A 41,896-nucleotide genomic window follows, 5' to 3' on the forward strand; every position below is an offset into this window, starting at 1 on the left:
GACTCTCCTTGTTGAGGCCGGTCGTTACCGGATGTGCCCAGTCTAGGGAGATCAAGGTCAGCGGCGGTCAGGCAAGGGTAAAGCTTGGGTAAAGACGGTGGGCGAGGGTGTTTACACGGTGGGGCGTTGGCGTGCGCCCCTTCGCCAGCAAGGCTGGCGCCTACAGGCTGTAGTAATAGCCGCGGCTGCGCAGGGCGACGATGCGCGGCCTGCCATCGGGATGCGGGCCGATCTTCTTGCGCAGGTTGCTGACGTGCATGTCCAGGCTACGGTCGTACAGGGTCAGCTTGCGGCCCAGGGCGAGCTGCGCCAGTTCCTGTTTGTCCAGCGGCTCACCCGGCTGGCCCAGCAGGGCTTCGAGAATGCGGCTTTCGGAAAGGGTCAGGGTCAGCTCGCGTTCGTCGATGTCGACCACGCCACGGGCGGGGCTGAAGCGCAGGTCGCCCACTTCCATCTGGGTGGGTGTGGCGGCCGGGTGGCTGCGGCGCAGCACGGCGCGCAGCCGCGCGGTGAGCTCGCGGGGGTCGCAGGGCTTGGCCAGGTAGTCGTCGGCGCCCAGTTCCAGGCCCAGGATACGGTCCAGCGGCTCGCCGCGAGCAGACAGCATCAGCACTGGCAGTTCGGCGTGGTCGCTGCGCAATTGCTTGAGCAGTTCCAGGCCGCTGCCGTCGGGCAGCATCACATCCAGCACCACCGCTGCCGGGGCGTGCTCGGCCAGGGCCTTGCGGGCGCTCTGGCCATCATGGCAGGCACGCACCTGAAAGCCTTCCTGGGTCAGCCAGCTGCTCAGCAGCTCGCACAGTTCCTGGTCATCATCAATCAGTAGCAGCTCGCTCATGTCTCACTCAATTCAACCATTGCCGGCGCCGTCTGTGGCTGCCACTGGCAAAGATACCGCAGAGCACGGCCAACAGGGCAACTCCGGCACCAATCACGAACCATTGCTGCTGATCGGTGAGCAGCTTGGGCAGCGGGTTGGCCTGGTGTTGCTCGAGCTGCTGCTTCAGGCGCTGGTTCTCCTGGCGCAGGCGGGTCAGCTGGGCGCTTTCGCGTTCGTTCTCGACATTTTTCAGCTGCTGCTTGAGCGCTTCGTGCTGGCGCTCACTTTCCTTGAGGCGTTGCTGCAGCTCGGAGATCTGGCTACCCGCACTCAACGACAAAGGGGTGCTGGCGGAGGCTTCGGCGGCCTTGGCGAGCGGGGTCAGCAGCAACAGGCACAGCAGCATGGACAACGGACCTTGACGCATCGGAACTCCTTGATTCCAATCGGGTGTTGCGTAGGTTGTCGGCAGGTGGACGAGAATGATGAACATTCGAGTGGATTTTAAGGCGTAGCACTACAGGCCCGCTGTAGTGGGCAAAGCCAGGAAGGGGAGCAGGGAGTGTGTGCGAGGGTGCGCAGAAGGTGAGGCGAATCGGCGCGACGACGGGCTCGTCGCGCCGATCAGGTTACGGCAGGACCTGCTTGAACGGCTTCACCAGCACTTCGGCATATACACCCGCCGCAATGTAAGGATCCGCATCTGCCCAGACCTTGGCAGCCTCGAGCGAGTCGAACTCGGCGACGATCAGGCTGCCACTGAACCCGGCCGCGCCAGGGTCGTTGCTGTCGATCGCCGGGTGCGGGCCGGCCAGTACGATGCGGCCTTCGGCCTTGAGCTGCTGCAGGCGCTCAAGGTGCGCCGGGCGTGCAGCCAGGCGGGCTTGCAGCGAATCGGCAACGTCTGTGGCGATGATGGCGTAGAGCATGTCAGTCCTCGGTCTTGGGGGTAGTAGGGTCGCTGTCGTGCAGGTGGCGGGACAGGTAGACACCCTGGCCCACCAGGAACAGTACGGTCATGCCCAGGCTGCCGAATACCTTGAAGTCCACCCAGATGTCCTGGAAGGTGAAGGCAACGAACAGGTTGGCCGCGCCGCAGAACAGGAAGAACGCGATCCACGCCAGGTTCAGGCGCGTCCACACCGGCTCGGGCAAGGTCAGCGCATGGCCCATGATGCGCTTGATCAATACACGGTCACCAATGAAGTGACTGCCCGCAAAAGCGGTGGCGAACAGCCAGTTCACCGCCGGGGCCTTCCACTTGAGGAAGGTCTCGCTGTGGAAGGCCAGGGTCAGGCCGCCAAATACCAGGCACGCCACCAGGGTCAGCCACTGGCCCTTCTCCAGCCTGCGCTGGCGGATCAGCAATGCGCCATACACCACCAGCGAACTGATGATCAGCACCGCCGTGGCGCTGTAGATGCCGCCCAGCTCGAACGACTGGCCGGCAACGTCGACCGTGCGCGGGTCGAGCTTGTAGACGATGAAAAACAGGAACAACGGGATGAAATCGATGAATTGTTTCACAGTGGCAGCCAGAAGCAGGATGTGACGGCATAATAACAAACATCAATGAGAGCGTATGCGCCACCTATGAATGTTGATCTGCACTGCCACAGCACCGCTTCCGATGGCGCCCTGTCGCCCACGGCGCTGGTCGCTCGCGCCCACGAACACGGCGTGCGGATGCTTTCGCTGACCGACCACGACACCCTCGAAGGCCAGCTCGAAGCCCAGGCTGCCACCCAGGCGCTGGACATGCAGTGGGTCAGCGGGGTCGAGCTGTCCTGCACCTGGGGCGGGGCGACGATTCACATCCTGGGCTACAACTTCCCGCTCGATGCCGAACCGCTGCAGCGCGCCGTCGAGTCGCTGCACCGTGGACGCTGGCTGCGCTCAGAGGAAATCGACCGGCGGCTGGCGCTCAAGGGCATGCCCGGCGCGCTGGACGGCGCCCGTGCCATCCAGCAGGAGCTGGGTGACAGCGGCAATGCGCCGGCCCGTCCGCACTTTGCCGAGTACCTGGTGCGTGCCGGCCACGTCAAGGACCGCGGCGAAGCCTTTCGCAAGTGGCTGGGCGCCGGCAAGCTGGGGGATGTGAAGCTGCACTGGCCAAGCCTGGAAGACACCGTGCAGACCCTGCGCCAGTCCCACGCATGGGTCAGCCTTGCCCACCCGATGCACTACGAATTAACCCGCAGCAAGCGTCGACGCCTGATTGCCGACTATATTCAAGCAGGTGGCCAGGCGCTGGAAGTGGTGAACGGGATGATGCCCGCCGAACAGGTGGGCACGATGTCGATCCTGGCCCGTGAGTTCGGTCTGCTGGCCAGCGCCGGCAGCGATTTCCATGGCCCGGGCGCCTGGTCTGAGATCGGTGTCTACCGGCCGTTGCCGGAGGACCTGCCACCCCTGTGGCGTCGATTCAAACATGAGCAGCCCACTGCACCCGTCTGAACAGGTAGAAAACGTGAGTCAATTTTTCCAGATTCATGCGGAAAACCCGCAACCGCGCCTGATCAAGCAGGCCGTCGAGATCATCCGCAAGGGTGGGGTGGTGGTCTACCCTACCGATTCGTCCTACGCCATGGGTTGCCAGATCGGCGACAAGTCTGCCGTGGAGCGCGTGCGCCGCTTGCGCGGGCTGGACAAGAGCCACAACTTCACGCTGATCTGCTGCGACCTGTCGCAGATGGGCCTGTTCGCCAAGATCGACACCGCCACGTTCCGCCTGCTCAAGGCGCATGTGCCGGGGCCCTATACCTTCATCCTCAATGGCACCCGCGAAGTACCGCGCCTGCTGTTGCACGAGAAGCGCCGCACCATCGGCCTGCGCGTGCCGCAAAACCCCATTCTGCTGGCCTTGCTCGAAGAGCTGGGCGAGCCGTTGATGAGCGTCAGCCTGATCCTGCCAGGCGACGACGAACCCATGACCGACCCGTACGAGATCCGCCAGCGCCTGGAAAAACAGGTCGACCTGATCATCGACGGCGGTTACGGCGACCTCAAGGCCTCCACCATCATCGACCTGACCGGGGAGGAGGCGGTGCTGGTGCGTGAAGGCTGCGGCGACCCTGCGCCCTTCATGGCCGAAGCGTGAACCAGGTCGCTGCGGTCGAGCCGGCCCTGGACCCACAGGCCGGCGCCCAGCAGGAGCTGCCACTGGTGATGGTGTATGGCGAAGCCATGACCGAGATGCCAGTGGACCTGTACATCCCGCCCGATGCGCTGGAAGTGTTCCTCGAAGCCTTCGAGGGCCCGCTCGACCTGCTGCTGTACCTGATTCGCAAGCAGAACGTGGATATTCTCGACATCCCGGTGGCGGAGATCACGCGCCAGTACATGGGCTATGTCGAGCTGATGAAGACCGTACGCCTGGAACTGGCCGCCGAGTACCTGGTGATGGCCGCGATGCTGGCCGAGATCAAGTCGCGCATGCTGCTGCCGCGCTCTGCCGAAGTGGAGCAGGAAGAGGACGATCCGCGTGCCGAACTGATTCGCCGGCTGCAGGAGTACGAACGTTTCAAGGCCGCCGCCGAAGGCATCGACGGCCTGAGCCGGGTTGGCCGCGAGGTGATCGTACCGCGCCTGGAGGCACCCCAGGCCAAGGCGCGCAAGCTGTTGCCCGACGTTGCGCTGGAAGAGGTGCTGATGTCGATGGCCGAGGTGCTGCGCCGCGGCGACATGTTCGAGAGCCACCAGGTCAGCCGCGAGGCGCTGTCGACCCGCGAGCGCATGAGCGATGTGCTCGAGCGCCTCAAGGGCGGCGGCTTCGTGCCCTTCGTCGAGCTGTTCACGGCCGAGGAGGGCAAGCTGGGGGTGGTGGTGACCTTCATGGCCATCCTCGAACTGGTCAAGGAATCTCTCGTCGAACTGGTGCAGAATGAGCCCTTCGCTCCCATCCATGTCCGCGCCCGGGCCGAATAACCGTACACGAGCACCCCAATGAACCTGACCGACCCCCGTGACCTGGCGCCGCTGCTGGAAGCCTTCCTGCTCGCCTCTGGCAAGGCGCAATCGCTGGAGCGCCTGTACGAGCTGTTCGAAGAGGCCGAGCGCCCTGAGCCCGGCGTGTTCAAGAAGGCCCTCGAGGTGCTGCGCAAGTCCTGTGCCGGGCGCGCGTTCGAGCTCAAGGAGGTGGCCTCGGGCTACCGCCTGCAGATCCGCGAGGACTACGCGCCCTGGGTCGGGCGGCTGTGGGAAGAACGGCCGCAGCGCTATTCGCGTGCGTTGCTCGAAACCATTGCGCTGATCGCCTATCGCCAGCCGATCACCCGTGGCGAGATCGAGGATGTGCGGGGCGTGGCGGTGAACACCAATATCATCAAGACCCTGCTCGAGCGCGAGTGGGTGCGCATCGTGGGCTACCGCGAAGTGCCCGGTAAACCGGCGATGTTCGCCACCACCAAGGCCTTTCTCGACCACTTCAACCTGAAGAACCTCGACGAGCTGCCCTCGCTGGCCGAGTTGCGCGAGATGGAGCCCGAGCCATTGCTGGAAGTGGATGATGCACCGGTGCCGGCCCACCTGCAGGCCCTGGCCGACGAGAGCGCCGAGCCCGAAGCCCCGGTCGAGGAGACCAGCTTTCACAGCCTGTTGCTGGAGCTGGACTCGATGGAGCAGGGGCTCAAGACCGACTTCGACGACCTGCTCGAGCAAGCCGATGAACCCGATGAGGGCCAGGCAGCGCCCGGTTCGCCGCAGGGCTGAGCGGCCTTCGAGCGGAAAACAGCGTCCTGGGGTGCAATATCGGCTAGTCTGTGGTGCGTTTGTCGTCGGTTCGGCGTATGATTCGCGACCTTTTTTGGCGCTTGTTTGGCCAATTCAATGATTTTCAGCAGCACTACACCGGGAGGTGCCCAGATGAGTGAACAGGATCTGCACGATAGCCCGCCGCGTCCAGCCGGCGAAAAACTGCAAAAGGTACTCGCGCGCATTGGCGTGGGTTCGCGCCGCGACGTCGAGGCCTGGATCAGCCAGGGTCGCATCAAGGTCAATGGCGTGGACGCCACCCTTGGCCAGCGCGTCGACATGCACGACGCGATTTCGGTCGACGGCCGCCTGATCAAGCGTGAAGAAGCCGCCGAGACCGTGCGCCGCGTCATCATGTACAACAAGCCCGACGGCGAGATCTGCACCCGTGACGACCCGGAAGGTCGTCCGACCGTGTTCGATCGCCTGCCGCGCCCGAAAGAGGGCCGCTGGATCAACGTCGGTCGCCTGGACATCAACACCACCGGCCTGCTGATGTTCACCACCGATGGTGAGCTGGCCAACCGCCTGATGCACCCGTCGTCCGAAATGGACCGTGAATACGCAGTGCGTGTACGCGGCGAAGTGGACGAAGACATGATCGCGCGCCTGAAGGCGGGCGTGGTGCTCGAAGACGGTCCGGCGCGTTTCACCGACATTCAGGAAGCCCCGGGCGGTGAAGGTTTCAACCACTGGTACCACTGCGTGGTGATGGAAGGCCGCAACCGTGAGGTGCGTCGCCTGTGGGAATCCCAGGGCCTGGTGGTCAGCCGCCTGAAGCGTGTGCGCTTTGGCCCGGTGTTCCTCAACAGCGACCTGCCGATGGGCCGCTGGCGCGAAATGAGCCAGGGCGAAGTGGACATCCTGGCTGCCGAAGTGGGGCTCAAGCCGGTGGCGATGCCAGCGATGAAGGCCAAGGTCAAGGACAAGCTCGAGCGCATGCAGCGCAAGTCGTCCAAGCCGGTGGGCCGTGGCGAGCGCGTGCGCACCCTGCGCCCGGCCAAGGAAGGTGGCGCGACCACCGAGCGCGCAGCGCGCCAGCCGCGTGACGACTCGCCACGCAAGGGCCGCAGCACCGTGGCCGAGCGTCCGAGCGACATGAACAAGCGCAAGCCGGCCGGCTCCGCACCCAAGCGGCCGGGCAGCAGCCGTGGCAAGCCGCCGCGGGCTGAGTAAGCGCTCACACAAGCCAACCTTCGGGTTGGCTTTTTTGTGCCTGTGGTGTTTTCACGTGCCTTTCGCCGGCAAGGCCGGCTCCTACAGGCATTGCACTCGCAGTGTAGGAGTCGCGTTGCCGGCGGAGGGCCGGCGCAGACACTCCAAGGCAACCAGTGGAAACTTTTTGAACCACGTCGTAAATAATTCGTTACGACTTGTGGCGTACTGATTGGGCAAGCCAGCCCATCCTTCAGGCTGTAAACAAACCTTGCCGAAAACGTCGGCGACGGCCACCTTCCGTCCACGTCAACCTCTTGCCCAACCCCCGCAACCACGGTGTGATAGCCGCCATTGCCAAGTGCAAAAGCCCCGCCGCAGAGCTGGGCAAGCCATAACAAGAAATGGAGGCGCCATGCACGCCGTACACTCCCCCAGGCTCCAGAACCCCCGCCGGACCGCTGCGTCTTGTCATCCGACAGTCACGCAACGTGTTGACCCCTGCGCCAAAGCAAGGGTATACAATGCGCCGCGTTTTAACTGTGACCCAACTGCGTACCGCGCAACCTTGCTGACTCCGGGCTGATTCGCCTCGGGCTGACGCCCGTACCGAAGGCTCTGGTCCAAGACTCCTCAAGGTATACCACCTTGTTAATTCCGCTGCGCCACGAGCGCGGTGGGTCCGATTCCGTCACAGATAAAAACAAACAGGTGACTCCGTTCATGAGTGGACAAAACTCGCATTCAGGTGAGCTCAAGCGTGGCCTGAAAAACCGCCACATCCAGCTGATCGCCCTCGGTGGCGCCATCGGCACCGGCCTGTTCCTGGGTTCGGCCGGGGTGATGCAATCGGCCGGCCCGTCGATGATCCTGGGCTATGCGATCTGCGGCTTCATTGCCTTCCTGATCATGCGCCAGCTGGGCGAGATGATCGTCGAAGAGCCGGTGGCCGGCTCCTTCGCCCACTTCGCCCACAAGTACTGGGGCGGTTTCGCCGGCTTCCTGTCGGGCTGGAACTGCTGGGTGCTGTACATCCTGGTGGGGATGTCGGAGCTGACCGCGGTCGGCAAGTACGTCCACTACTGGTGGCCGGAGATCCCCACCTGGGCCTCGGCAGCCGCATTCTTCATCCTCATCAACGCGATCAACCTGGCCAACGTGAAGGTGTTCGGCGAGGCGGAGTTCTGGTTCGCGATCATCAAGGTGCTGGCCATCGTCGGCATGATCGGCCTGGGCAGCTACCTGCTGGTCAGCGGCAGCGGCGGCCCTGAAGCCTCGGTCACCAACCTGTGGGCCCACGGCGGTTTCTTCCCGCACGGCGTCGGCGGCCTGGTGATGGCCATGGCGATCATCATGTTCTCCTTCGGCGGCCTGGAAATGCTCGGTTTCACCGCAGCCGAGGCCGACAAGCCGAAGACCGTGATCCCCAAGGCGATCAACCAGGTCATCTACCGCATCCTGATCTTCTACATCGGTGCCCTGGTGGTGCTGCTGTCGCTGACCCCGTGGGACAGCCTGGTCAGCAGCCTGACCAGCTCGGGCGATGCCTACAGCGCCAGCCCGTTCGTGCAGGTGTTCTCGCTGCTGGGCAGCAACACCGCAGCGCATATCCTCAACTTCGTGGTGCTGACCGCGGCGCTGTCGGTGTACAACAGCGGCACCTACTGCAACGCGCGCATGCTCTACGGCATGGCCGAGCAGGGTGATGCGCCGGCCAGCCTGGCCAAGATCGACAAGCGTGGCGTGCCGGTACGCTCGATTCTGGCGTCGGCAGCCGTTACCGTGGTGGCGGTGCTGCTCAACTACCTGATGCCGCACAGCGCCCTGGAGCTGCTGATGTCGCTGGTGGTGGCGACCCTGGTGATCAACTGGGCGATGATCAGCTACTCGCACCTCAAGTTCCGCCAGCACATGGACCGTACCGGTCAGAAGTCGCTGTTCCGCGCGCTGATCTACCCCTACGGCAACTACCTCTGCCTGGCGTTCGTGGTGTTCATCCTGGGCATCATGCTGCTGATGCCGGGCATCCGTGTATCGGTGTACGCGATTCCGGTATGGCTGGTGGTGATGTGGGGCTTCTACTGGCTCAAGAGCAAGCGCAGCGCCAACGGCGCCCCTGCAGTGCCGAGCGCCGCCCTCAAGTAAGCGCAGGATGCTGCAATGAAAGCCCGGCCTTGTGCCGGGCTTTTTGGTTTTGTGCACCAGGGCGGGTATCCTGAAGGCCAATTCGCGCAAAGCCAGGCCCATGCTGATCATTTCCAACGCCGTGCACATTCCCGATGACGAGATCGAATTGAACGCCATTCGCGCCCAGGGCGCCGGTGGGCAGAACGTCAACAAGGTCTCCAGCGCCGTGCACCTGCGCTTTGACATCAATGCCTCCTCACTGCCGCCGTTTCACAAGGAGCGGTTGCTGGGCCTGCGTGACAGCCGGATCACCAGCGACGGGGTGATCGTGCTCAAGGCCCAGCAATACCGTACCCAGGAGCAGAACCGGGCCGACGCCCTGGAGCGCTTGCGCGAACTGATTCTGGCGGCGGTGAAGGTCGAGAAGGCGCGGCGGCCTACGCGCCCGACCCTGGGCTCCAAGACCCGTCGCCTGGAGTCAAAGAGCAAGCGCGGGGCGATCAAGGCCGGGCGCGGCAAGATCGACTACTGAAGCGTGTGGCGTACCGGGTTCAGTCGTGCCTGGCGGTACAGGTAAAGGCTGAGCAGCAGGCCGCACAAGGCGGCGATTGCCGCAAACAGAAAGATCGAGGCAAAGCCGAAACCTGCCGCCACGGCCCCCGCCAGTGGTCCAGTGATACCCAGCGACAGGTCGATGAACAGTGAGTAGGCCCCCACCGCGGCACCGCGGTTGGCCGCCGGCACCAGATTGACCGCCTCTACCCCCAGCGCCGGGAATACCAGCGAAAAGCCGAAGCCGCTCAGTGCCGCACCGGCCAGTGCCAGTTCGGCGCTGGGGGCCAGCCACAGCAGCAACAGGCCGATCGTCTCCACGCTCAGGCAGGCAATGGCGACACGGTAGCCGCCCAGACGGTTGATCAGGTTGCCGAACAGCAGGCGTGCGCTGATGAAGCTGGCGCCGAACAGGCTCAGGCACAGCGCGGCGTTGTGCCAGGACTGGCTGGCGTAGTACAGGGTAATGAAGGTGGCGATGGTGCCAAAGCCGATCGAGCCCAGCGCCAGCCCCGAGCCATGCCCGAACACCCGCCCCAGCACGTGCAGAAACGGCATGCGCACGCCACTGACGATCGGCGCCGCCTGCTTGGGCCAGGCCAGCGCCAGGCCTGCCGCGCACAGCAGCAGGATGCTCACGCCCATGCTCCACAGCCCCAGCTGCTGTACCAGCACCACCCCCAGCGGTGCGCCGATGGCCAGCGCGCCGTAGCTGGCGATGCCGTTCCAGGAGATCACCTTGGCGGTGTGCTGCGCGCCCACCCGGCCGATGCCCCAGCCGATGGCGCCCGAACCCACCAGGCTTTCGGCGCTGCCCAGCACCAGGCGCCCCACCAGCAGGCTGGTCAGGCTCATCCAGGGCGTGGCCTGCAGCCAGGCGGCCAGCAACATGAACACGCCGCTCAGGCCGCAGCCGGCCAGGCCGTACATCACCGCACGCTTGCAGCCCTGATTGTCGATGAGGCGGCTGGCATAGGGGCGGCTGAGCAGGGTGGCGAGGTATTGCACGCTGATCACCAGGCCGGCGACCACGGCGCCGAACCCCAGGGTGTCGTGCACGAAGCCGGGCAGCACGGCCAGGGGAATGCCGATGTTGAGGTAGCCGATGAAGGTGAACAGCACGATGGAGACGACTTGCAGGGTGACCGCCAGGGGGCGCGGTGTGACAGGCATGGAAGGTCCGGGAGGTGACGGGCTGGAGTGCCTATCATAGACCTGTGGAGCGCGGGGAGGGTTCTTGGCGGTGTGAAAACCCGTTGCCGGGGTCGTCCCCTGTCGTAGTGGTTTTCACACGCCGGGTAGTGCGCGGTTTATTCCTGTTCGGCGCTCGGGGTTTCGTCGCCATCGGAATCTGCCACGTGGGCAGGTTCGGCGCTGAGAGGAGCAGCAGGCTGCTCGGCTTGGTTCAGGCTTGGGAAGGGAAGATTCGGGATTTCATGCATCTCGTCGTTCCTCGCAAGTTTATAAGGTGGAAAGGCTGCGCAAGGCGCGCTTGGCTTCGATAAAGCCTGGGCAGGATACAGGAGTCTGGATGACAGTATGAATTTTCCTGCTGATTGGTGGCCTTCAGCGGCTTCGCCGGCACGGCCAGCGCCTACACGGATCGACGTCGTCCCTGTAGGAGCCGGCCTTGCCGACGAAGGCTTCAGCGACAGACGTCCGCGATGGCCGCCGCCAGCACCTGCAGCCTGGCCGCATCCGCCCCGGCGATGTTCGCCCGCCCGGTACCGACCATGTACACACTGTGCTTCTCGCGCAGTTGCGTCACTTGCTGCGGTGAGAGGCCGGTGTAGGAGAACATTCCGCGTTGCGCGGCGATATGCGCGAACCGCTCGCTCAGCCCATGGGGCTGCAGCGCCTCGACCAGGCCGACCCGCAGCATGGCGATGCGCTGGCGCATGGCGTCGACTTCGTCGGCCCACAGGCGCTTGAGCGCCGGATCGCCAAGAATCGTCGCCACCACCGCCGCGCCATGGTCTGGCGGCGTCGACCACAGGTTGCGTGCAATCGATGCCAGCTGACTGCGCACATCCTGCAGCTTTTCGGCGCTGTCGGCGCATACCAGCAGCGCACCGGTGCGCTCGCGGTACAGGCCGAAGTTCTTCGAGCACGAACTGGTCACCAGCAGCTCCGGCAGGGCCTGGGCAAACAGCCTCACGGCCCAGGCATCCTGCTCCAGCCCGTCACCGAAGCCCTGGTAGGCGAAGTCGATCAGCGGCAGCAGTTCGCGGCGCTTGACCACTTCCAGCACCGCCTGCCAGTCCTGCTTCGACAGGTCGAAGCCGGTGGGGTTGTGGCAGCAGGCGTGCAGCAGCACCACGTCGCCCGTGGGCACCGATTCCAGTGCCGCGAGCATGCCGGTCACGTTCAGGCGGTTGTCTGCGCCCACATAGGGGTAGTGGCTGACCTTCAGGCCGGCACTGGCGAACAGCGTTTCGTGGATCGGCCAGGTCGGGTCGCTCAGCCAGATGCCACGCCCTGGCAGGCACTGGCGGATGAACTCCGCCGCCAGTCGCAGTGCGCCGGTGCCGCCCGGGGTTTGCGTGGCGCCTGCGCGCCGGGCTGCGAGCAGTGGCGCGTCGTCACCGAGTACCAGTTGCGCGATCAGTTGTCCGAAGGCTGCATCCCCGTGACCGCCTACGTAGCTCTTGCTGGTCTGGCCGTCGAGCAGGCGCTGTTCGGCCAGCTTGACCGCCCTGGGCACCGGGGTAAGGCCGTGGGCGTCCTTGAACACGCCAACCCCCAGGTCGAACCTGTCGGGGTTGGTGTCCCTGGCGTACGCCTCCATCAGCCCCAGAATCGGGTCGCCCGGCACGCGCGCGATGGCGCCGAAGTGCATTACTTGCGACCTTCTGCGGTGCTGGCGACCTCATCGGTGCGCGCGGCCATGATGAAGTCGTTGCGGTGCAGGCCCTTGATCGAGTGGCTCCACCAGGTCACGGTGACCTTGCCCCACTCGGTCAGCAGGCCAGGGTGATGGCCTTCGGCTTCGGAGATCTCGCCCACTGCGTTGGTGAACGCCAGGGCATGTTTGAAATTCTTGAACAGGAACACTTTTTCCAGCTGCATGATGCCGTCGCGCACTTCGATGTTCCAATCCGGGATCTGCTTGATCAGTACCGGCAGTTCTTCGTCGCTGACCTGTGGGGCGTCGGCACGGCAGGCTTCGCAATGGGCTTGGTTCAAGGCGTTCATAGGTGATTCTTCCGCAAGTGGTTGTTATAGGTGTACAGGGTGGCTCAAGCGGCCACCTTGGGGGGGAATTTGGGGGCGTACAGGCCCAGCTGCATGGCGCGTTGAACCATGCCCATGATGTCTTCGTGGGCCAGGTCGAACAAGCGCTTGAGCTGCGGCAGGGCGAAGTACACCGGCTGCAGGATATCGATGCGATACGGCGTGCGCATGGCCTCGAGCGGATCGAAGGCCTGGTGTTCCGGTTCGTCGGACAGGCTGTAGACGGTTTCCTTGGGCGAGGAGAGGATGCCGCCGCCGTAGATCCTGCGGCCCTGCGGGGTGTCCACCAGACCGAACTCGATGGTCATCCAGTACAGGCGGGCCAGGTAGACGCGCTGTTCCTTGGTCGCGGCCAGGCCGAGTTTGCCGTAGGTGTGGGTGAATTCGGCAAACCAGGGGTTGGTCAGCAGCGGGCAGTGGCCGAAGATCTCGTGAAAGATGTCGGGCTCTTGCAGATAGTCGAGTTCTTCTTCGGTGCGAATGAAGGTGGCCACCGGAAAGCGCTTGCTGGCCAGCAGTTCGAAGAAGGTCTGGAAGGGGATCAGGGCCGGCACGCGGGCAACTTGCCAGCCGGTGGTGGCGCCCAGTACCTGGTTGATCTCGCTCAGTTGCGGAATGCGGTCATGAGGCAGGTTCAGTTGTTCAATGCCGTCCAGGTACTCCTGGCACGCGCGCCCCTCGATCACCTTCAGCTGGCGGGTGATCAGGGTATTCCACACCGCATGTTCCTGCGGCGGGTAATCGATAAAACCCTGCGCATCGGGCTCGCGGGCCACGTAGTGCGTCTGTTTCATGCTGCTCTCCTGATGAGGGCCTTTATTGTTATAGGGTGGCTTTCGCCATGCCCTAGGAATACCCCCTCACCCTGGTGTTTGCATCCCGTTGCCTCGTGCCCGGCGGGCGGTTCAACCGTATTTTTGTAACGCAGATTTTACGGTGGTGCCGAAGTGCCGAGAAAACGCAGGTGCTGGTAGCTGTGAATCCGCCTTTTTGTAACGTATTCTTTACGAGAATTCATGCCGTTGTGCAGATAGTTGGCCTCGTCTTCTTGTTTGTAGGACCTTTCATGCGTATCAAAGTGCACTGCCAGAACCGCATCGGTATCTTGCGCGACATGCTCAACCTGCTGGTCGAGTACGGGATCAACGTGGCCCGCGGCGAGGTGGGGGGCGAGCATGGCAATGCCATCTACCTGCACTGCCCGAACCTGATCAACCTGCAGTTCCAGGCGCTGCGCCCCAAGTTCGAAGCCATTACCGGTGTGTTCGGGGTCAAGCGGGTGGGCCTGATGCCCAGCGAGCGCCGGCACATGGAGCTCAATGCCTTGCTGGGTGCGCTGGATTTTCCGGTGCTGTCGATCGACATGGGGGGCTCGATCGTCGCGGCCAACCGTTCGGCGGCGCAGTTGCTCGGGGTACGGGTGGACGAAGTGCCGGGCATTGCATTGTCGCGGTATGCCGAGGATTTCGACCTGCCGGAGTTGGTGCGGGCCAACAAGTCACGCATCAACGGCTTGCGGGTGAAGATCAAAGGCGATGTGTTCCTGGCCGATATCGCACCGCTGCAGTCCGAGCACGATGACAGCGAGGCGCTGGCAGGGGCCGTGCTGACCCTGCACCGGGCTGACCGCATCGGCGAACGCATCTACAACGTGCGCAAGCAGGAGCTGCGTGGGTTCGACAGCATTTTCCAGAGCTCCAGGGTGATGGCGGCGGTGGTGCGCGAGGCACGTCGCATGGCGCCGCTGGATGCGCCACTGCTGATCGAGGGCGAAACCGGTACCGGCAAGGAGCTGCTGGCCCGTGCCTGCCACCTGGCCAGTCCGCGTGGGCAGGCGCCGCTGATGGCGCTCAACTGTGCCGGGCTGCCCGAGTCGATGGCCGAGACCGAGCTGTTCGGCTACGGGCCGGGGGCGTTCGAAGGCGCCCGCGCCGAGGGCAAGCTTGGCCTGCTGGAACTGACCGCGGGCGGCACGCTGTTTCTCGACGGCGTGGGTGAGATGAGCCCGCGCCTGCAGGTGAAGCTGTTGCGCTTTCTGCAGGACGGTTGCTTTCGCCGGGTGGGCAGTGACGAGGAGGTGTACCTGGATGTGCGGGTGATCTGCGCGACCCAGGTGGACTTGTCGGAGTTGTGCGCCCGCGGCGAGTTTCGCCAGGACCTGTATCACCGCCTCAACGTGCTGTCGCTGCACATTCCACCGCTGCGCGAATGCCTGGACGGCCTGGCGCCGCTGGTGGAGCATTTTCTCGACCAGGCCAGCCGCCAGATCGGCTGCCCGTTGCCGAGCCTGGCACCGGCGGCGATGGAGCGCCTGAGCCAATACCATTGGCCGGGCAACGTGCGGCAACTGGAGAACGTACTGTTCCAGGCGGTTTCATTGTGCGACGGCGGGGTGGTCAAGGCCGAGCATATTCGCCTGCCCGATTATGGCGCGCGCCAACCTTTGGGCGAGTTTTCCCTGGAAGGTGACTTGTCGCAAATAGTCGGTCGTTTCGAAAAAGCCGTACTTGAAAGTTTGCAGGGTGAATTCCCCAGTAGCAGAGCACTGGGTAAACGCCTGGGCGTTTCGCATACCACCATTGCCAACAAGTTGCGTGATTACGCAATCGGCAAAGTTGTGGAGTGACTTGAAAGGCGGGGAAGTTACTGTTTGCAGCGAGGGTGCGCCTCGTCGACACAAGGCCCGAGGCGCAACTACCGTCAGTGTGCTCTATCAGCCGTTGGAGCACCCGTTACCCATGACGCGGTATTCGAGAATGTGCTTCTGGCCTTGGGAGTCCTCGTAGGTCATGCGGGCCGGAACCACTTCGCAGACGTTCGGGACTTCGGTCATGGAAATGACTTTGGCGATGTCCAGATGTTGCGAGTAACTGTATTGTTCAACCGGAATCTGCTCGGCGGAAACATCTGCAACTTCAGCCGCCATGGCCGATGCGCAAAAACTACCGAGTGCCAATACCAGTAAAGCTTTCATCTTCAAGTTACCTGTCTAAGGTCGTAAGGGGTCACGCTGCGCTTGTGGCGCGGCGTGTGCAGCAAGTTGAAACTTTCAGGGTTATCGCGGGATTAACATGCCTTCGTGGGGGCTGTTACCAGTTAATTCGCGTTGCCGTTGCTGGCGAGGTGAATTCTAGGAGTGTGGCGGGCCCCGAAACAGAGCCCGTTTTGATAAACACTGTTGGCGGAAACTGTAACAATCAGTTGAAATTTCACCTCGGGATTTATTTTTCTATCTGTTGCCGCGCTGGAACGCCCGTGCCAGAGCGGTCGGCGCGCAGTGTTGGACCAAATGAAGGTCCCGTTACTACCAACGTCGAATGGCCCTTGGCGCTCTGGTACAGTTAAAACGAGGTCATACAAAAACAACTATTACACCGAGGTAACAAAGATGAGTGCGGCTCCCCTGTATCCCGTGCGTCCCGAGGTTGCGGCCAACACGCTGACCGACGAGGCGACCTACAAGGCCATGTACCAGCAGTCGGTGATCAACCCTGACGGCTTCTGGCGCGAGCAAGCTCAGCGCCTCGAGTGGATCAAGCCCTTCACCAAGGTCAAGCAGACCTCGTTCGACGACCACCATGTCGACATCAAGTGGTTTGCCGACGGCACTCTGAACGTTTCCTACAACTGCCTGGACCGTCACCTGGCCGAGCGTGGCGATCAGCTGGCGATCATCTGGGAAGGCGACGACCCTTCCGAGCACCGCAACATCACCTATCGCGAACTGCACGAGCAGGTCTGCAAGTTCGCCAACGCCCTGCGTGGCCAGGACGTGCACCGCGGCGACGTGGTGACCATCTACATGCCGATGATTCCCGAAGCCGTGGTCGCCATGCTGGCGTGCGCGCGTATCGGCGCGATCCACTCGGTGGTGTTCGGCGGCTTCTCGCCCGAGGCGCTGGCCGGGCGCATCATCGACTGCAAGTCCAAGGTCGTGATCACCGCCGACGAAGGGCTGCGTGGCGGGCGTCGTACCGCACTCAAGGCCAACGTCGACCTGGCGCTGACCAACCCGGAAACCGCCAGCGTGCAGAAGATCATCGTGTGCAAGCGCACTGGTGGCGACATTGCCTGGCACCAGCACCGCGACATCTGGTACGAAGACCTGATGAAAGTGGCTTCTGCCCACTGCGCGCCGAAAGAGATGGGCGCCGAAGAAGCGCTGTTCATCCTCTATACCTCCGGCTCCACCGGCAAGCCCAAGGGCGTGCTGCACACCACTGGCGGCTACCTGGTGTACGCCTCGCTGACCCATGAGCGCGTGTTCGACTATCGCCCTGGTGACGTGTACTGGTGCACCGCCGACGTGGGCTGGGTAACCGGTCACAGCTACATCGTCTATGGCCCGCTGGCCAACGGCGCCACCACCCTGCTGTTCGAAGGCGTGCCGAACTACCCGGACATCACCCGTGTGGCGAAGATCGTCGACAAGCACAAGGTCAACATCCTCTACACCGCGCCCACCGCCATTCGCGCGATGATGGCCGAAGGTCAGGCGGCCATGAAGGATGCCGACGGTTCGAGCCTGCGCCTGCTGGGCTCGGTAGGCGAGCCGATCAACCCTGAAGCCTGGAACTGGTACCACACCACCGTGGGCAAGGAGCGTTGCCCGATCGTCGACACCTGGTGGCAGACCGAGACCGGCGGCATCCTGATCAGCCCGCTGCCGGGCGCCACTGCGCTCAAGCCGGGCTCGGCCACCCGTCCGTTCTTCGGCGTGGTGCCGGCGCTGGTGGACAACCTGGGCAACCTGATCGACGGCGCCGCCGAGGGCAACCTGGTGATCCTCGATTCGTGGCCGGGCCAGTCGCGTTCGCTGTACGGCGATCACGACCGTTTCGTCGACACCTACTTCAAGACCTTCCGCGGCATGTACTTCACCGGTGACGGCGCGCGCCGCGACGAAGACGGCTACTACTGGATCACCGGCCGGGTCGACGACGTACTCAACGTCTCGGGCCACCGCATGGGGACCGCCGAGATCGAGAGCGCCATGGTTGCGCATCCGAAGGTCGCCGAGGCGGCGGTCGTCGGTGTGCCGCATGATCTGAAGGGGCAGGGCATCTATGTCTACGTCACGCTCAACGGTGGCGAGGAGCCGAGCGAAGCATTGCGTCTGGAGCTGAAGAACTGGGTGCGCAAGGAGATCGGGCCGATCGCCTCGCCAGACGTGATCCAGTGGGCACCAGGGCTGCCTAAAACCCGCTCGGGCAAGATCATGCGCCGTATCCTGCGCAAGATCGCCACGGCCGAGTACGACGGCCTGGGCGACATCTCGACGCTGGCCGACCCGGGTGTGGTGCAGCACCTGATCGACACGCACAAGTCGATGAACCTGGCGTCGGCCTGAGTCATCGCCGGCAGGCCGGCCCTTGTAGGGGTCGGCCTGCCGGCGATAGGGCCGGTTGGCTGTCAGCACAAAGCCCCGCACTGCGGGGCTTTTTCATGCCTGTTACGCCGACTTTCATCGGTAACCTTTTCTGTCACCGGTTTCGCACACAAACGGGGCATTGGGAAACGCCGCCGCCCGATCCGGGCGCATCCACCACGCCAATTTTGCATGGCTGCCACGCTGCACTTGCCGGATTACAAGGCTTTGCCAATAATGGGCGCGGTTATTGCTTGATTGATAGGTTATTTGTCTCTCGCTTTTGCATATTCCGCGAAAGCTGTCAATATCTCCGACCCTGACTTCCGGCGCTTCTGTAACTAGTTGTCGCATTGAAGAAATATCGGGTTCGGAGCTGTCGCTAAAATGCCAATCACTCGCTCGTGATGCCTCGACCCTGTTTCGTCGAGCCCTGCGCAGCTCGCGTTGTACCCATTCGCAACGTCGACGGCCAATCGGCCTGTCACGTATTGCCCTTTACCGATGGAGTTCCCAGATGAAGAAACTCGCACTGCTTGGCGCCCTGGCGCTGTCCGTGTTTTCCCTGGCATCGCTGGCTGATGAAAAACCACTGAAGATCGGCATCGAGGCCGCCTACCCACCGTTCGCTTCCAAGGCGCCGGACGGCGGCATCGTGGGCTTCGACTACGACATCGGCAACGCGCTGTGTGCAGAGATGAAGGTCAAGTGCGTTTGGGTCGAGCAGGAATTCGACGGCCTGATCCCGGCGCTCAAGGTGCGCAAGATCGACGCCATCCTGTCGTCCATGTCGATCACCGATGATCGCAAGAAGTCCGTGGACTTCACCAAGCGCTACTACCTCACGCCGGCCCGCCTGGTGATGAAGGACGGTACCACCGTCAGCGACAGCCTGGACGAACTCAAGGGCAAGAAGATCGGCGTTCAGCGTGGCTCGATCCACGACCGTTTCGCCAAGGAAGTGCTGGCCCCCAAAGGCGCCACCATCGTTCCCTACGGCACCCAGAACGAAATCTACCTGGACGTTGCCGCCGGTCGTCTGGATGGCACCGTGGCCGATGCGACCCTGCTCGAAGACGGCTTCCTCAAGACCGACGCCGGCAAGGGCTATGCATTCGTAGGCCCGTCCTTCACCGACGCCAAGTACTTCGGTGACGGTATCGGTATCGCCGTGCGCAAGGGCGACGCCCTGAAGGACAAGATCAACACCGCCATCGACGGCATCCGTGCCAATGGCGAGTACAAGAAGATCCAGGACAAGTACTTCAACTTCGACATCTACGGCCCTGACGCGCAGTAATCCGTCGACGTTTCACCTGTTCAATGGTGCAAGCAGCAGAAGCGCTGAGGTTTGCACCATTTTTTCATCCCTAAGGTCGAGGACCTCAACATGTTGAAAGGCTACGGGGCAGTCATCCTCGATGGAGCATGGCTGACGCTACAGCTCGCCTTGTCGTCCATGGCCCTGGCCATCGTACTGGGCCTGATCGGCGTGGCGCTGCGGCTGTCGCCGGTGCGCTGGCTGGCCTGGCTGGGCGACCTGTACGCCACGGTGATCCGCGGGATCCCCGACCTGGTGCTGATCCTGCTGATCTTCTACGGCGGTCAGGACCTGCTCAACCGCGTCGCACCCTTGCTCGGTTTCGACGATTACATCGACCTCAATCCGCTGATGGCGGGTATCGGTACCCTGGGCTTCATCTTTGGTGCATACCTGTCCGAAACCTTCCGCGGCGCTTTCATGGCCATCCCCAAGGGGCAGGCCGAAGCCGGCATGGCCTATGGCATGAGCGGCCTGCAGATCTTCTTCCGGGTGCTGGTGCCGCAGATGATTCGCCTGGCGATCCCTGGCTTCACCAACAACTGGCTGGTACTGACCAAGGCCACCGCACTGATTTCGGTGGTGGGCCTGCAAGACATGATGTTCAAGGCCAAGCAGGCGGCGGACGCGACCCGCGAGCCGTTCACGTTCTTCCTGGCGGTCGCGGCGTTGTACCTGGTGATCACCAGCGTCTCGTTGCTGGCCCTGCGTTACCTCGAGAAACGCTACTCGGTTGGCGTAAAGGCGGCTGATCTATGATTTTCGATTACAACGTCATCTGGGAAGCCATGCCGCTGTACCTGAGCGGCATGCTGACCACGCTCAAGCTGCTGGCGCTGTCGTTGCTGTTCGGCCTGCTGGTGGCAGTGCCGCTGGGCCTGATGCGGGTGTCCAAGCAGCCGCTGGTGAACATGAGCGCCTGGCTCTACACCTACGTGATTCGTGGCACGCCGATGCTGGTGCAGCTGTTTCTGATCTATTACGGGCTGGCCCAGTTCGAGGCGGTGCGCGAGAGCTTCCTGTGGCCGTGGCTGTCCAGTGCGACCTTCTGTGCGTGCCTGGCCTTTGCCATCAATACCAGTGCCTACACCGCCGAGATCATCGCCGGCAGCCTCAAGGCCACGCCCCACGGCGAGATCGAAGCGGCCAAGGCGATGGGCATGTCGCGGGTCAAGATGTACCGCCGCATCCTGCTGCCCTCGGCCCTGCGCCGGGCGCTGCCGCAGTACAGCAATGAAGTGATCATGATGCTGCAGACCACCAGCCTGGCGTCGATCGTGACCCTGATCGACATCACCGGTGCGGCGCGCACGGTCAATGCCCAGTACTACCTGCCGTTCGAGGCGTACATCACCGCCGGTGTGTTCTACCTGTGCCTGACCTTCATTCTGGTGCGCCTGTTCAAGCTGGCTGAACGCCGCTGGCTCGGCTACCTGGCGCCGCGCAAGGGCTGAGCCCGGCGGCAACTTTTTCGCCCCGGGCGCAGGCCCGGGACTGACGCTTTGTGAGAACCGACAGCATGTACAAACTCGAAGTCCAAGACCTGCACAAACGCTATGGCAGTCACGAAGTGCTCAAGGGTGTGTCCCTGGCGGCCAAGGCGGGCGATGTGATCAGCATCATCGGCTCCAGCGGCTCGGGCAAGAGCACCTTCCTGCGCTGCATCAACCTGCTCGAGCAGCCGCATGCCGGCAAGATCCTGCTCAACAACGAAGAGTTGAAGCTGGTGGCGAACAAGGACGGCGCGCTGAAGGCGGCCGACCCCAAGCAGTTGCAGCGCATGCGCTCGCGCCTGTCGATGGTGTTCCAGCACTTCAACCTGTGGTCGCACATGACTGCGCTGGAGAACATCATCGAGGCACCGGTGCACGTGCTGGGCATGAGCCGCAAGGACGCGCTGGAAAAGGCCGAGCACTACCTGGCCAAGGTCGGTGTGTCCCATCGCAAGGATGCCTACCCGGGCCATATGTCCGGTGGTGAGCAGCAGCGTGTGGCGATTGCCCGTGCACTGGCGATGGAGCCTGAAGTGATGCTGTTCGACGAGCCGACCTCGGCGCTGGACCCGGAGCTGGTGGGCGATGTGCTCAAGGTGATGCAGGCGCTGGCCCAGGAAGGCCGCACCATGGTTGTGGTGACCCACGAGATGGGCTTCGCCCGCGAGGTGTCCAACCAGCTGGTGTTCCTGCACAAGGGTGTGGTCGAAGAGAGCGGCAACCCGCGTGAAGTGCTGGTCAATCCGCAGTCCGAGCGGTTGCAGCAGTTCCTGTCCGGCAGCCTGAAATAATCGACCGTGCTACAGTTCGAGGCTGCCGCTTTGCACCAGAATAGGGCATGCTGCGCCTCGATCGAGGCTTTTCTCCCAGACTCCTCTCAGGTTTCGGACCTTACCCAATGACCACCCAGCGAATCGGTTTTCTCCTCTGGCCCAGCACCAAGGCCTTGACCCTGGCGCTGGCCGAAGAGGTCTTGCGGGTGGCCCAGAAGGTGCACCCCGAAGTGGTCTACGAGCTGCTGTTCCTGCAGGCCGAACCTGCGCCGGAGGGCGCCTGGCGCTTGCCTGGCGAAGCCTGGGTGGGGCGGCTGGAAGGTTGCCAGAAGCTGTTTCTGCTGGCCGATGAGCCGCCGCAGGCGGTAGGTGCGGCGCTGGGCAGCGCGCTCAAGCAACTGGTGCGCTCGGGGTGCGTGGTGGGCGGTCTTTCGGCAGGTGTATATCCGCTGGCCCAGCTGGGCCTGCTGGATGGTTATCGCGCCGCGGTGCACTGGCGCTGGCAGGATGACTTCGCCGAGCGCTTCCCCAAGGTCATCGCCACCAGCCACCTGTTCGACTGGGATCGCGATCGGCTGACCGCCTGTGGTGGCATGTCGGTACTGGACCTGCTGCTGGCCGTGCTGGCCCGTGACCATGGCGCCGAGCTTGCCGGTGCGGTGTCCGAAGAGCTGGTGGTCGAGCGCATTCGCGAGGGGGGCGAGCGTCAGCGCATCCCGCTGCAGAATCGCCTGGGCTCCAGCCATCCGAAGCTGACCCAGGCGGTGCTGCTGATGGAGGCCAATATCGAAGAGCCGTTGACCACCGACGAGATTGCCCAGCATGTGTGCGTATCGCGCCGGCAGCTGGAGCGGATCTTCAAGCAGTACCTCAATCGGGTACCCAGCCAGTATTACCTGGAGCTGCGCTTGAACAAGGCGCGCCAGATGCTGATGCAGACCAGCAAGTCGATCATCCAGATCGGCCTGTCGTGCGGGTTCTCGTCGGGGCCGCATTTTTCCAGCGCGTACCGCAACTTCTTTGGCGCAACGCCACGCGAAGACCGCAACCAGCGCCGCAGCAACAGCCCGTTCGAGTTGTCGTCGGCGCCTGCCGAGCGCGGCTGATTCGGTAGCGCAGCGCGACCTTCGGCGGCAAACCAGCGCCCGCAGCGTCGAAGGGGGCTGCACCGGCCCGAGGGCGCTGGCTTGCCAGCGAAGAAGCCCCCGCAAATCCGTGCGTGACACAATCTCCCCGCCAGCACCGCGCACCGTTTAAACTGCGCCTTTGCGACCCTATTTGTCGCATTGCCGAAAGCCTTGGCAAAACAGGGTTTGGCGCTATAAGAAGTTGTCGCTTGGCGGCAAGGCCGGGCGTTCATCAGTCCTTACAATCCCCCCATCGCTCGCCAGTTCCAGGCAGGCGTTCCTCTTCAGGAGACTCCGATGTCCGTTGAGCAAGCTCCGGTGCAACGCGCCGATTTCGACCAGGTAATGGTCCCCAACTATGCGCCGGCCGCTTTCATCCCCGTGCGTGGCCAGGGCTCCCGTGTATGGGACCAGGCGGGGCGCGAGCTGATCGATTTCGCTGGCGGCATCGCCGTAAACGTCCTGGGGCACGCCCACCCGGCGCTGGTCGGTGCGCTGACCGAGCAGGCCAACAAGCTGTGGCACGTGTCCAACGTGTTCACCAACGAGCCAGCCCTGCGTCTGGCCCACAAGCTGGTCGACGCCACCTTTGCCGAGCGTGCGTTCTTCTGCAACTCCGGCGCCGAGGCCAACGAGGCCGCCTTCAAGCTGGCCCGTCGTGTCGCCCACGACCGCTTCGGCCCTGAAAAGCACGAGATAATCGCTACCGTGAACAGCTTCCACGGTCGCACCCTGTTCACCGTGAGCGTCGGTGGCCAGCCCAAGTACTCCGACGGCTTCGGCCCTAAGATCACCGGCATCAGCCATGTGCCGTACAACGACCTCGAAGCGCTCAAGGCGCAGATCAGCGACAAGACCTGCGCGGTGGTGATCGAGCCGATCCAGGGCGAGAGCGGCGTGGTGCCGGCCGACAAGGCCTATCTGCAAGGCGCGCGCGAGCTGTGCGACAAGCACAACGCACTGCTGATCTTCGACGAAGTGCAGACCGGCGTCGGCCGTACCGGCGAGCTGTTCGCCTACATGCACTACGGTGTGACCCCCGACATCCTGACCAGCGCCAAGAGCCTGGGCGGCGGTTTCCCGATTGCCGCGATGCTGACCACCGAAGCGCTGGCCAAGCACCTGGCCGTGGGCACCCACGGCACCACCTATGGCGGCAACCCGTTGGGCTGCGCCGTGGCCTCTGCGGTGCTGGATGTGGTCAATACCCCTGAAGTGCTGGCGGGCGTCAAGGCCAAGCACGAGCGCTTCAAGGCGCGCCTGGAGAAGATCGGCCAGCAGTACGGCCTGTTCACCCAGGTCCGCGGCCTGGGCCTGCTGATCGGTTGCGTGTTGTCCGATGCCTGGAAGGGCAAGGCCAAGGACGTGTTCAACGCTGCCGAGAAAGAAGGCCTGATGGTTTTGCAGGCCGGCCCGGACGTGGTGCGTTTCGCCCCCAGCCTGGTGGTGGAAGATGCCGACATCGATGAAGGCCTGGACCGCTTCGAACGCGCTGCCGCTGCACTGACCAAGGCCTGATACCGGCCTGCGGTCCTTCGCTGGCCCCGGTGGCCAGCGAACCGATTCTGGTGGCCCGTGCCCGTGGCACGTGCCGCTTCTTCTGCGCCGGCAGCTGTCGGCCCGATTTTCCCTAAAGGAGTGACACCATGCTGGTGATGCGCCCCGCGCAAATGGCTGACCTGGGTGAAGTGCAGCGTCTGGCCGCGGACAGTCCCATCGGTGTCACGTCCCTGCCGGATGATGCCGGTCGCCTGGGCGACAAGATCGCCGCGTCCGAAACCTCCTTTGCCGCCGAAGTGAGCTTCAATGGCGAGGAGAGCTACTTCTTCGTGCTCGAAGACAGCGAGACCGGCAAGCTGGTCGGCTGTTCGGCCATCGTGGCCTCGGCCGGCTATTCCGAGCCGTTCTACAGTTTTCGCAACGAGACCTTCGTGCACGCCTCGCGCGAGCTGAAGATCCACAACAAGATCCATGTGCTGTCGCAGTGTCACGACCTGACCGGCAACAGCCTGCTGACCAGCTTCTACGTGCTGCCCGAACTGGTGGGCACCGGCTGGGCCGAGCTCAATTCCCGCGGCCGGCTGCTGTTCATGGCAGCGCACCCGGAGCGGTTTGCCGATTCGGTGGTGACCGAGATCGTCGGCTACAGCGACGAGCATGGCGACTCGCCGTTCTGGGATGCCATCGGGCGCAACTTCTTCGACCTCAACTACGCTGCCGCCGAGCGCCTGTGCGGGCTCAAGAGCCGTACCTTCCTTGCCGAGCTGATGCCGCATTACCCCATCTATGTGCCCCTGCTGCCGGATGCCGCGCAGGAGGCCATGGGCCAGGTGCACCCGCGCGCGCAGATCACCTTCGACATCCTGATGCGCGAAGGCTTCGAGACCGATCACTACATCGACATCTTCGACGGTGGGCCGACCCTGCATGCGCGAGTGTCCGGCATCCGCTCCATCGCCCAGAGCCGGCTGGTGCCGGTCAAGCTGCAGGAGCAGGCCGTCAAGGGTGGGCGCCCGTACCTGGTATCCAACGGCCAGTTGCAGGATTACCGCGCCGTGATGCTGGAGCTGGACTGGGCCCCTGGCAAGCCAGTGCAGCTGGACCTGGCCGCCGCCGAGGCGCTGGGAGTGGGTGAGGGCGCCAGCGTGCGCCTGGTCGCGGTCTGATTGCCTGGCTACCCCAGGTCGAGTTTCGCAGGGGCCAGCAGGCACCTGCCCGAGGAGATAGCATGATTGTTCGTCCCGTACGCAGCAGCGACCTACCGGCGCTGATCGAGCTGGCGCGCAGCACCGGCACCACCGGCCTGACCACTCTGCCGGCCAACGAAGAGCGCCTGGCCCACCGGGTGGGCTGGGCCGAGAAGACCTTCCGCGGCGAAGCCGAGCGTGGCGATGCCGACTACCTGTTCGTGCTCGAGAACGACGAAGGCGAAGTGGTGGGCATTTCGGCCATCGCCGGTGCCGTTGGGCTGCGTGAACCCTGGTACAACTACCGGGTGGGCCTGACCGTCAGCGCGTCCCAGGAACTGGACATCTACCGCGAGATCCCCACGCTGTTTCTGGCCAACGACCTGACCGGCAACTCCGAGTTGTGCTCCCTGTTTCTGCGCAGCGACTACCGCAGTGGCCTCAATGGTCGTCTGCTGGCCAAGGCTCGCCTGCTGTTCATTGCCGAATTCAGCGAACTGTTCGGCAACAAGATCATTGCCGAAATGCGCGGCATGTCCGACGAGCAGGGCCGTTCGCCCTTCTGGGAGAGCCTGGGCCGACACTTCTTCAAGATGGAGTTCAGCCAGGCCGACTACCTGACCGGGGTCGGCAACAAGGCGTTCATCGCCGAGCTGATGCCCAAGTTCCCGCTGTACACCTGCTTTCTGTCCGAGGCGGCGCGCAATGTGATCGGGCGCGTGCACACCGATACCGAACCGGCGCTGGCCATGCTGCAGAGCGAAGGCTTCAGCTATCAGGGCTACGTCGACATCTTCGACGCGGGCCCGGCGGTCGAGTGCCAGACCAGCAAGATTCGCGCGGTTCACGACAGCCAGGCCCTGGTGCTGGCGATCGGCACGCCGGGCGACGATGCCACCCCTTTCATCATCCACAACCGCAAGCGCGAGGACTGCCGTATCACCGCAGCGCCCGCGCGCTTGGCTGCGGGCACCCTGGTGGTCGACCCGCTGACGGCCAAGCGCCTGCGCCTGAGCGCCGGTGACCAGGTACGTGCGGTGCCACTGTCCGCAGCACGGGAGGCCAAATAATGACCACGCACTACATTGCCGGTACATGGCAGGCCGGCCAGGGCGAGGCCCTGCAGTCGCTGAACCCGGTCAGCCAGCAGGTGATCTGGCAGGGCCAGGGCGCCGACGCGGGGCAGGTCGAGGCCGCGGTACAGGCTGCGCGTCAAGCCTTTGCTGGCTGGGCTCGCCAACCGCTGGAGGCGCGTATCAGCGTGCTCGAAGCCTTTGCCGCGAGCCTCAAGGCCCACGCCGATGAACTGGCCCGCTGCATCGGCGAAGAAACCGGCAAGCCGCTGTGGGAGGCCACCACCGAAGTAACCAGCATGGTCAACAAGGTGGGCATTTCGGTGCAGAGCTACCGCGAACGTACCGGCGAGAAGAGCGGCCCGCTGGCTGACGCCACGGCGGTACTGCGGCACAAGCCCCACGGTGTGGTGGCGGTGTTCGGCCCGTACAACTTCCCGGGCCACCTGCCCAACGGGCATATCGTGCCGGCGCTACTGGCCGGTAACAGCGTGGTGTTCAAGCCCAGCGAGCTCACGCCGAAAGTGGCCGAGCTGACGCTCAGGTGCTGGATCGAGGCCGGGCTGCCGGCTGGCGTGCTCAACCTGGTGCAGGGGGCGCGGGAAACCGGCGTGGCCCTGGCGGCCAACCCCGGCATCGACGGCCTGTTCTTCACCGGCTCCAGCCGCACCGGCAACCTGCTGCACCAGCAGTTCTCGGGGCGCCCGGACAAGATCCTGGCCCTGGAGATGGGGGGCAACAACCCCCTGGTGGTCGATCAGGTGCAGGACCTGGACGCTGCGGTATACACCATCATCCAGTCTGCCTTCATTTCCGCCGGCCAGCGCTGCACCTGTGCACGCCGCCTGCTGGTACCCCAAGGCGAATGGGGCGACACCCTGCTGGCGCGGCTGGTGGCCGTCAGCCGGAACATTTCGGTGGGCGCGTTCGATCAGCAGCCGGCGCCGTTCATGGGCTCGGTGATCTCCCTGGGGGCAGCCCGCGCGCTGCTCGATGCCCAGGCCCAGTTGCTGGCCAGCGGCGCACAGTCGCTGCTGCCGATGACCCAGCCACAGGCCGATGCGGCGTTGCTGACCCCGGGAATCATCGACGTGACCTCGGTGGCCGAGCGCCCGGATGAGGAGTTCTTCGGGCCGCTGCTGCAGGTTATCCGCTACAGCGATTTCGATGCCGCGATCCGCGAAGCCAACAACACCCAGTACGGCCTGGCCGCAGGGCTATTGTCCGATTCCGAGGCGCGCTACCAGCAGTTCTGGCTGGAAAGCCGCGCCGGTATCGTCAACTGGAACAAGCAACTGACCGGTGCCGCCAGCAGCGCACCGTTCGGTGGTGTCGGGGCCAGTGGCAACCATCGGGCGAGCGCCTATTACGCGGCCGACTACTGCGCCTACCCGGTGGCGTCGCTGGAGGCATCCAGCCTTGTGCTGCCCGCCACGCTGACGCCCGGCGTCACCCTATAACAACAGCTTCACGGAGCCTTAGCCGATGAAATCATTTGAAGTGAATTTTGATGGCCTGGTGGGGCCGACGCACAACTACGGCGGGCTGTCCTACGGCAACGTTGCTTCGCAGAGCAACAGCCAGCAGGCATCCAACCCGCGTGAAGCGGCGCGCCAGGGCCTGGCGAAGATGAAGGCGCTGATGGAGATGGGCTTTGTGCAGGGTGTACTGGCCCCGCAGGAGCGCCCGGATGTGGCTGCGCTGCGTCGCCTGGGCTTTGGCGGCAGCGATGCGCAGGTCATCGAGCGGGCGGCCAGGGAGGCGATGCCGTTGCTGGTCGCCAGTTGCTCGGCGTCCAGCATGTGGGTGGCCAACGCCGCCACGGTCAGTCCGAGCGCCGATACGGCCGATGGACGCGTGCACTTCACGGCGGCCAACCTGAACTGCAAGTATCACCGCAGTATCGAGCACCCGACCACCAGTCGTGTGCTGGGCGCGATGTTCGCCAATGCGCAGCACTTTGCCCACCATGCCGCGTTGCCGGCGGTGGCGCAGTTCGGTGACGAAGGTGCTGCCAACCACACGCGCTTCTGCCGTGCCTATGGCGAACCGGGCGTGGAGTTCTTCGTGTTCGGGCGCAGTGCGTTCGATGCGCGCTACCCGGCGCCGCACAAATACCCGGCCCGCCAGACCCTGGAGGCTTCCCAGGCGGTTGCCCGGCTGCATGGCCTGAGTGCCGACGGCGTGGTCTATGCTCAGCAGAACCCTGCCGTGATCGACCAGGGCGTGTTTCACAACGATGTGATCGCGGTGGGCAACGGCGAGGTGCTGTTCTATCACGAGGACGCCTTCCTCGACACCGAAGCGGTGCTGGCCGAGCTGCAGGCTAAACTGGCCGGATGTGGCGGCAAGTTCAAGGCCATCTGCGTGCCGCGGGCCCAGGTGACGGTCGAGGACGCCGTGCGTTCGTATCTGTTCAACAGTCAGTTGCTGTCCCGTGAAGACGGTTCGATGCTGCTGATCGTGCCGGAGGAATGCCGCAACAACGAGCGGGTCTGGGCCTATCTGTCGGCCTTGACCGGCCAGGGCGGGCCGGTGACCGAGGTCAAGGTCTTCGACCTCAAGCAGAGCATGCAGAATGGCGGCGGCCCCGCGTGCCTGCGTTTGCGCGTGGCGCTCAACGAAACGGAACTGGCGGCCGTCAACCCAGGGGTTATCATGACCGCGCCGCTGTACGACACCCTGACCCAATGGGTCGACAGGCACTACCGCGACAGCCTGAGCGAACGCGACCTGGCTGACCCGCAGCTGTTGCTGGAATGTCGTACGGCACTGGATGAGCTGACCCAGATCCTCAAGCTGGGTTCGGTGTATCCGTTCCAACTCCAACCTTGAAAGAGAACTCGATTATGTCCGACGCCCTGCAGCTGATCCTCGAAGATGAAGATGGCACCCAGCTGGAAACTTCCTGCACCCGTTTTGCCGTGCTGTGGCAAGGCAAGGAAGTGTGGATTCAGCAGGATGGCCGCGGCCAGCTGCTGATCGGTGTCGATGTTGAAGAAGGCGACGCCGAGTATGCCAACCTGCTGCTGCGCCCGCTGGCCACCAACCTGGTGAGCCTGCAGCTGGAAATGGAGCCGGCCGATGCTGGCGAAGATGACGACCACGTCCATGGCCCCGATTGCGGGCATCACCACTAAGGAACACCGCCCATGCTCGCCCTCGGCAAACTGCTTGAACTGACCCTTGCCGGTCGTGAACCGGCAGAGAAGACCCAGCTGACTGTCGAAGGCGTGCGCATGCGCTGGCTCGACGAGGGGGCGCTTGAAGTGACCCCGCCCGAGGGGCGTGACGATGGCATGGACCTGCTGCTGTCTGCGGGCATTCATGGCAACGAGACTGCACCGATCGAGTTGCTCGACGAACTCCTGCATGGCATTGCCAGGGGGGAGATCAAGCCGCGGGCGCGTGTGCTGTTCCTGTTCGGCAACCCCGAGGCGATGCGCACGGGCGCGCGGTATATCGAGCACGACGTCAACCGTCTGTTCAACCGGCGTCATGAGCAGTCCAGTGGTGTCGAGGCATTGCGTGCCTGTGCGCTGGAGCGTCTGGCAACGGCCTTTTTTTTCTATAAAGAGGGCCGTACCCGCCTGCACTATGACCTGCACACCGCCATTCGCGGCTCCAAGATCGAGCAGTTTGCGCTGTATCCCTACAAGGAAGGCCGTCAGCACTCGCGTCGGGAACTGGCTCGCTTGCGCGCCGCCGGCATGCAGGCTGTGCTGCTGCAGAGCAAGCCTTCGATCACCTTTACCGCATTCACCTACGAAACCCTGGGGGCCGAAGCGTTCACCCTCGAGCTGGGCAAGGCGCGGCCGTTCGGCCAGAACGGCGAGATCAAACTCGGCAAGCTCGAAGCGCGGCTCAGGGCGATCATCGAGGGTAACGAGCCGGCTGAAGATGAAGGGATCGGCGGGCTACAACTGTTCAGCGTCGCGCGCGAGATCATCAAGCACAGCGACAGCTTCCACCTGCACCTGCCGGCGGATATCGAGAACTTTTCCGAGCTTTCCAGAGGGTATCTGCTGGCCGAGGACCTGGCCGAGACGCGCTGGGTTGTCGAGGAGGAGGGCGCGCGGATCATTTTCCCGAACCCCAAGGTGAAGAACGGGCTGCGTGCGGGGATGCTGATCGTGCCTGCGTCGGATGAGCAGTTGGGCTGAAGATGAAACACCTTCGCCGGCAAGGCCGGCTGCTACAGGTGTCGCGCATCCCGTAGCAGCCGGCCCTGCCGGCGAAAGGGGCAGTGCAATCAGCCCGCCATCTTCTGCGGTACTTCATTGCGGCGCAGCGAGCGCAGCTTGAGCAGGGTGTCGGCGCACGTCACTGCCGCTTCGGCGCCCTTGTGCACGAAGTGATCGAAGAAGAACTTCTGGTGCTCGTCGCCGGCATGGAAGTGATGCGGGGTCAGTACCACCGAGAACACCGGCACTTCGGTTTCCAGCTGCACCTGCATCAGGCCGCTGATCACCGACTGGGCGACGAACTCATGGCGGTACAGGCCGCCGTCGACCACCAGGCCTGCAGCCACGATGCCGGCGTAACGGCCGCTGCGGGCCAGCAGCTTGGCGTGCAGCGGGATTTCGAAGGCACCGCCGACTTCATAGAAGTCGATATCGCTCAGCTGATAGCCTTGCTTGGCCATCTCTTCGACGAAACCCTTGCGGCTCTGGTCAACAATATCCTTGTGCCAGCAGGCCTGGACGAAGGCGATGCGATCGTTGTGATGGCCTTTGCTGTCGATTGGGGTAGCTTGCATTGAAACGAACTCCTGTTTGTATGAGAAACAGGGCAGTGGATCGAAGGGGATTGTCGTTGCGCAGATGTGCAGACGCAGGCACTCGCGTGCCTATCCCGCTCTCTCTTTATCCGGACTATGACCGTCGGCCCCGGAATCACACCGGGTCTGCTGACCTTGCAGGGTTGCCTGCAAGCGCTCGCGGGCTATGCGCAATGGGCGCAATTACCGCCGGTGGGGAATTGCACCCCGCCCTGAGAACGTGCCGCCAGTGGCTGGCGACGCACACGTTGTAGCATAGATGTCGGCAGAACGTATAGCCTGCTAAGCAAACCGCGCCGGATGAAGGTCATTTCATCCTCAAATGGCGGTTGGCGATGTATAAACTCACTGCACCTCGTGTTAAGGCTCGATATAATGCGGCCCTTTGCCGTCGTTTCGTCAATTTGACGCAGGCCGCCGTTTCCGTGGAAGAACCTATGAAAAGCGCAGAAATCCGTGAAGCCTTCCTTCGCTTCTTCGAAGAGCAGGGCCATACCCGAGTTGCCTCCAGCTCCTTGATCCCGGGCAACGACCCGACCCTGCTGTTCACCAACGCGGGGATGAACCAGTTCAAGGACTGCTTCCTTGGCCAGGAAAAGCGCGCGTACACCCGCGCCACCAGCAGCCAGAAGTGCGTGCGCGCCGGCGGCAAGAACAGCGACCTGGAAAACGTCGGGTATACCGCGCGTCACCATACGTTCTTCGAAATGCTGGGCAACTTCAGTTTCGGCGACTATTTCAAGCGTGATGCCATCACCTACGCCTGGACCTTCCTCACCGGCGTGCTGCAACTGCCCAAGGAAAAGCTCTGGGTCACCGTGTATGCCACCGATGACGAGGCCTACGACATCTGGACCCAGCACATCGGTGTGCCGGCCGAGCGCATGGTGCGCATTGGCGACAACAAGGGCGCGCCCTACGCCTCGGACAACTTCTGGACCATGGGTGATACCGGCCCGTGCGGCCCCTGCACCGAGATCTTCTATGACCACGGCGCCGACATCTGGGGTGGCCCGCCAGGCTCGCCGGAAGAAGACGGTGACCGTTACATCGAGATCTGGAACAACGTCTTCATGCAGTTCAATCGCACTGCCGACGGCGTGCTGCACCCGCTGCCTGCACCGTCGGTGGACACCGGCATGGGCCTGGAGCGCATTAGTGCGGTGATGCAGCATGTGCATTCGAACTATGAAATCGACCTGTTCAAGAACCTGCTGAGCGCTTCGGCTGCCGCCATCGGCTGCAGCAACGAAGACCAGTCGTCGCTCAAGGTAGTGTCGGACCACATTCGTTCGTGCAGCTTCCTGATTGCTGATGGCGTGCTGCCTTCCAACGAAGGCCGTGGCTACGTGCTGCGTCGCATCATTCGTCGCGCCTGCCGTCACGGCAACAAGCTCGGTGCCACCGGCAGCTTCTTCTACAAGATCGTTGCGGCGCTGGTTGCCGAGATGGGCGAGGCGTTCCCGGAACTCAAGCAGCAGCAGGCCAACATCGAGCGCGTGCTCAAGGCCGAGGAAGAGCAGTTTGCCAAGACCCTGGAGCAGGGCCTGAAGATCCTCGAGCAGGACCTGGCCGAACTCAAGGGCAGCGTGGTGCCCGGTGACGTGGTGTTCAAACTGTATGACACCTACGGTTTCCCGATGGACCTGACGGCCGACATCGCCCGTGAGCGCAGCCTGACCATCGACGAAGTCGGTTTCGAGCGCGAGATGGAGGCGCAGCGTGAGCGCGCGCGTTCGGCCAGCGCCTTCGGCCTGGACTACAACACCCTGGTCAAGGTCGATGTGGCCACCGAATTCACCGGTTATGCCACCACCGAAGGCGCTGCCAGCGTCGTTGCACTGTACAAGGACGGCAAGGCCGTCGAGCAGCTGGGTGAAGGCGAGGAGGGTGTGGTGATCCTCGATCGCACGCCGTTCTACGCCGAGTCCGGCGGCCAGGTGGGTGACTGCGGGTACCTGCAGGCCGGTGCCGTCCGCTTCGATGTCCGTGACACCACCAAGACCGGCGGTGCCTTCCTGCACCACGGTGTGGTTGCCAGCGGCAAGCTGAGCGTCGGTGCCCAGGTTGAAACCCGGGTCGATGCGCAGGTTCGTCATGCCACCTCGCTCAATCACTCGGCCACCCACCTGCTGCACGCGGCATTGCGTCAGGTGCTGGGCGAGCACGTACAACAGAAAGGCTCGCTGGTCGACAGCCAGCGCCTGCGTTTTGACTTCAGCCATTTCGAGGCGGTCAAGCCAGAGCAGCTCAAGGCGCTGGAAGACATCGTCAACCGCGAAGTGCGCAACAACACCGAGGTCATGACCGAAGAGACCGACATCGAGACTGCCAAGCAGAAGGGCGCCATGGCGCTGTTCGGCGAGAAGTATGGCGACAGCGTGCGCGTGCTGAGCATGGGCGGTGATTTCTCCGTCGAGCTGTGCGGCGGCATCCATGCCAAGCGCACCGGCGATATCGGTCTGCTCAAGATCATCAGCGAAGGCGGTGTGGCCTCCGGGGTGCGTCGTATCGAAGCGGTCACTGGCGCCGCCGCACTGGCCTACCTGAACGCTGCCGAAGAGCAGCTCAAGGAAGCTGCCCAGCTGGTCAAGGGCAGCCGCGAGAACCTGGTCGACAAGCTGTCGGCGGTGCTCGAGCGCAACCGTCAGCTGGAAAAGCAATTGGAGCAACTGCAGGCCAAAGCTGCCAGTGCTGCCGGCGATGACCTGTCTGCCAGCGCAGTCGACGTCAAGGGCGTCAAAGTGCTGGCCGCACGTCTGGACGGGCAGGACGGCAAAGCCTTGCTGGCCCTGGTCGACCAGTTGAAGAACAAACTCGGCCGCGCAGTGATCCTGCTCGGCAGTGTCCACGAAGAAAAGGTCGTACTGGTCGCAGGCGTGACCAAGGACCTGACCGGCCAACTCAAAGCCGGTGATCTGATGAAGCAAGCCGCTGCAGCGGTGGGCGGCAAAGGCGGTGGTCGTCCGGACATGGCGCAAGGCGGTGGCGTGGATGCCGCAGCGCTGGACGGTGCACTGGCTCTGACCGTGCCATTCGTAGAACAGGGTGTCTGAAGCGCCCGGTGGCCCGCCATCCGATGGCGGGCCCTGGCGTTGGGTAATTGTGTTTATTGGGTGCCCTTCACGGGCTGAGGCGGCTTTGAAATGGCGTTGATCGTACAGAAATTTGGCGGCACCTCGGTGGGCACGGTCGAGCGCATCGAACAGGTTGCCGACAAGGTGAAGAAGTTCCGCGAGGCTGGCGACGACCTGGTAGTCGTGCTGTCGGCAATGAGCGGGGAAACCAATCGTCTGATCGAGCTGGCGAGGCAAATCAGCGATCAGCCGGTTCCGCGCGAGCTGGACGTGATCGTGTCCACCGGCGAGCAGGTGACCATCGCGTTGCTGGCCATGGCGCTGATCAAGCGGGGCGTGCCTGCGGTGTCCTACACCGGCAACCAGGTGCGTATTCTCACCGACAGTGCGCACAACAAGGCGCGCATCCTGCAGATCGATGATCAGAAGATTCGTGCCGACCTCAAGGCAGGTCGCGTGGTCGTGGTAGCCGGTTTCCAGGGCGTTGACGAGCACGGCAGCATCACCACGCTGGGGCGTGGCGGTTCCGATACCACCGGCGTGGCCCTGGCGGCTGCATTGAAGGCTGACGAGTGCCAGATCTACACCGACGTCGATGGTGTCTATACCACCGACCCGCGCGTGGTGTCCCAGGCGCAGCGGCTGGACAAGATCACTTTCGAAGAGATGCTGGAAATGGCCAGCCTCGGGTCCAAGGTGCTGCAGATTCGGGCCGTGGAGTTTGCCGGAAAGTACAACGTACCGCTGCGTGTACTGCACAGTTTTCAGGAGGGTCCGGGTACCCTCATTACTATTGATGAAGAGGAATCCATGGAACAGCCGATCATTTCCGGCATCGCCTTCAATCGCGATGAAGCCAAGCTGACCATTCGCGGTGTGCCGGATACCCCGGGCGTGGCATTCGGGATTCTGGGCCCCATCAGTGCAGCCAATATCGAAGTCGACATGATCGTGCAGAACGTTTCGCACGATAACACCACCGACTTCACCTTCACCGTACACCGCAACGATTACGAAAAGGCGCAGAAGGTACTGGGTGAAACCGCCCTGAAGCTCAATGCCCGCGAAGTGGTGGGTGATACCAAGATCGCCAAGGTATCGATCGTGGGTGTGGGCATGCGCTCGCATGCGGGCGTTGCCAGCCGCATGTTCGAATCGCTGGCCAAGGAGAGCATCAACATCCAGATGATCTCCACTTCGGAAATCAAGGTGTCGGTGGTTATCGAAGAGAAGTACCTGGAACTGGCTGTGCGTGCCTTGCACACCGCTTTCGAACTCGACGCGCCTTCCCGTCAGGGCGAGTAAGCGTTGTGCTCACTGGGGCGCGGCCTGGCCGCGCCCTTCGTGTTTTTGAACGGCACAAGAAACCTGTGGGTTGTCGGGTGTCGGTCAACGTTCAGGCGTAGGTCCGCCGCTGTTCTGGCGGCGGGTTGAAGCCCTTTTTTGCAGACTGTTATCCCTGAACTGAATTGCGTGAGGAGAAAGGTATGTTGATTCTGACTCGTCGGTGCGCAGAGAGCCTGATAATTGGCGACGGCGAAATCACCGTGACCGTGCTCGGCGTGAAAGGAAACCAGGTACGGATTGGGGTGAACGCGCCCAAGGAAGTGGCCGTGCACCGTGAGGAAATCTACCTGCGGATCAAGAAAGAGAAGGACGAAGAACCAACCCATTAATTTTTATCGATATTTTTTCAAAAAAGGGTTTGCAAACGGGGAAGGCTCTGGTTATTATACGCCCCGTGTTGCGGAGAGGTGGCCGAGTGGCCGAAGGCGCTCCCCTGCTAAGGGAGTATACCTCACAAGGGTATCGGGGGTTCGAATCCCCCCTTCTCCGCCATTATTCATGTAGGGCGCTGTAATCTTGCTTGAATCGCTAAGTAGTTGAAATTAAACGAAAAAGTGGTTGGCAAATCGATTAAGCGGTCTATAATGCGCGGCAACAAATGCACTCGTAGCTCAGCTGGATAGAGTACTCGGCTACGAACCGAGCGGTCACAGGTTCGAATCCTGTCGAGTGCACCATACGACGAAGTAGTTTCCAGTCTGGAAGTTGCCTCAGTTTCAACCAGAGGTGATCTGGTCCATCAAGTACCAACCATGCACTCGTAGCTCAGCTGGATAGAGTACTCGGCTACGAACCGAGCGGTCACAGGTTCGAATCCTGTCGAGTGCACCATACGACGAAGCAGTTTCCAGTCTGGAAGTTGTTTCAGCTTCAACCAGAGGTGATCTGGTCTATCAAGCGCCAACCCTGCACTCGTAGCTCAGCTGGATAGAGTACTCGGCTACGAACCGAGCGGTCACAGGTTCGAATCCTGTCGAGTGCACCATACAACAGAAGGCCCGCTTTTAAGCGGGCCTTCTGCTTTTCGGCTTTTCACTTTTCCGTAAGGCGCGATGAATAAACTGTCATCGATGCGTTTACCGGCCTCTGCTAACTTTTGCGTCTTCAATGTGTTCTTTGGGGTGTGCCAGCCGTCGCACTGTCAGAGCTGTACGTTGTCACAGCTTTATCTCGCAAGCGATTGTTCTGGCCAATATTTTCAGTCCGAGCAGCCCAAGCCGTGTATGATTGCGCCCGTCAGCTCCGCCGGGGCTTGTGGAATACCACCATGGACTTACCCAGTAGTTACTCAATAGCTTGTTTTGCCAATCACGATCTGACTGATTGATTCTCCTGGCGTGCTCCGCTGCTGGGAGTGGAGTACGCGTATGACCGAAAGTGAAGTAAAAAAATCGCAAGAAAGCCTGCAGGATCGCCTGGCCCAGGTGGTCGAATTGCTGCAGCGCCAACGAGTGGTCGAAGACCTGACACATCGTCAGGAAGGGCACCATAACGATCGGGTCGAAAATCTCGTACACCGCCAGAATCTGGTCGAGCTGCAACGCAAGCTCGATGATCTGCACTCCGCTGACGTTGCCTACATTCTCGAAGCCCTGCCGCTGGATGATCGTCTGACGGTCTGGCAACTGGTCAAGGCCGAGCGTGATGGTGACATCCTGCTTGAGGTATCCGATTCGGTTCGGGAAACCCTGATCGCCGACATGGACGATCACGAGCTGCTTGCCGCTGCCAAGGAGATGGACGCCGACGAGCTGGCCGACCTTGCGCCGGAGCTGCCGCGCGACGTCGTGCATGAGCTGATGGAAACCCTCGATGCCCAGCAGCGTGAGCGCGTACGCTCCGCGTTGAGCTATGACGAGGACCAGGTCGGTGCCTTGATGGACTTCGAGATGGTGACCATCCGCGAGGACGTCAGCCTTGAGGTGGTGTTGCGTTACCTGCGCCGGCTCAAGGAGCTGCCAAGCCATACCGACAAACTGTTCGTGGTCGATTACGACGGCAAGCTCAAGGGTGTGTTGCCCATCAAGCGGCTGCTGGTGAACGACCCCGACAAGCAGGTTGCCGAGGTGATGGCCAGTGACCCGGTCAGTTTTCATCCCGATGAAGACGCCTACGATGCGGCACAGGCCTTTGAGCGCTATGACCTGATTTCGGCACCGGTGGTGGACAAGAGCGATCGCCTGATCGGCCGTTTGACCATCGACGAAATGGTCGACCTGATCCGTGAGGAAAGCGAGAACGAAGTCCTCAACATGGCGGGTCTGCGTGAGGAGGAAGACATCTTCGCCTCGGTCTGGCGTTCGCTTCGCAACCGTTGGGCATGGCTGGCAATCAACCTGATCACGGCCTTTGTCGCTTCGCGAGTGATCGGCCTGTTCGAGGGGTCGATCGAGAAGCTGGTGGCGTTGGCTGCACTGATGCCCATCGTGGCCGGTATCGGGGGCAACTCCGGCAACCAGACCATTACCATGATCGTACGTGCCATGGCGCTCGATCAGGTCAGCCCGGGCAATACTGCGCGATTGATGCGCAAGGAGCTTGCGGTGGCCTTGATCAATGGCCTGGTGTGGGGGGGCGTGATCGGCGTTGTGGCCTACCTGCTCTATGGCAGCTGGTCGCTGGGGGTAGTGATGACTGCGGCGATGACCCTGAACCTGCTGTTGGCGGCCCTGATGGGCGTTCTTATCCCGATGACGCTTGCTCGAATGGGGCGCGATCCTGCGATGGGCGCAAGTGTGATGATCACTGCCATGACCGACAGTGGCGGGTTCTTCATCTTCCTGGGCCTTGCTACGATCTTCTTGCTGTAAAAAGGCAAGGCATAAAAAAAGCCAGCGAAAGCTGGCTTTTTTGTGCGTGGGTGGAATCAGGAAGCGTCTGCGGCCATCTCGACGTCATGGGCGATCAGTGCGACCAGAGCATTTTGCTGGCGATGGGACAGCTGGCGGAAGCGTTGCAGCAGTTCACGTTCGTGCAGTGACAGCTCTGGGCTGTCCAGGCGCATGCTCAGCTCGTCGCCCAGTGCACCTTCCTGAATAAGGCTCTGCTCCAGGCGTGCAATGATCTCGGAGTTCATGCTGCGGTGGTGGTTACGCGCAACCTCGGCAATGCGCTCACGCATTCCGTCTGGCAGGCGGACGACAAATTTGTCAGCGGTGCGGCTTGAGTAGATAGCCTGTTTCATTGGGCGCATATAATTGACCGGTTTAGTTCAGGGGGAAGCGGTTCTCGAAATCGGCCGCACGATGAGTGTTACGACCATCGTTAAGACAAAATGTTCAACCTGGAGTACGAATGAGGTCTTCATCATGCCTCAGTGTCGCCAGTTACTTGGCGTCAATTCTGTGACAAATATTGAACTGGGTAAAGGCGTTATGCCAGTACCAATTATCAGAAATGCGCACTGGTTTGAAAAGTTTTCATTTGGCGCTCGGCCTGGCCACCTCGGCGGCTCGACTTTTCATCACCGGCAAAGGCGCAAAGACCGTGCAATGCGCCTAAAATGCGCGAGCTTTCCTTTCTCTGAGCATAGTGGCTATGCAGTATGACGCAAGCGACGTTCCCTTGGCGGGGGCGGGCAGGGTGATCTATTTGATGGGGCCGTCCGGTGCCGGCAAGGACAGTCTTCTGGATGCGGCGCGTGAGCTTTTGCTGGCAAGCCAGGTGCGCATTCCTAAGCGTGTCATCACTCGCTCCGCCGAGGCGGTGGGGGAGGACGCAGTCGCCGTATCGGTCCAGCAGTACGAGCAGATGGCTGACCGTGGCGAATTTGCCCTGCAGTGGCGCGCCAATGGGTTGGCTTATGGGGTTCCTGCTTATATAGATGCGTGGCTTGCCGAAGGCTGGCACGTGATGGTCAACGGGTCGCGCGCGCACCTGCCGGTGGCGCAGGCGAAGTACCCGGACCTGTTGCCCATATTGCTTTGTGTGAATCCGCAGGTATTGCGCGGGCGATTGCTTCAACGGGGCAGGGAGGGGCAGCACGAGATCGAGCAGCGAATGGCGCGCAACCAACAGTCCATGACACAGGTTGATGATCGGGTCCGGCGGGTGGACAACTCGACCAGTCTTGACGATGCAGTGCGCCGCCTGCTGATGGTTTTGCAGGAGGCAGGCGTACGTGCCTGAGGCTGGAAACCACCTACTGGTAAAAAGCGCAGAGACGACATGACAAATCCTGGCTCGCTGGGTAACATGCTCGCCGTTCCGTATGGCGGGCCATGTACGCCAGACGCATGTCTCAGTAGCTCAATTGGATAGAGCATCCCCCTCCTAAGGGGAAGGTTGCAGGTTCGAACCCTGCCTGGGACACCATCCTTCGTTCGAGGGCTGGCTGCTTCCTGCGCTTTACCTTCTCTTCTTCTGCTCCATCCATCCCTCCTCGTTTCTGCGCATGATTCGCTACCTTGGCTGACGTTCGTGCTGCCCCCTGGCGAGCCTCCTTCTACCTGTGAACCCGAATTCCGATTTAACATCCGCTGCGAGCCGGCGCCTGCAGGCTCGCAGCGTACTCATGTAGTCCAATGCCGCACAGGAGAGCTTATGACAGATGCCCCTTACCGATTCACCCTGGGCGCTGACGCCGATGCCATGGCAGTGGTGCGTGAAGGGCTGCGCCGCTTCAACATCGAACAGATCGGCCCTTACACCTATGAAGATTTCCAGCTGTATGCCCGCGATGGCGGGGGCCAGGTGAGAGGTGGGCTGTTCGGTCATTTCGCAATGGGTTGGCTCTATATCGACTACTTCTGGTTGAGCGATGCCGCACGCGGTCATGGGTTGGGCAGCGAACTGCTGATGCGAGCCGAAGAGGAGGCGCGGGCGCGGGGCTGCACCGGTTTGTTTCTTTATACCTATAGCTTCCAGGCCCCTGACTTCTACCAGAAGCAGGGATACCACATCATGGGGATGCTGGAGGATTGCCCGCCTGGTTATCAGCGCTACTACCTGAAAAAGACGCTTCAGTCTTGAAATGCTCATGCTGACCTATGTGCCGAGGTTATTTTGAAATAAACCCTTGACGCACAATTTAATCTCTCTATAATTCGCCCCACTTCCGGCGCAGTCGGAGCGAAAAACTCCTTGAATATCAACGAGTTGGACGTTTCAGGTCAGGCTGGAGGTGCTTCGATCGAAAGATCGGCAGCGGTGAAAAAGGTGGTTGACAGCAGGTTGTAACGCTGTAGAATTCGCCTCCCGCTACGAGAGATCGAGGCGAGTCAAGTGTTTGAAGTGAAACGAAAAACTTCAAAATAAACGCTTGACAGACTCTGGGGAAAGCGTAGAATGCGCGCCTCGGTTGAGACGAAAAGTTCTTGACCAACCGCTCTTTAACAACTGAATCAAGCAATTCGTGTGGGTGCTTGTGAGCTCAGACTGATAGTCAGAAAGATTATCAGCATCACAAGTGGCTGCGCGAAAATCGAAAGATTTGAAAGTAAGTCATTTGAGAATGCTGAGCCAAGTTTAGGGTTTTCTCAAAACCCAAGCAGTATTGAACTGAAGAGTTTGATCATGGCTCAGATTGAACGCTGGCGGCAGGCCTAACACATGCAAGTCGAGCGGATGAGAAGAGCTTGCTCTTCGATTCAGCGGCGGACGGGTGAGTAATACCTAGGAATCTGCCTGGTAGTGGGGGACAACGTTTCGAAAGGAACGCTAATACCGCATACGTCCTACGGGAGAAAGCAGGGGACCTTCGGGCCTTGCGCTATCAGATGAGCCTAGGTCGGATTAGCTAGTTGGTGAGGTAATGGCTCACCAAGGCTACGATCCGTAACTGGTCTGAGAGGATGATCAGTCACACTGGAACTGAGACACGGTCCAGACTCCTACGGGAGGCAGCAGTGGGGAATATTGGACAATGGGCGAAAGCCTGATCCAGCCATGCCGCGTGTGTGAAGAAGGTCTTCGGATTGTAAAGCACTTTAAGTTGGGAGGAAGGGCAGTAAGCGAATACCTTGCTGTTTTGACGTTACCGACAGAATAAGCACCGGCTAACTCTGTGCCAGCAGCCGCGGTAATACAGAGGGTGCAAGCGTTAATCGGAATTACTGGGCGTAAAGCGCGCGTAGGTGGTTCGTTAAGTTGGATGTGAAATCCCCGGGCTCAACCTGGGAACTGCATCCAAAACTGGCGAGCTAGAGTAGGGCAGAGGGTGGTGGAATTTCCTGTGTAGCGGTGAAATGCGTAGATATAGGAAGGAACACC

39 protein-coding genes, 5 tRNA genes, 1 rRNA gene and 1 riboswitch (1 of these 46 cut by a window edge) are annotated in these 41,896 nt (G+C 62.2%); of the genes, 33 read left to right on the forward strand and 12 right to left on the reverse strand.

Annotation, left to right across the window (positions count from 1 at the left end; genetic code table 11):
• Positions 1–160 precede the first annotated feature (160 nt).
• From N0B28_RS07460 to N0B28_RS07475, 4 genes are all read right to left on the reverse strand, one after another.
• Positions 161–838: a response regulator transcription factor gene (locus N0B28_RS07460; RefSeq protein ID WP_043864114.1), complete on the reverse strand. Its 678-nt coding sequence runs from the start codon at positions 836–838 to the stop codon at positions 161–163.
• A 7-nt stretch (positions 839–845) separates the two neighbouring features.
• Positions 846–1,247 carry a hypothetical protein gene (locus N0B28_RS07465; RefSeq protein WP_058540762.1) on the reverse strand — a complete coding sequence of 134 codons (402 nt, stop codon included), beginning with the start codon at positions 1,245–1,247 and terminating at the stop codon, positions 846–848.
• Positions 1,248–1,449: 202 nt separating this feature from the next.
• A complete protein-coding gene (locus tag N0B28_RS07470) occupies positions 1,450–1,749 on the reverse strand; it encodes a YciI family protein (protein WP_078481768.1) in 300 nt (99 codons plus the stop codon).
• 1 nt (position 1,750) lies between these two features.
• Complete coding sequence (locus N0B28_RS07475; RefSeq protein WP_193791520.1) at positions 1,751–2,347, reverse strand: septation protein A; 597 nt, start codon at positions 2,345–2,347, stop codon at positions 1,751–1,753.
• Between the two features lie 66 nt (positions 2,348–2,413).
• On the opposite strand from N0B28_RS07475, the gene N0B28_RS07480 reads away from it, so the two are divergent.
• The 7 genes from N0B28_RS07480 (at position 2,414) to arfB (ending at position 9,386) form a co-directional block, all read left to right on the forward strand.
• Entirely contained in the window at positions 2,414–3,277 is an 864-nt protein-coding gene (locus tag N0B28_RS07480; RefSeq protein WP_043864110.1) for a PHP domain-containing protein, read from the forward strand.
• A 13-nt stretch (positions 3,278–3,290) separates the two neighbouring features.
• Positions 3,291–3,920, forward strand: a complete 630-nt coding sequence (locus N0B28_RS07485; protein WP_043864297.1) for an L-threonylcarbamoyladenylate synthase — start codon at positions 3,291–3,293, stop codon at positions 3,918–3,920.
• Between the two features lie 128 nt (positions 3,921–4,048).
• Positions 4,049–4,747, forward strand: a complete 699-nt coding sequence (locus tag N0B28_RS07490; protein WP_162484885.1) for a ScpA family protein — start codon at positions 4,049–4,051, stop codon at positions 4,745–4,747.
• A gap of 18 nt (positions 4,748–4,765) precedes the next feature.
• Entirely contained in the window at positions 4,766–5,530 is a 765-nt protein-coding gene (scpB, locus tag N0B28_RS07495; RefSeq protein WP_043864108.1) for an SMC-Scp complex subunit ScpB, read from the forward strand.
• Between the two features lie 153 nt (positions 5,531–5,683).
• Positions 5,684–6,748, forward strand: a complete 1,065-nt coding sequence (gene rluB / locus N0B28_RS07500; RefSeq protein ID WP_054916588.1) for a 23S rRNA pseudouridine(2605) synthase RluB — start codon at positions 5,684–5,686, stop codon at positions 6,746–6,748.
• A gap of 702 nt (positions 6,749–7,450) precedes the next feature.
• Entirely contained in the window at positions 7,451–8,872 is a 1,422-nt protein-coding gene (locus tag N0B28_RS07505) for an amino acid permease (RefSeq protein ID WP_043864106.1), read from the forward strand.
• A gap of 100 nt (positions 8,873–8,972) precedes the next feature.
• Entirely contained in the window at positions 8,973–9,386 is a 414-nt protein-coding gene (gene arfB, locus N0B28_RS07510; protein ID WP_043864296.1) for an alternative ribosome rescue aminoacyl-tRNA hydrolase ArfB, read from the forward strand.
• On the opposite strand, the gene N0B28_RS07515 is transcribed toward arfB, so the two are convergent.
• From N0B28_RS07515 to phhA, 5 genes are all read right to left on the reverse strand, one after another.
• Positions 9,380–10,579, reverse strand: a complete 1,200-nt coding sequence (locus tag N0B28_RS07515) for an MFS transporter (protein ID WP_058540765.1) — start codon at positions 10,577–10,579, stop codon at positions 9,380–9,382. The genes arfB and N0B28_RS07515 overlap by 7 nt on opposite strands.
• 137 nt (positions 10,580–10,716) lie before the next feature.
• On the reverse strand, positions 10,717–10,848 hold the full coding sequence (locus tag N0B28_RS07520) for a hypothetical protein (protein WP_255002693.1): 132 nt from the start codon (positions 10,846–10,848) through the stop codon (positions 10,717–10,719).
• Between the two features lie 203 nt (positions 10,849–11,051).
• Positions 11,052–12,245 carry an amino acid aminotransferase gene (locus tag N0B28_RS07525; protein WP_275731283.1) on the reverse strand — a complete coding sequence of 398 codons (1,194 nt, stop codon included), beginning with the start codon at positions 12,243–12,245 and terminating at the stop codon, positions 11,052–11,054.
• Positions 12,245–12,601, reverse strand: coding sequence for a 4a-hydroxytetrahydrobiopterin dehydratase (locus N0B28_RS07530; protein ID WP_036994257.1), 357 nt, complete (start codon positions 12,599–12,601; stop codon positions 12,245–12,247). Before N0B28_RS07530 ends, N0B28_RS07525 begins: the two co-directional genes overlap by 1 nt.
• Before the next feature lie 44 nt (positions 12,602–12,645).
• A complete protein-coding gene (phhA, locus tag N0B28_RS07535; protein WP_275731287.1) occupies positions 12,646–13,434 on the reverse strand; it encodes a phenylalanine 4-monooxygenase in 789 nt (262 codons plus the stop codon).
• 272 nt (positions 13,435–13,706) lie between these two features.
• On the opposite strand from phhA, the gene N0B28_RS07540 reads away from it, so the two are divergent.
• Entirely contained in the window at positions 13,707–15,266 is a 1,560-nt protein-coding gene (locus N0B28_RS07540; RefSeq protein ID WP_043860280.1) for a sigma-54-dependent phenylalanine hydroxylase transcriptional regulator PhhR, read from the forward strand.
• Positions 15,267–15,353: 87 nt separating this feature from the next.
• On the opposite strand, the gene N0B28_RS07545 is transcribed toward N0B28_RS07540, so the two are convergent.
• Positions 15,354–15,614: a DUF2790 domain-containing protein gene (locus tag N0B28_RS07545; protein WP_043860281.1), complete on the reverse strand. Its 261-nt coding sequence runs from the start codon at positions 15,612–15,614 to the stop codon at positions 15,354–15,356.
• 414 nt (positions 15,615–16,028) lie between these two features.
• Here N0B28_RS07545 and acs point away from each other — a divergent pair, with 414 nt between their 5' ends.
• The 13 genes from acs to astE all read left to right on the forward strand — a co-directional run bounded on the left by acs (position 16,029) and on the right by astE (position 30,645).
• On the forward strand, positions 16,029–17,990 hold the full coding sequence (gene acs, locus N0B28_RS07550) for an acetate--CoA ligase (protein ID WP_043860282.1): 1,962 nt from the start codon (positions 16,029–16,031) through the stop codon (positions 17,988–17,990).
• A 535-nt stretch (positions 17,991–18,525) separates the two neighbouring features.
• Positions 18,526–19,308 (forward strand): ABC transporter substrate-binding protein, encoded by a 783-nt coding sequence (locus tag N0B28_RS07555; protein WP_275731292.1) that lies wholly within the window; start codon positions 18,526–18,528, stop codon positions 19,306–19,308.
• A gap of 90 nt (positions 19,309–19,398) precedes the next feature.
• Positions 19,399–20,088, forward strand: a complete 690-nt coding sequence (locus tag N0B28_RS07560) for an ABC transporter permease (protein WP_054916585.1) — start codon at positions 19,399–19,401, stop codon at positions 20,086–20,088.
• Positions 20,085–20,783, forward strand: a complete 699-nt coding sequence (locus N0B28_RS07565; RefSeq protein WP_054916584.1) for an ABC transporter permease — start codon at positions 20,085–20,087, stop codon at positions 20,781–20,783. The genes N0B28_RS07560 and N0B28_RS07565 overlap by 4 nt, the downstream gene beginning before the upstream one ends.
• Before the next feature lie 65 nt (positions 20,784–20,848).
• The gene (locus N0B28_RS07570) at positions 20,849–21,613 is read left to right on the forward strand and encodes an ATP-binding cassette domain-containing protein (RefSeq protein WP_043860285.1); all 765 of its coding nucleotides are present in this window, start codon (positions 20,849–20,851) and stop codon (positions 21,611–21,613) included.
• A 107-nt stretch (positions 21,614–21,720) separates the two neighbouring features.
• Positions 21,721–22,701, forward strand: coding sequence for a transcriptional regulator ArgR (gene argR / locus N0B28_RS07575; protein ID WP_043860286.1), 981 nt, complete (start codon positions 21,721–21,723; stop codon positions 22,699–22,701).
• A gap of 318 nt (positions 22,702–23,019) precedes the next feature.
• Positions 23,020–24,240 (forward strand): aspartate aminotransferase family protein, encoded by a 1,221-nt coding sequence (locus tag N0B28_RS07580; RefSeq protein WP_043860287.1) that lies wholly within the window; start codon positions 23,020–23,022, stop codon positions 24,238–24,240.
• A gap of 128 nt (positions 24,241–24,368) precedes the next feature.
• Positions 24,369–25,388, forward strand: coding sequence for an arginine/ornithine succinyltransferase subunit alpha (gene aruF / locus N0B28_RS07585; RefSeq protein WP_043860288.1), 1,020 nt, complete (start codon positions 24,369–24,371; stop codon positions 25,386–25,388).
• A 62-nt stretch (positions 25,389–25,450) separates the two neighbouring features.
• Positions 25,451–26,479: an arginine N-succinyltransferase gene (gene astA, locus N0B28_RS07590; RefSeq protein ID WP_043860289.1), complete on the forward strand. Its 1,029-nt coding sequence runs from the start codon at positions 25,451–25,453 to the stop codon at positions 26,477–26,479.
• Positions 26,476–27,942 carry a succinylglutamate-semialdehyde dehydrogenase gene (gene astD, locus N0B28_RS07595; RefSeq protein ID WP_275732038.1) on the forward strand — a complete coding sequence of 489 codons (1,467 nt, stop codon included), beginning with the start codon at positions 26,476–26,478 and terminating at the stop codon, positions 27,940–27,942. Before astA ends, astD begins: the two co-directional genes overlap by 4 nt.
• Positions 27,943–27,967: 25 nt before the next feature.
• Positions 27,968–29,317, forward strand: coding sequence for an N-succinylarginine dihydrolase (gene astB / locus N0B28_RS07600; protein WP_253087409.1), 1,350 nt, complete (start codon positions 27,968–27,970; stop codon positions 29,315–29,317).
• Positions 29,318–29,331: 14 nt separating this feature from the next.
• Complete coding sequence (locus N0B28_RS07605) at positions 29,332–29,622, forward strand: hypothetical protein (protein WP_043860292.1); 291 nt, start codon at positions 29,332–29,334, stop codon at positions 29,620–29,622.
• A 12-nt stretch (positions 29,623–29,634) separates the two neighbouring features.
• Entirely contained in the window at positions 29,635–30,645 is a 1,011-nt protein-coding gene (gene astE / locus N0B28_RS07610) for a succinylglutamate desuccinylase (RefSeq protein ID WP_104572318.1), read from the forward strand.
• 89 nt (positions 30,646–30,734) lie between these two features.
• Here astE and N0B28_RS07615 read toward each other — a convergent pair whose 3' ends face one another.
• Positions 30,735–31,241, reverse strand: coding sequence for a 6,7-dimethyl-8-ribityllumazine synthase (locus N0B28_RS07615; RefSeq protein WP_043860294.1), 507 nt, complete (start codon positions 31,239–31,241; stop codon positions 30,735–30,737).
• Between the two features lie 93 nt (positions 31,242–31,334).
• Positions 31,335–31,486, reverse strand: a riboswitch (FMN riboswitch).
• 213 nt (positions 31,487–31,699) lie between these two features.
• On the opposite strand from N0B28_RS07615, the gene alaS reads away from it, so the two are divergent.
• The 8 genes from alaS (at position 31,700) to mgtE (ending at position 38,496) form a co-directional block, all read left to right on the forward strand.
• The gene (gene alaS / locus N0B28_RS07620; protein ID WP_043860295.1) at positions 31,700–34,318 is read left to right on the forward strand and encodes an alanine--tRNA ligase; all 2,619 of its coding nucleotides are present in this window, start codon (positions 31,700–31,702) and stop codon (positions 34,316–34,318) included.
• A gap of 90 nt (positions 34,319–34,408) precedes the next feature.
• Positions 34,409–35,644, forward strand: coding sequence for an aspartate kinase (locus N0B28_RS07625; RefSeq protein ID WP_043860296.1), 1,236 nt, complete (start codon positions 34,409–34,411; stop codon positions 35,642–35,644).
• Positions 35,645–35,826: 182 nt separating this feature from the next.
• Positions 35,827–36,015 carry a carbon storage regulator CsrA gene (csrA, locus tag N0B28_RS07630; protein ID WP_010226667.1) on the forward strand — a complete coding sequence of 63 codons (189 nt, stop codon included), beginning with the start codon at positions 35,827–35,829 and terminating at the stop codon, positions 36,013–36,015.
• A 72-nt stretch (positions 36,016–36,087) separates the two neighbouring features.
• A tRNA-Ser gene (locus N0B28_RS07635) sits at positions 36,088–36,178 on the forward strand.
• 108 nt (positions 36,179–36,286) lie between these two features.
• Positions 36,287–36,363, forward strand: a tRNA-Arg gene (locus tag N0B28_RS07640).
• A gap of 77 nt (positions 36,364–36,440) precedes the next feature.
• Positions 36,441–36,517 (forward strand) — tRNA-Arg (locus N0B28_RS07645).
• 77 nt (positions 36,518–36,594) lie between these two features.
• Positions 36,595–36,671: transfer RNA gene (locus tag N0B28_RS07650), tRNA-Arg, on the forward strand.
• A gap of 382 nt (positions 36,672–37,053) precedes the next feature.
• Entirely contained in the window at positions 37,054–38,496 is a 1,443-nt protein-coding gene (gene mgtE / locus N0B28_RS07655) for a magnesium transporter (RefSeq protein ID WP_043860297.1), read from the forward strand.
• Positions 38,497–38,552: 56 nt separating this feature from the next.
• Here the strand turns inward: mgtE and N0B28_RS07660 are convergent, their stop codons facing one another.
• Complete coding sequence (locus tag N0B28_RS07660; RefSeq protein ID WP_003254499.1) at positions 38,553–38,879, reverse strand: Arc family DNA-binding protein; 327 nt, start codon at positions 38,877–38,879, stop codon at positions 38,553–38,555.
• 344 nt (positions 38,880–39,223) lie between these two features.
• On the opposite strand from N0B28_RS07660, the gene phnN reads away from it, so the two are divergent.
• The 4 genes from phnN to N0B28_RS07680 form a co-directional block, all read left to right on the forward strand.
• On the forward strand, positions 39,224–39,814 hold the full coding sequence (gene phnN, locus N0B28_RS07665; RefSeq protein WP_116053201.1) for a phosphonate metabolism protein/1,5-bisphosphokinase (PRPP-forming) PhnN: 591 nt from the start codon (positions 39,224–39,226) through the stop codon (positions 39,812–39,814).
• A 109-nt stretch (positions 39,815–39,923) separates the two neighbouring features.
• Positions 39,924–40,000: transfer RNA gene (locus N0B28_RS07670), tRNA-Arg, on the forward strand.
• Between the two features lie 228 nt (positions 40,001–40,228).
• Complete coding sequence (locus N0B28_RS07675) at positions 40,229–40,657, forward strand: GNAT family N-acetyltransferase (RefSeq protein ID WP_054916581.1); 429 nt, start codon at positions 40,229–40,231, stop codon at positions 40,655–40,657.
• A gap of 525 nt (positions 40,658–41,182) precedes the next feature.
• Positions 41,183–41,896: ribosomal RNA gene (locus N0B28_RS07680) — 16S ribosomal RNA — on the forward strand (it continues 823 nt past the right edge of the window).

The organism is Pseudomonas sp. SD17-1 (genome assembly GCF_029201585.1).
GTDB classification, from domain to species: domain Bacteria; phylum Pseudomonadota; class Gammaproteobacteria; order Pseudomonadales; family Pseudomonadaceae; genus Aquipseudomonas; species Aquipseudomonas palmensis.

What these genes read in the sequence shown, in the direction of transcription:
- N0B28_RS07460 (WP_043864114.1), bottom strand. Translation starts at nt 838, where the DNA reads ATGAGCGAGCTGCTACTGATTGATGATGACCAGGAACTGTGCGAGCTG.
- rluB (WP_054916588.1), top strand. Translation starts at nt 5,684, where the DNA reads ATGAGTGAACAGGATCTGCACGATAGCCCGCCGCGTCCAGCCGGCGAA.
- astE (WP_104572318.1), top strand. Translation starts at nt 29,635, where the DNA reads ATGCTCGCCCTCGGCAAACTGCTTGAACTGACCCTTGCCGGTCGTGAA.
- alaS (WP_043860295.1), top strand. Translation starts at nt 31,700, where the DNA reads ATGAAAAGCGCAGAAATCCGTGAAGCCTTCCTTCGCTTCTTCGAAGAG.
- N0B28_RS07570 (WP_043860285.1), top strand. Translation starts at nt 20,849, where the DNA reads ATGTACAAACTCGAAGTCCAAGACCTGCACAAACGCTATGGCAGTCAC.
- N0B28_RS07520 (WP_255002693.1), bottom strand. Translation starts at nt 10,848, where the DNA reads ATGCATGAAATCCCGAATCTTCCCTTCCCAAGCCTGAACCAAGCCGAG.
- N0B28_RS07480 (WP_043864110.1), top strand. Translation starts at nt 2,414, where the DNA reads ATGAATGTTGATCTGCACTGCCACAGCACCGCTTCCGATGGCGCCCTG.
- N0B28_RS07540 (WP_043860280.1), top strand. Translation starts at nt 13,707, where the DNA reads ATGCGTATCAAAGTGCACTGCCAGAACCGCATCGGTATCTTGCGCGAC.
- aruF (WP_043860288.1), top strand. Translation starts at nt 24,369, where the DNA reads ATGCTGGTGATGCGCCCCGCGCAAATGGCTGACCTGGGTGAAGTGCAG.
- N0B28_RS07615 (WP_043860294.1), bottom strand. Translation starts at nt 31,241, where the DNA reads ATGCAAGCTACCCCAATCGACAGCAAAGGCCATCACAACGATCGCATC.
- N0B28_RS07525 (WP_275731283.1), bottom strand. Translation starts at nt 12,245, where the DNA reads ATGCACTTCGGCGCCATCGCGCGCGTGCCGGGCGACCCGATTCTGGGG.
- acs (WP_043860282.1), top strand. Translation starts at nt 16,029, where the DNA reads ATGAGTGCGGCTCCCCTGTATCCCGTGCGTCCCGAGGTTGCGGCCAAC.
- N0B28_RS07560 (WP_054916585.1), top strand. Translation starts at nt 19,399, where the DNA reads ATGTTGAAAGGCTACGGGGCAGTCATCCTCGATGGAGCATGGCTGACG.
- N0B28_RS07625 (WP_043860296.1), top strand. Translation starts at nt 34,409, where the DNA reads ATGGCGTTGATCGTACAGAAATTTGGCGGCACCTCGGTGGGCACGGTC.
- mgtE (WP_043860297.1), top strand. Translation starts at nt 37,054, where the DNA reads ATGACCGAAAGTGAAGTAAAAAAATCGCAAGAAAGCCTGCAGGATCGC.
- N0B28_RS07515 (WP_058540765.1), bottom strand. Translation starts at nt 10,579, where the DNA reads ATGCCTGTCACACCGCGCCCCCTGGCGGTCACCCTGCAAGTCGTCTCC.
- N0B28_RS07505 (WP_043864106.1), top strand. Translation starts at nt 7,451, where the DNA reads ATGAGTGGACAAAACTCGCATTCAGGTGAGCTCAAGCGTGGCCTGAAA.
- N0B28_RS07660 (WP_003254499.1), bottom strand. Translation starts at nt 38,879, where the DNA reads ATGCGCCCAATGAAACAGGCTATCTACTCAAGCCGCACCGCTGACAAA.
- N0B28_RS07555 (WP_275731292.1), top strand. Translation starts at nt 18,526, where the DNA reads ATGAAGAAACTCGCACTGCTTGGCGCCCTGGCGCTGTCCGTGTTTTCC.
- N0B28_RS07675 (WP_054916581.1), top strand. Translation starts at nt 40,229, where the DNA reads ATGACAGATGCCCCTTACCGATTCACCCTGGGCGCTGACGCCGATGCC.
- N0B28_RS07465 (WP_058540762.1), bottom strand. Translation starts at nt 1,247, where the DNA reads ATGCGTCAAGGTCCGTTGTCCATGCTGCTGTGCCTGTTGCTGCTGACC.
- N0B28_RS07580 (WP_043860287.1), top strand. Translation starts at nt 23,020, where the DNA reads ATGTCCGTTGAGCAAGCTCCGGTGCAACGCGCCGATTTCGACCAGGTA.
- csrA (WP_010226667.1), top strand. Translation starts at nt 35,827, where the DNA reads ATGTTGATTCTGACTCGTCGGTGCGCAGAGAGCCTGATAATTGGCGAC.
- scpB (WP_043864108.1), top strand. Translation starts at nt 4,766, where the DNA reads ATGAACCTGACCGACCCCCGTGACCTGGCGCCGCTGCTGGAAGCCTTC.
- argR (WP_043860286.1), top strand. Translation starts at nt 21,721, where the DNA reads ATGACCACCCAGCGAATCGGTTTTCTCCTCTGGCCCAGCACCAAGGCC.
- arfB (WP_043864296.1), top strand. Translation starts at nt 8,973, where the DNA reads ATGCTGATCATTTCCAACGCCGTGCACATTCCCGATGACGAGATCGAA.
- N0B28_RS07530 (WP_036994257.1), bottom strand. Translation starts at nt 12,601, where the DNA reads ATGAACGCCTTGAACCAAGCCCATTGCGAAGCCTGCCGTGCCGACGCC.
- astA (WP_043860289.1), top strand. Translation starts at nt 25,451, where the DNA reads ATGATTGTTCGTCCCGTACGCAGCAGCGACCTACCGGCGCTGATCGAG.
- N0B28_RS07605 (WP_043860292.1), top strand. Translation starts at nt 29,332, where the DNA reads ATGTCCGACGCCCTGCAGCTGATCCTCGAAGATGAAGATGGCACCCAG.
- phhA (WP_275731287.1), bottom strand. Translation starts at nt 13,434, where the DNA reads ATGAAACAGACGCACTACGTGGCCCGCGAGCCCGATGCGCAGGGTTTT.
- N0B28_RS07470 (WP_078481768.1), bottom strand. Translation starts at nt 1,749, where the DNA reads ATGCTCTACGCCATCATCGCCACAGACGTTGCCGATTCGCTGCAAGCC.
- astB (WP_253087409.1), top strand. Translation starts at nt 27,968, where the DNA reads ATGAAATCATTTGAAGTGAATTTTGATGGCCTGGTGGGGCCGACGCAC.
- N0B28_RS07545 (WP_043860281.1), bottom strand. Translation starts at nt 15,614, where the DNA reads ATGAAAGCTTTACTGGTATTGGCACTCGGTAGTTTTTGCGCATCGGCC.
- N0B28_RS07565 (WP_054916584.1), top strand. Translation starts at nt 20,085, where the DNA reads ATGATTTTCGATTACAACGTCATCTGGGAAGCCATGCCGCTGTACCTG.
- phnN (WP_116053201.1), top strand. Translation starts at nt 39,224, where the DNA reads ATGCAGTATGACGCAAGCGACGTTCCCTTGGCGGGGGCGGGCAGGGTG.